The following is a 57,671-nucleotide window of genomic DNA, read 5'->3' as shown; positions in this document are numbered from 1 at the left end:
ATTGAATGTACACAGTGATTGAAAAGTGTCAACGTTCGGTTAAGAATCAGATGTAAGGACACTGCGAAACACTCCGTTTCGGCAAATTGTAGCGAGCATGACAAGGAACGTGTTGTGGTTGTAAACAAACGACTCCTGATCGTAGAGGATGACCCGGGCCTGCAAAGCCAGATGCGCTGGTGTTTCAGCGATGATCTGGAAGTTGCCGTCGCTTCGGACCGCGAATCAGCCCTCACAGCGCTTCGGCGACTCGAACCGGAAGTCGTGACACTGGATCTGGGCCTGCCGCCCGATCCGGGTGGAGCCACGGAGGGGTTTCATCTGCTCGAGGAAATCCTCCGCCTTTCCCCTCTGACCAAGGTCATCGTCGTGACCGGCCGTGAAGACAAGGAGAACGCCGTCCGGGCCATAGGCATGGGCGCTTCGGACTTTTACCAGAAACCACTGGATGCCGATATTCTTGCCTTTGTGGTCAATCGTGCCTTCCGTTTAACGGAACTCGAACGGGAGAACCGCGACCTTTCCAAACACAAGAACGGCACCAGCATAAAAGGCATCGTCGCCGCCAGCCCGCAGATGATGACCATCTGCAGGACGCTGGAAAAAATCGCACCCACCGATGTCACTACCCTGATTACTGGCGAAACCGGCACCGGCAAGGAACTTCTTGCCCTTGGACTCCATGATCTCAGCCATAGAGCGGACAAGCCTTTTGCAGCAATCAACTGTGCCGCCATTCCCGAGAACTTGCTGGAAAGCGAGTTATTCGGTTTCGAGAAAGGCTCCTTCACCGGCGCCACACAGAGCAAGAAAGGCAAGATCGAGAGTGCAAACGGCGGCACTCTTTTTCTGGACGAGATTGGCGATATGCCGATGGCGCTGCAGGCCAAACTGCTGCGGTTTCTTCAGGAGCGTGTTATCGACAGGGTTGGATCGGTCAAGCCCATCCCGGTGGATGTACGCGTGGTGTGCGCCACCCACCGTGATGTTCGCCAGCTGATCGAAGGCGGTGATTTCCGGGAGGATCTCTACTACCGCATAAGTGAAATCACTATCGACATCCCACCACTCCGGGAAAGGGATGGAGACGCCCTCGTCATTGCCCAATCGCTCCTGAAGTCCCTGGGCAAACAGATGGACCGGCCAAACCTGACCTTCACCGAGGATGCAGTGAACGCCATCACCGCCTATTCCTGGCCCGGTAACGTTCGGGAGATGATCAACAAGGTCAAACGGGCAACGATCATGGCCGATGGCAAACGGGTAACGGCTGTGGATCTTGACCTGCCCGCAGAGCAAACTCCTTCAGACACTCAGCTGAACCTCCGGCAGGTTCGGGAGAACGCCGAGCGGCGGGCAATCACCCAGGCACTCAGATCCTGCAATTTCAACATGGCTCAGGCCTCTCGCCTGCTCGGAATCACTCGCCCGACGCTCTACAACCTGACCGACAAGTACAGGATCGAGACATCCGAGTTCGCCGACAATGCCTGAGCCAGATCAATAATAAAATCCGGAACATGCGAAGGAAGTCAGACATGAAACTAGCAGAGGTTTTGCGGGTAACGTTACTCTCAACCGCAATCGTTCTGGGCATCGCGGGATGCGGCAGCGACACGGAGATGACCCAGGAAGAACTGCAATACATCAGCCACCTTGACCAGGCCCGCTTCTTCCAGAAACAGGGAGAACTCAAGGCGAGTACCCTCGAAGCGCGAAGCGCCATCGAGCTTCAACCGCAGCGATCCGAACCCTATCTGTTGATTATCAACAACCTGCTAATCGCCGGCGATGCAGTCAACGCCGAGCGACAACTGGATGAACTTCTGGAGCGCATCCCCGATCAGTCGCTCAACAGCACAGAACGTAACCGCGCCCACCTCATCCGGGCCGAAGCCCTTTTAATGAAAGGCAGACACGAGCAGGCACTCGCCACATTGGAGCAGCTCGACTCGCCGGGTAGTGAAGAGCAGCTTGAGGCCGACCTGCTGAAGGGCCGCATCCTGATTGATTCCGGGCAACTCGAGCAGGCCGGCGAGGTATATCGGCAGGCCCGTGACACCAACGGCAACGCCATCATGCCGGTTATTGGCCTCGCCCGGGTTGCCTGGTTGTCCGGCGACCCCGAACAGGCAAACGAACTGCTGGATACCGCCAGCCAGATTGACGAGAGCCACCCGGAACTCTGGCTGCTGAAAGCCAGGATAGCCGAAGCTAACGAACAATGGGGCGAGGCGGAAACCGCCTATATTCGCGCCCTGGAGGACATCGGCCAGTACGACGTAATGACCTACCGGAAATACGAGACCATCTCTGCTCTGATCAATGTCCTGCGGGCGCAAGGCAAAGCCAAAGAAGCCTTTGTCTACGAGGAGATTCTCGCAAAGTCCGCACCGGGAACCATCAAGGCCAACCTGACCGCGGCACAGGCAGCCCTGCAGGAGAATGACCTGGAATCCGCCGCGGGTTATCTCGAAGAGATCCTGGCGCAGGCGCCGGAACATCAGCAAGGCGCCCTGTTACTGGGCTTGATTCGCCTCAGACAGGGGCGCGTCGAAGAAGCCGAGAGCCTGCTGGCGCCCATCGCAGAAACCGGCGAATTGGAAGCGGCAAGCAAACTGCTCGCCGCCACCCGGTTGAGCCTGAATGACATCGAAGGTGCCAGGGAAGCGATTGCCGATCTGGAAGGAAATGAGAGTGATCCGTCCGTCATGGCACTGGTGGGAATCACGGCCCTCGCCAGCGGGGATTCGGAAACCGGTGAGCGGATTATCGAGTCGGCTCTCGCCAATAAGCCTGACTATCACACTCTCAGGCTGCGTTATGCCCGCTACCTCGTGCAGGCCGGCCGGACTGAAGACGCCCTGGAGCACATCCGGATGCTCACCGACGTACCGGCGCTCCGGGACGATGCCTGGCAACTGATGGTGCAGGCCTACGCATCCAACGGTCAGCTAGACCAGGCGGTGGCAGCGTCGGAGCAATGGATCGAGAAGCAGCCCGAAAACAGCCGGGCCTTGCTGGTTCGCGGCGAACTGGCGCTGCAAAACGAAGAGCCCGACGCGGCGGAACGCTACTTTGAACAGGCCCGAGAGACTGCGCCCGAAACGGCCGCGCCCCTTGTCGCTCTGGCCCGGCTATCCCTTTACCGGGAAAACAGGGACGCTGCCATTGCCCATTACCGGGAAGCCCTGGCGACCGAACCGAACACCACCGAGGCGATCAGGGGCCTCTCGGAACTGCTGACGCCCGAAGAGCTTGCAGCGGATATGGAAGAGATTCTTGCCGGGCAGCCGGACGCCATCGCACCGAGAATGGTGCTGCTTGAGCAGGCCTTGTTGGCCGAAAACCACACCAGGGCCGATGAACTGACGGCTATCCTCCTGGAACGCACTGCCGAGAACCAGCCCGCCGAAGCGGAACCCCTGGTGGCAAAGCTCTACTACGACACGGCCGCGCGCAAGATGGCAGAAGACAACACAGCGGAAGCTCAACGACTGCTGGATCGCGGCCGTGCTCTCTTCCCCGATCAACTCGACATAGCCGTTGCCTCCGCCAGCCTTGCGTTCCGACAGGGGCGGCCGGAACAAGCGCGCAGGATCGTCGAGGAAACCCGCCTGGCACATCCCGAGTCCGACCGCCCATTAGTTGTCGAAGCGGAATACCTTGCCAATGAGGGAAATCACAAGGCGGCTGCCCGCATGTATCAGCTGGCGCTGGAAAAGCAGAGCCGTGTGGTTACAGAACTGGCCCACGCCAGGGAACTGAATCGAGCCGGCGATCCGGAAGCGGCCATCGCTGCTCTCGAACAGGCAATGCAAACCTGGCCCAACGATCCACGCCTGCCCCTGACCCTCGCTCTTTTTGCGCAAAATCAGACGCAGCCGGACAAGGCAAAACAGGCGTACAAGAGGGCCCTCGAGCTGGACAGTGACAACATTCTGGCCCTGAACAACCTGGCCTGGCTCTACTTCGAGTCGGATCATCCGGATGCACTGCAACTGGCCGAGCGTGCCTATAAACTCGCACCGCAATCCGGCTCTGTGGCGGATACCTATGGCTGGATCCTGTTCAACAAGGGATTCCACGAGGATAGCCTTCCGATTCTCGAGAAAGCCTATGAGCTTGAACCGGGAGAACAGATCGCGTTGCATCTGGCGGAAGCCTACAAGGCCACAGGGCAACAAGAGAAGGCGGACGCCCTGCTGGAGAAACTGTAAGCAGCCAGCGATATAAGCTTCAGGCGCAAAGAGCAAAACGATCCAAGGGCATGCTGGCGCCCTACCCGGCGAGAACCATACTTAACAGATCTTTTCATTAACCAGGAAGGTGGATGACTGTGTCTGTGGGCAAGGTTCTTGGGCTGGGATGCACCATAGCGTTCGTGACGGGCTGCCAGAGTTGGCAGTACCGTGACATAGAGTCTCTTCCTCCTACTGCCGCAGTTCCGGAGACCAGTGAGCCCGGAAAGGTGGAGGTCCGGTACTTTGACAACCTGGATGGCACCAAAATTGAGACGATGACTTCGTCCACCAAATTCCCGGATAATCCGGATGAGGTCTCAGAGCTATCCAGTCTGGAAGATCCTGCGAATAGAGCGGATTATTATGGATCCTATGTAAGGGGTTTCATAAGCCCGCCAGCCTCGGGAGAGTACCGATTCTTCCTGAGTGGAAACGATGAGGCCGAGCTCTGGCTCAGCACCTCAGACTCTCCAGACAACATTGAATTGATCTCATTGGTTCCTGGCTGGACCAATATCAACGAATTTACCAAGTACTCCTCACAAACCTCCCGCTATATCACCCTCGACTCCGATCAGCGTTACTATTTCGAAGTTTTGCAGAAAGAGGGCTACGGCAGCGATCACTTTGCGGTTGCCTGGGAAGGGCCAGAGATCTCACAACAAGTGGTGGGCAGTTCCTATATTTACAGCTGGGCACAGCCAGAAACAGATACAGGCCAGACTACCCAGGAGGCTTACAATCTCGGTTATCGAGTCGGGTTCCTCGACGGCTCGGAGGGCCTGGCCTTCGAGCCATCATACCCACCACTGGATGAGGATCAGGACGGCCTCTACGACAACTGGGAGATCGTACACGGACTCGATCCGAATAATGCTTCGGACGCCACCAGCGACCCGGACCAGGATCTCCTGTCCGCCGCGGATGAGTTCCTAATTGGCACAGCAGAAGGAAATCCGGATTCCGACAACGACGGCATTCCGGATGGCGCGGAGTACGCCTATGGGCTTGATCCTCTCGATTCGAACGACGCCTCCGGGGACCTCGACAATGATGGGTATACCAACCTCGAAGAACATGTTGCGGGAACGGACCTTAATGATCCAGAGGACAGCCCTGCTCCGGAACCGGAGCCGGAACCCGAACCAGCACCAGAGACCGGTGAAATCGCCTACGTGACCGGTTTCACAGGGCAATACTTTTCCGGCACCAACTTTGAACGCCTGCTCGCGGTGCAAGTCGATGAAACCGTCGATTTCAACTGGGGCAACGGTGCTCCAATCCCGGAAAGCCCCAGTGATAACTTCTCCGTCCGCTGGAGCGGTATTTTTACGGCACCTCACTCAAGTGGAACGAATGATTATGAGTTCTCGGTCCGTACCAATGATGGCGTCCGCCTCTATGCGAATGGAGAACTTGTAATCAACGACTGGACTTCCCATGCTCCCACAACCTTTACCTATAACCAGTCATTGAACGCTGGCGAGGAGCTGCTGCTCACCATCGAGTACTATGAAGGCACGGGCACCGCCGTGGCGCAGTACAGTGCTCGAAATCTCAGTACCAATTCCAACATCGATACCGCCAGCACTGTGGTCTCGCCGGATATGACCCAAATGGCCAGCGTCGATTCCGATAGCGATGGCATCCCGGACACCTGGGAACTTCAGTATGGCCTGAATGCCTGGGTGCCTGATGCCGAAGGCGTGAACAACGATTCGGGCATTACCAATCTCGAAGCTTACGAGAGCGGGCTTGATCCGTACACACTGACCAGTGTCTCGGACGACTCATCACAGACCACCGCACCCGAAACCAGTGAGCCGGCGCCAACGGAAACCGAAGGCACCGTCACCCTGACATGGACAGCACCCTCTACACGCATGGACGGATCCTCTATCGACCTCTCGGAGATCGACTACTATGTCATCAATTACGGGCAGGACGTGGCCAACCTGAGCCAGAGCGTCAACGTGGATGGTGCGGAGGATGATTACACGTTTACCGACCTGGCGTCAGGAACCTGGTACTTCACGATTCGGGTGGTGGATACCAATGGACTGAGCAGTGCCCCCTCTGAGCCGGTTTCCGCTGAGGTGCCGTGATTGAAGCGAAAGAATTGCCTTTTATCAGTTGGTCCCGGCGGCCCCGAACCGCTCATCCAGGCGGCTCTCGACCCGCTCGCGGACGAGGGGGGCCAGCCGTTCCAGGCTGGCCTTTCCATCGCAGGCGTCGCACCGGACGCCAATCACCAGCAACGATGCATCAGAACGGTTATTGAAAATTCCGGGTAACTGGGCAAGCTTGGCCCTCAGCTCATCGGCCTGCCAGAAACTCTCCACATAGTAGCCATAAGCAAGATAGACCCGGGATTCGCTTTGCCTGTACTTCAGTGCAAGGCCGTTCAAGGTTGTATCCCCTCCGGCCGGAACTGCGAAGGTCTGCTGCGGAATCAGCATATCGGCATCATAAAGGCGATTTGCATACTGGACGACTTCGCTGCCCGGGCGTTGCTGGTTATAGGTGAAGAGACCGACATAGTATTCAGGCTGAGCCTGACCTGACTGCAATTCGTCCCTCTCAACAAACACTCCGGACGATTCCAGATCCGGCTGCTGAATCGCCGGCTGCCATCCACCGAGGGAACCCTGGAACAAAGGTAACCATTGTTCCGACGGAAGAAGCTCGAAGCCATGTCTGCCTGAGCCCTGATAATCCCCCGCTGCCTTAGAAGATTCGACCGCCCATGCAAGGGTTACGAAAGCCAACGCCGGAACCAGTGACATCCAGGCTTTCAGTCCGCCACTGCTCTCGGTAGCAGCCGTGCCAGCGGACTTCTCGGCAGTAGGCACGTGCCTGTGCTCCAGGTACCTTGCCAACACAAACAACGGGACGAGTGTTCCGGCAAAGACCCACCAGCCAAAATAGTCATGCTCCCAGATCAGCGAGGACGTCATGTTGGATTCATAGCCAACATAAATAATTACGAACACCCTGATCCAGTTCGCAACCATCGCCAGTAGCGCAGCTGCAATGAGGAGGATCACTCGCTCTGTCAGGCGATGATAGCTGAGTTCCGCGTAGATGGTGGCAATCGTCAGGCCAACCAGGAGATAACGCAGGCCGGAACAGCCATGGGCGATCTCAAAGGCCCCCACACCCGGGAAGTAAACAAACACGCCTTCAACGGTGAAATTGATGCCAAGTGCTGACAGCAGCAATTGGTTTACCGCGACAGTGATCAGTTGCAGTGGCCAGGACAGGTAATCCCATACCGGAATAGCGAAAATAAACAGACCAACCGGGAGGAAGAACGCAGACGCCTGTCTCCAGCCCCAAATCAACAACAGCAAACCAAGGAACAAAGGGACCATGGCTATCTGTTGGAACGCCTCCACGAGAAGGATACTGCCGGCAAGATAAACAGCGGCTGCCAGGGCAAGAGGAAATAACCAGGCCGGATAAAACCCGTTGACCGGACGAACAATCCACCATTTGCGCACGGAGAGCGCTACGCACACGATCAGAACGAGGAAGCCGTGGGAGTATGATTCATCGAACTTCTGCCAGCGGCTGAACAGCACCTGGAGAGATGGCCAGACAGCAACCCCGGTTCCAGCCAGAAGTATAATTGGCAATAGCCATGGGGAATGCGTTTGAAGTGTGGAACGGTCCATGTCCGGAATATCTACCTCGAGTCCTTGATACGGTACAGCAGTTTGAAGAACGGACTACGCACCAGCATCAGCGATACCAGGGGTGTTCGATCGGTTGCGAGTTTCGCCTTATAGTCTTCATTCTTTCCTCCACCCGCCAACAGATCAAAGGCTCCAACATCGCGATTTTCGAACGCCGCTTCGATACTGTATCCCAGGTGCAGGGTACCCAAGGCCAGTTTTTTATGGAAACCCTCCATAAACCCGGCCTGCAGGTTATATGCCACATTTCCATACAGGACATTGTAGAGCACAGAAACCGGTTTGCCCGAAACGCAAAGCACCGACAGATCCGGCCTACCACCCTCGTGCTCAATATTTTTCAAAAACTCCTGATGAAACGACAGACTGGTCTCGTTGAAACAAGGATGACCCCAGCGTTCGCGATGGAATTCATTCAGCCACTCAAAAAATGAGACAGGTTTCTCCGGCCACCAGTTCTCGATGGTCACGCTACCAAGCTGCTCCAGGACCGAACGACGGTTGAACAGCCTTAAACGTGTACCACGACCCAGGCCCGCCAGGTAATCGCTGAAAAGGCCTTTTGCACGAATGGAGTAGGCAACATCTTCACCAATTCGTCGAACCAGGCACCGGTGTTGGCCAGCCAAATCCAGAAGAGTTCGGACACCCGGTGAGTCCTCTGCCATGTCAGAGAGCACCGCCTCACTCCATCCCACAGAAAAGATCTCACCGGGACTGGCAGCAGGAAGGCGGTTGTACTCAGTACGGGGCGTGGAGAGCCGGCGATAATTCGTGCCGATGAACTGCAGACAGGTTACCGGCAAAACGGCCTTGTACCTGTAGTGGTCCAGATAAAGCCCCGAGCAATCCCGACCTTCACTCACGAGCTCAAAACCCGGGGTCGAACCCCAGTGCTTCCACCAGGCGTCCTGCCAGGCTCTGGTCAGAAAGAGATTCATGTTTGCGTCGTCCTTGAGTGAAGCGCTGACAAAGCGCCTGTCGATAAACCTTACAAGGCGCTGGCACAGGCAGATTACGCCTGAGCATATCACATTGTATTGAGGCCTGAAGTGCGCGGCTGGCAGGGAAAATGCTCCGGTACTGCCGGAGAAAAAAGGAATTACCGAGAGTCTTGAGGGAGGCACCAGGCATGCGTGATTTCCGGCTTTGTCATACCCTGCGTTTCATTCTGGCAGCGTGTTTGTTTTTGACTGCATTCGCCGCTCAGGCAGCACCAGGTTTGTTAGTGAGTACATCCCCGGAGCGAACTGCTCCCATTGCACTCAGCGGTGCCCAACTCAATGATCTGGTGTACATTTTTGTGGCACCGGAAACGGGGATCAAACAGGTCGACTTTTACCTTGATGATCCTCCCCCTGCCCCACCACGAGTGACGGAGAGGCTTGCGCCGTTTGATTTCAACCGGACAGCGGCCGATCTCACGGCAATAGCTTTTGACACCAACTCCATTCCAGATGGCCAACACAGTGTTTACGCGCGGACTACGTACAGCGATGGAACCAGTGAGCTGCTGTCAGCAACTTTTACAGTTAATAACTCGGCACCTGCGTTCTCATTCAGTGAAACCGACCTGTCGTTTTCAATGGAGACCGGGGGCAACTCCCAGACACAACAAGTGACGCTGTCCTCTTCAACTGCGGGCGGTGAGACATTCTTTATATCAGATGACGCCAACTGGCTAACGGTACAACCAACTACCGGAACCGTACCAGAATCCATCAGCATCACGGCAGACCCGAGCAACCTGGCTGCCGGCCAGTACTCGGCGACGGTGGAAGCAACCGGCGATGGCGTTACAACCGCTTATCTGGGCGTGCAAATGACCGTTGTAGATCCAACGAATAGCGCCTACTCGCTCATGGTCAGCACCGCCTCCGACCGTTCCTCGGCCAGTGGTCTGAATGGTTCGACGGTCACCGGAAATATCTACGTGTTCGTGCCTGCACAAAGCGGCATGTCTCAGGTGAAGTTCTATATCGACAACCCCCAGAAAGCCGGCTCCCCGAGCCAGACTGAGAGTGTTGCGCCTTACGACATGGCTGGCACAGCACGAGACGATACGGCCTATCCCTTCGATACCAATGTGCTGGCTGACGGCAGTCACACCGTAACCGCAGTGGTAAAAGAGGCGGATGGTGATCTTCACGAAGTGACTGAATTTTTCACTGTTGCCAACGACATGGCAGCACTCGCCTTTGATCCCGCAACTCTTTCCGGTTCGCGGCACGTAGACAACCCCGAGCCACTCACAGCCACGGTTGATCTCAGCTCTTCTGATAACTCAGGAGCCACCTTCTCGCTTGAATCAAATGCTCCCTGGCTGACCGCAACCGGAAACTCGGGAACTACTCCAGCCACTATAACCGTTACCGCCGATCCTGCAGGACTAACGGAGGGCACCTACAAAGGTAAAGTGACGGCCAGCGCATCAGGCTATACATCCGCAGAGCTGACCTACACTCTGACAATCACTGCCGGATCAGAGGGGATTCTTGCCAGCCCAACCTCGATGACGTTCAACGGGGAGCCAGATACCACAATTGCGAGCCAGACGTTGGATGTATCTCACAGCGCCGGTGACAGCGTCGACTTTACAGCCAGCACCAGTATGCCCTGGTTGTCGGTTCTGCCCACGACTGGAACCACCCCCGAGAGCCTTACCGTAGAGGTGGACAGTTCCGGGCTTGCCAGTGGCAGTTATGACGCCATCATTACCCTGACGCCTGACAGTGGGTCCGCCATCGATGTCCCTGTGACAATGGTTCTTGCGAGCGACGACAAATGCGCGCCGGTACCCTGCAGTGACGTGCGGGTGGACCTGCCCTATCAGCTGACATTTACCGAAGGGCAAGGCTATTACCCGGACCGCAATGGTTGGGGAACGGGCTTTACCTGGATCGATGAACCGGCCAGTGGCTCCGGGTATATCGTTGACAACCTGGATATGAACTTCCTGGAGGGGGTGCTCCGATATACCACAACCTCCGGCATTTCATTCAAAGGCAACAACTCCCAGGACAATGCACTTGGCGTTGGTTTCGCTGCGCCAAACCAGATTACCCAGATTTCTACCCAAATTCTGGACCTGCCGGCAGGCACCGGAAACTATGAGCAGGCCGGTCTATGGTTTGGCTTAGATCAGGACAACTACATCAAGCTCGTTGCCATATCCACGCCAAGCGGTGAACAACTCCATTATCTGATGGAGCTCGCGGGCGTGGTGGAGGTCGAGAAGAACCTGTCCGTTCCGGGCCTGATTGGCGCAGATATCACCTTTTCGATGATCGTCGACCCCTATAAACGGACGGTAGATCTGAAATACCAGATTGAAGGAAGCGCCACCACACATGCGGCCACGCTAACTCCTCCTGATGAATTCTTCAGTTTCGATGCCGCTGGCATTGATCCGGAGATCGGGACCCGCAGTTTCACCGGGATCTTCGCAACCCATCGATATGCGTCAAGCCCGGTTACTTACCTGTTTGATGAGTTTACCTTGCAGGCCAGCGATGGTGCTCTTGCTCCGCAGAGTGCGGTCGATTTCATCAGTAGCAACTACGAAATCAGTTACCCGACCTCGATGGTCTGGGGCCCTGATGACCGCCTGTATGTGACCGAACTGTTCGGCACGATTCATGCCCTGACATTCGATGAGAATATGAATGTCATCGACGACCAGATAATCAATTCGCTGGTGAACGATATCGGTCCACGGCTCACGTTGGGTATTACCGTCTCCCCCGATGCGACCGCAAGCAATGTCGACCTGTGGGTGGCTCATTCAAGCCCATCCATTGATAATGGCGAAGCCAATTCCGGGATAGTCACACGGCTCAGCGGAACCAACTTTGCTAACGTTGAGCACCGCATCACCGGCCTACCGCGAGCCATTGCTAATCACTCCATCAACTCACTGCATTTTGGTCCCGATAATCGGCTGTACATTGCAGTTGGTGGCAATACCGGTGCTGGCGCACCAAACGACTCCGCCTCAGAGTTTGGTGAACGTGCAGAGCAGCCACTAAGTGCTGCTATTGTGGTTGCCGATGTCTTCTCGGCCTCGTTTGACGGCACCTGTGCCAACACCTCAGACATGTATGGTCCACCGCCCTGTGATGTTGTGCCGTACGCAACCGGCCTGAGGAACAGCTACGACTTCGTATTCCATAGCAACGGCAATGTGTATGCCACAGATAACGGCCTGGGCGTCACCGGCACCTACCCGCCCCAACCCGAGCCCGTGTGCACAGGTTTGGGTAATACTGCAAGTTATCTGGATGGCGGCAATAACCCCGGAACGCAGCCTGACTTGTTGTTGTTGATTCAGGAAGGCAAGTACTATGGTCATCCGAACCCTTACCGCGATGAGTGTGTATTCAAGGATGGCAGTTACCAGGAAGTAGCCCCGTTGCCCAATTATGAGCCGCCCCTGTTCAATCTCGGCGAGCATAAATCTTCCAACGCCATTATCGAGTACAGTGGCGGCGAGGGTTGTGTTGGTGAATATCTCAATGGAAACTTGTTGATCACCAACTACTCCGTCGGTGACGATATTTATCTGGTCACTCTGGACGAGACCGGAAATACGGCTCTCGAGGGTAAACCGCTTGTCACAGGCCTGAATGATCCATTACCGATGACAAAGAGCCCCGCAGGTTCGCTCTTTGTAGGGCAGTTCGGCGGTAGCAAACTCACCGCTTTACGCCCGATCAGCCTGGGTTGCTGGGCGTCGAAAGCTCCTGCGCCGATCGCGGTTCTGGACGCTTCCGGTGCCGAAGTTGACGGCAAGATGTACGCAGTGGGCGGAAAGAACAGCAGTGGGCACCTGAACACCCTGTTCATCTATGATCCGGTGAGCGATAGCTGGAGCCAGGGTGCCAACCTGCCCGGTGAAGCAGTCGAGAACCCCGCCGCAGTGTCGCTGAATGGCAAGCTTTATGTCTTCGGTGGCTCTACCGGACCCTTCTCCGGCGCCGTCAATAATGCCGCCGTCTACAACCCCTCCACGAACAGCTGGACCGTGTTGGCCGACATGCCCACTGCCCGGGGTGGCGTGACTGCACAGGCACTGAATGGCCTCATCTACGTCATAGGTGGCATGAGTGATCAAGGCGCATCGCTGAACGAGGTTGAAGTCTACAATCCGTCAACCAACTCCTGGCAGACAGCACCCTCGCTGACTTATGTACGGGACAATTCGGGCTCTGCAGTCCTCGACGGCAAGATCTACGTCTTTGGCGGGCGCCATCGGGAAGCCACCGGCAACACGGTTGAAGGTGCCATTAGGACCGTGGAAATGTTCGCGCCAGCCAACAATTCCTGGTTGGAAATGACACCAATGCCAACCGGCCGCAGGGCCATGAGTGTCGGGAGCATCAATGGCAAGGCCCAAATTGCGGGCGGGGAGTTCAATGAGAATACAACCTCAGGCGTATTCGAGCAGAATGAAGAATACGACCCGGCCACCAATACCTGGCGCTCATTGACCAAGGTGCCGACACCGAAGCATGGCGCCGCCGCTGCCACCATTGATGGAGCCCTTTACATCATGGGAGGCGGGATCACCTCCGGCTCCTCCTACACCAGCTCCATGGAAGCGATGAAGTATTAGTGAACTTGACGAAAAGCTACCGGACCGGTGGATTCAAAAATCCCACCGGTCCGGTAGCCCTGCCTAATCTGCCGATTAACTACCAGAAGCCATGCCCTCTCAGCTATACTGATCACTACTTGATCGAATGACTATTTTGGCAGGGACGCGTATATGCCAACGGCTTCCGTGATTATCCCGGTGTACAATGCCGGGCGTTACATTCGGGAAACCATCCAATCCATACTGGATCAATCGTTTACTGATTTTGAACTGATCCTTGTCGATGACGGCTCAACGGACGACACCGCTGCCATCATTCAGCACCACTCGGACAGCAGGATCAGGTACTTCTACCAGGCGAATAGTGGCAAACCCGCCTCGCCCAGAAACAAGGCGATCGACCAGTCCAACGGAGATGTCATCTTCATCTTCGACGCGGACGACATCATGCTGCCCGGAAAACTTGCCACTACCATGGCGTGCCTCGATCAGGCTCCACGCGCCGGTCTTGCGTTCACTGGTTTTGGCTGCATTGATGAGAGCGGCGAGATCATCAACCCTGACTTTCTTGCTTCCTATCGAACTCTTCATTCCCTGCCCAAAACCACCATTGGAAACAAAGCTCATCTGATCGATTCGAAGGTGGCGCTACGCGGGCTCGCATACTCAAACTTCCTTGGGACTTCAGGCGTTGCCGTCAGGCGAGAAATCTTCCAGCGAGTGGGCTATTTTGACGAAGAGGTCCGTAACTCAGATGATTACCTCATGTGGCAGGCCATCGCGAGCCAGTATGACTTTTTGTATATCCCCGAGGTTCTTCATCATTATCGAAACCGATCAGGAAATATCTCATCAAGGGCCATTGAGGAACGAGCGCCAGGACTGATTTCCTGTACCGAAAAAATGAAGCATTACCATCAGCACGATCCGGAAGCATTGAGGCAGCTGGACCGACGAATCCGTCGTTTGCACTTCGAAGCAGGCTATTCCTATTTCTCCCAATACAAGCTGGGAGACGCGAGGCGGGCATTCATCCGAACGCTCAGTAAAGGGGTGGATAAGCGCACACTGTTTTATCTAATCCTGTCACTGCTACCCGCCAGGGTGATTGCTCAACTAAAACAATTCAAGCAACCATCAAGCACCTGACGTGTCTACCGCCATTGCGCTCCTGAAGGGCTCCGTCACCAGGGTTTCACAAACCTTTGTGAGCATAATTGTTGCCTTTTTCATGATGCCTTTTCTCATCCATGAACTGGGCGACCATTGGTATGGCATCTGGACGGTAGTAGGCAGCCTTGCCGCCGCTTACCACCTCTTCGATATGGGCATGGCCAGCGCCGTCACCCGCTACGTCAGCCGCGCTTTCGGCCTCAAAGACGACCACCAGGCCAATTCGATTATCAACACGGCGCTGATTATCTACGTAGCCATTGCGGCCGCGATTATTTTCGTCAGTGTGGGCGCCAGTTATGCCAGTCGCCTGTTTATTGATGCCCCGCCAGACAAAGATATTGTGCAATTGCTGGTGCTGATCATTGGCATATCCATCGCCCTGGAGTTTCCGTTCAACGCCTTGGCCGGCGTAGCGAATGCCAAACTTCGTTTTCACCAGGTAGCGTTGACCCGAATTGCAATGACCCTCCTGGGCGCCGGGCTCACCTGGTGGTTCATCTCACACGGCTACGGTGTTCTAGCAGTCGCTGTTATCACCTTCGTTACCGCACGAATCTCAAACCTCCTTTACCTGCTCATCTGCAAGTCCGCCTTCCCTGCTCTGAAATTCTCACGCCATTTAGCATCCTGGGGGTCGAGTAAAGAGCTTTTCCAGTACAGCGCCTGGTCCTTCGTAATTGCTATCGCCTACCAGTTACGAAACAACGTGGATAACTTTGTGGTCGCCGGTTTCCTCTCGGCAGCAAGCGTGACCCACTACGCCATCGGGCTTCGTCTGGTAGACTACGTTGCCCAGTTCCTGAGCCAGGCAACCAACATGTTTGTGCCGATTTTTACCGGTTACCACGCCCAGGGAAATAACGATGAACTTCACTCAAAGCTCCTGCTTGTCACCAGAATCAACCTTGTACTCGCTTTGATAGCGGGCGGTGGACTGGTGATTTTTGGTCAGGCCTTCATTTCCCGATGGATGGGCCCCAATTACAGCGACGCTTATTGGGTAATGGTGATTTTGTTGATAGGCCGGATGGTGGGCTTTGCCAATCATCCACTGAATTCAGCAATGTATGCCGCTAACAAACACAGTATCGTGGCAAAGATCGATATGGTGGAAGTCGGATTCAACCTGGTGCTCAGCCTGATCTTCGTCCAATACCTGGGCCTGATCGGGGTAGCTCTCGGAACGATGATCCCTCTCCTGCTGCTAAGACTTTTCGTGCTCCCCCTGTTCGCTTGCCGAGCTATCGAAATGCCGGTCAAGGATTACTACCTTTCAATGGCAAGGCCCATTCTAGTCATCTGCCTGCCCTTAGCCTTTATCTTCTTCTGGATCCAGAGGAACGCTCAAATCACCGGCTATACAGATATCATCCTATTCGCGACAATCATGTCTATAATTTGTGCAGCAACAGGAATAAAGCTCGCTTTCTCCCCCTCAGAAAAGTCAGAGCTACGGAAACTTGTCCCGGGAAAGAGACTCAAATATCTCATCTGACAATCACGATCTGTCGTTAGTGGAAGGAGCCACCTATGGATCAGCCATTAGTATCGGTAATAATCCCCGCCTATAACGCGTCGGCTTTCATTGCTGAGACCCTGGAAAGCATCCTGGCTCAGACCTATAGAAATCTTGAGATAATCGTCGTGGACGACGGCTCCACGGACACCACTGCTGAAATCGTCAAATACTACGCTCCCCGCGTTAAATACCTGTACCAGGAAAATAGCGGGAGCTGCGCGGCACCCCGCAATTACGGATTGAAGGAAGCCAAAGGGGAGTTCGTAACTTTCTTTGATGCGGACGACATCATGCTTCCGCACAAGATTACTAGCCAAGTCGAAGCACTCATTGCGGAGCCGACAGCAGTAATGAGTGTTACCAATTACCGCAACTTCTCGGAATCAGAGCGTTCCACAGATCATTTTTCAACCTGTTTGAAGCTCAAAGCTATAATCGACCCATCTATCAAGGGTGGTATTTTCCTGCCTCCCGAACAGTGCCGAGCAATACTGATCGATGAAAACTTTACTATCGCATCCGCGCCACTGTTCCGAAGAGATACTCTGAACGAGCTAGGGGGATTTCATGAATCACTCACAGCGTGTGAGGATTTCCATCTTATTTACCGCGCAGCGACGTTAGGCGGCGCAACCGTATCAGCAAAAGTCGGTTTTGAACGGCGATTACATGACCTCAACATGAGTAGCGACAACGAGCGAATGATAAAGAACCTGATAAAGAGCCGCCTCGACTTGATCAACTATGAACTGGAGCAAAGACTCCAGGATCGACTCAGAAAGAGAGTTCAACGTTACCGTCGTGACCTTCAAGCCTGCCTGGTCAACAAAAGCCGCTTATACGACGCGGCAAAACTATATCCGCAAACATTCCCACCGAAGTCATTTTCAGACCTGAATCACGACGTTCGGCAAGGCTTGAAGGCTCTGTGGCAATACACCACCAACGGCGGTTCTCAAGAAAAAACACGGTGATCACAAACGGTTTATCCTGCGAGCTAAACCAAACCGCCAGCCACGCTGTTCAGGAACTCGTTCCGGTTCCGAGACAGCAGAGATCTCAGCTATTCGAGACCGAACAGCCCTCAGCAGTACGACTGAAAGTCCACCGAACAAATACCACTCATAGCTTTTGAGACCATAACTCGCCAGGCTGAATAACAGATTCATTAGAAGCCAAACCTGCATAGCCTGACAACTTCGATAAAGAAAATCGTTACTAGAAAGCTTCTTCTTTATCAGCTTTGAAGCTTCCCGGAAATTCCTGATCATCGCCGAAAGGTAGAGAATGAATAATACTAATCCTATAAGGCCAATCTCCTGCCAGATCTCCATCCACAAAATATGTGAAATTTGATCTTTTCCGGCGACATTCCAGTTGGCTTCACGAGAAGTTCCCAGTCCGTGACCAATGATGGGACGATTCATCGCAACCTTAAAATCTTCAGCCCAGCCCTCTATCCGGCCTTGGGCTGAAAGGGATTGACGAGCATCGTCGCTGATTATAGATAGATATCGATCTTTCTGGACATCATTGAGGTTCAGAAAAATAACCGTCAGACCAACAGTCCCTAGCACCAACAACAAAAATTTGTGTGCACTCTTCCACCAAATACCTAATGCGATAATCGCCAGAGCCAGCATTCCCGATCTGGATAGCGTCAGGCCCATCGTGTATAGCAGTAGCGGCATTAAAAGAAGATAAAGGGCAAATGCTTTCTTATTCGTCGTTGCAAATACGTAGTGAAGAAATGGAGTTACAGTAGCAATTACAAAGGCCAGACCATTAGGGTTAATCACATCTGCCGGAGCTCCCGCCAATCGACCGGCGAAATCGCCTTGACCCAAATATGTGGCAGACCCCAAATAGCCTGTGGTTATATTTAGAAACAAAGGTTCCATTATTCTTATAATATTGCATCCAACAAAAATTGAAATAATTATTTTCAATCTAGAACTATTAACAACTAGATTAACGGTAAAGAAATAAAATATAGCTCCCTTGATGAACGAAACTAACCCATTATTTATTACCGACCCAGGCCACTCCACCAATGGTAACGTGACTATAGCGTATATAAAAATCGCGAGAAGATATTGCGAAGCAGAATCCAACCTCGTAGATTTTGTAGATTTAGAAGTTAAAACCAAGTAGCAAATTGCTGCCACCAGGATGAGATCGAATCTTATTGCACCTAGAAGCGGCATTCGCGCGGGCAATCGCATAAAGAAGCTAACCAGGTAAAGTGAATATAAAATAAACGCAACCCTAGTGTCTTTCTCACTCACCTTAGCATTAGAAGAACTTGCGGGGACGAAATCTAAAGAAGAATTCATCAAATCACCTTTTCATAAAATTCGAATACGTCAATGACCTTTTTTTTCACATCGAACTGCTCTGTAGCCACCAAGGAAAGTTTCTCAAAAGGTTTCCTCTCTTTTCGAAACTATTTTATTTATTCTGTCAAACTCATCAGGTCTCCAGCCAACACCCGTAGGACCGCCCTGCGTTCCAAAACTTCGCGAAGCCCAATACAGTGGCCCCAACGAGCGGCACCCCGGCCAAAGAGCTTCCTTGGTTGCAATGGACAAGCCTCTGAGCGATATTGATGCCATAGCTATGAAGTCACTGCCCTTCATCGTCCCGTAAAAATCAGCAGTAAAAGGCACAAATGTGAAAATGATTCCAGTTCCTTACGTCCGATTTCCTGTTGCTCCTGTCTTATCAAGGGAACCGACCTGCAGAAAACCGAATAAGAATACTAGCTAAATAAGGAAAAAGTAAAAGGTAAGCAAAGAAAGCTTCTTTTTCTAACTACCTTTAGTCATATAAACTATGAAGCACAAAACCCTTTCTAATGAAAGAAAAAAGATAATCTAACAACATAAGAGCAATCTCCATTTAAGCTAATTTAGCATCCACAGTAAAGGGTTCCTAATAAAAAAAGCAACATAGATTCAAAGATTTGCTCTAATAGGCGCCCCATTATTACTAAAAAATAATTCGCTCCGAGCACCTAATACGATATTGTAGACAGTAGAGGATGAAAAACACCTAGCTTTAATATGTTCACACCCATTGACATTTTTAAGGTGATCTATGAATTTCCCCAAGTATTTCAATACACTTTCGATCTCATTGGTTACGGCCCTAACATTTTCCTCGGTTAGTATCTCTGCACCTAAAATTGCGGTCATTGACGGTGAAATTCGCAACGGTAGCAGTATAACCATCCAAGGTTCCGAGTTCGGGGAGCTCCCATCCGACTATCGTTCGCTGTGGGATACTGTGGATAACCAAACTGTGTTTAATGACCTTCCTGACGGAACTCCAGTACCGGAGGACAAAGGCCCCTGGTCTAGAAACGGAAGCGCTTGGGCAAACCCGATGAGCCTTGCTAAGGAGACTGGCCATCGTCACGCTTACACTTCAGCACATTATTTCGGTAAGGAGAAAGCATTTATCGGAGTTCCAAGGGCTTTTAACAATAGCACAAACAGAAATATTTATGTAAGTTGGTGGTTCTATTCCAGTTATGATATTGACCAATACGAAGGACACAATAAGTTAATACGAATCTGGGATGATTTAGATGGAACCCAAACGAGAATTTCCTGGACACAAGTCCTGCTAGGGGCATACGGCGATGCTTCTTGGGCGAATTGGGGTGGGGTAGCTGGAACCTGGAATAAGCTCGAGATCTATGCTAATGCGGACCAAGGTACAATTGATACTTGGACCAATGGAAGGAAAATCCATTCTGTATCCAATTATGAAAAACAAAGCGTCTCAGATGGTATGACAGTTTGGCTAATTGGATTTGATCCCAACTATGATGTTTATAAAAATCTAGAGATACGCCTAGACGATATCTTTGTAGCGAGCTCCCCTGCTCGTGTTGAGCTTTCAACGAGTGCTACCTGGGCCGGAACTGGCAAAAGGCGCGAAATTCAGCCATTTTCTTCTTGGACTTCAAAGAAAATAGAAGTCAACATAAACTTAGGTCAATTTTCCGAAGAAGATAATCTTTATTTTTATGTCATAGATAGTTCAGGGAACGTGAACAGTGAAGGATTTGCTCTTTGTCCACAATGCCCTAAAAGCCCTTCACTGGAGCTAAACTAACCTCAAGAATCTTGCTAGTGTATTCACGTAACTTATCATTAAACCTATGCTTCTCCCTAAAAGGTATAAAAAGTTCAGAAAAAAAGATTGAATGAGAATAGTTAAATTACATCCGCGCCTCAGCTTTATATGCCTATAAAATGCAAGCGCAGCAGGAAGAACTATAGACCCACCTAAACACAAACCAAATGAATATCTATTTTTAGCAAAAATGGTTAAAACACCCCCGAGAGCGATACTAATTGCAAACAAATGAACCAAAATAAAAACTGGATCTTTTTTATTTTTCTTTGTTTTTATATAATCCCGAGATTGCCAAACCTGCCTTTTTATAAAGTCTAGCAACGAAACAGGATAGCCCATATGTACAACAGCGATACTCGATGAGAGAATTAAGGTTTTTTCAGTATTTTTAATTTTCTTAGAAATTTCTGTATCTTCACCCGCAACGATTTTATCGTTAAATCCTCCGACGTTATCGAAAACGTCTCTCCGAATAAAGAAACTACCCGTACTTAAAGCGTCTACCGCGCTAGTACCTAGATCTTTATGTTTCCATCCCCAAGCTTGCTGTACCCAAGTCGATTGATCTGGAACGTGACATGGCCCTCCAACAGCACCAATTGATTGTGAAGCCAGAAGTAATGTTATTCCGTTGATAAGCCAGTCTGGATCTGCAACGCAATCCGCATCTAAGTATGCCAAAATTTCGCCTTTGCTATATTTAGCACCAATATTTCTAACGCCTCCAATGCGAAGATCCTGAGCATCAATTACTCGTACCCCGAAAGATTCGGCGATCTCTCTAGTAGTATCCGTTGATCCATTATCCATAACAATTATTTCAAAACGTTCAGAAGGGTAGTCTTGAGAAAGTGTACTAATTAGACATTTTTTTATGTTCTTTTCTTCATTTAGTGCTGGGATCAAAATAGAGACAAAAGGTTTCATATTACTCCCTAGAACTAGAAATATCACATAGAATGGATTATTAAAAATCACTTATTTTCTAAAAAAAATTCAATAGTAGCTCTAAATATTACCTAGTAACTTTCAAAGATACAGCAAATTTACCTTACTTAGTTATTCATTTAAGTACACCGAATAAAATAGCTTCGCTTTCCAGCGAACTCATCTAATGGCCCTATTTTTGCTGGAAGCACAACGACTTGCATTTTAGTCTTAGTATTTATGTACTGCTTTAGCCAAACACAAAATTCACCAAAGCCTACTCTCGGTTCTGCGCTACAGTAAAACTCAAAATGTCCAGTTTTTCTTTGTACAATAACGAAGTCAAAAATATCTGAATATTTATCAAAATACTTGTTAAGAGCCAGGGAAAACTCAGATGCACGGAAACCATTTCCATTAAGATCATATGCATACTGATTTATATTTCGACCCTCAAGATTACTTATTATATATTCACCGCCGAAACCTTTCGACAGTTTAAAGTTTACGTTAGCAGCGTCTCCTATTTCATACTTAACAAAACTTTGGCTTCTCCGATAAACATCTGTGATCATTATGGAATTCTCACATGACTCTACTAACAACCAGGGATTCGCGATTCTCAAATCGCCATTTGCATCTTCAAATCCAATAATATCAAATTCCGTAGAGCCATATTCCTCTACCACTTTTGAGCCAAACGCTTGAGCGATAATCTTTTTCTGTTCCGGTAATATCTGCTCTGCGGTACAGACTACAAGCTTTACACCCTGAATTTTTATATCATTATCAACCATAAATTTTGATAGTAAAATAAGGTATGATGAGTAACCGTAAACATAGTCGGGTTTCCAGTTAGATAGCTCAATCAAAGTACGCATTAAATTATTATTACTAACGAAAAATGACTTTCTGTTTAGAACAAAATCTTTAATAACGGTAGAAAGAGTTTTAGCTCTTCCTCCCCAAAAACGTGCTTCCCGATCTCCTAGGTTTACTCCGTGATGACAGAGACAATAATCACGTACCGCTAAAAGTCGACCAATTTCGTTTTTGGTTAGGAATACTTTTGTTCTTGTGCCGGTAGTGCCCGAGGTAAATCGTGAAAACATTTTACCTGAAGAGCGAGCTTGATCTAATCGAGAATTTAAAATTTTCTTTGATGTTGGAATTGCTTCTGGAAGCTCATCAAGAGACTGAACAACATTTCCAGCGCCATCCATTAGCTTGTTAACTTTTATCATATGATTTAAATATTTTTTATACTCGCTAGGAGTAATACTCCAAATTTCTTCAATTTCTTTACGCCACTTCCTAAATTTCAATCCAGAAAAATGAAGAAATACTGTTGCGATGAAAAATCTAACGTAATGGCTTTTAACGAAGGGGCCTTGCATCTTAATATCTCATTGTAAGGAAATTCAGTCCATACACCCGTTTTTGAAAGGCATCTATACTTTCTCCTGCTGGATACCTATTTATATTCATCTTATCTTGCAAAGGATACTTTGCTGGATACGCACAAACAGCATACTTATATCCACAGCTTTGGATGGCACTCTTTATATTTTCATCAAAATCGGAGTCCTGACCATTTGGGTAACAAAAAATATCTATTGTTCTTCCCAATTTTTTTTCCAGAATTTTTTTAGAGGTTTCTAGCTCGGAGATCAGTTGATCTTGATGTACTTTTGTTAGTATTGGGTGGCTGTTAGAATGGCTCCCTACATCAAGGCCATCAGCAACCATTCTTTTTATTTGGTCCCATGAAACGGCTTCGTATTCTTTGGGCGCCTTTTCAGGAAAGTGTACCTCTAGCGATGAGAAAAGCTCTTCGATTAGGTCAATTTTTTCGTCATTTTGAATCTTCAGACAGTAATCAGCGAAGATATTCCAAATCCTTTTTGGATTCGACTTAACGTAGAACTGTTCATGAAAAGCCGGGTGATTTAGTACGTGTTTGTTTGTATTATCAATGGCGTATCTAATCTGATCTGGCCAAAGCCAAATATCCCTATCCACAAATCCAGTAGTTACGAATAATGTTGCGGGTACTTTCGCATCCCTCAAAATAGGAAATGCTTGTTCAGCAAAATCAGAGTAACCATCATCAAAGGTCAAAGCTACTGCATTGTTTGGAATGGCCCCATTCTCGTTTGCCTCCAACAATGATCTAAGTGTCATTGGATGAAAGTCTTTTTTTATAATATTAATATGTTTTCTAAACAGCTCAACTGCAAGAGCCCTTTCGTTGATGTTATCACTTACCCGATGGTACATTAGAATCTTTGGATGGTGCCTCGATAAATACTTGGAAACCTTCAAGGCACCAAACGGACGCGCCAGTTGGAATACAGTCTGCTTGACCTTAGACATCTAAAATTTCCTTACCACTAACTTCGCAAGCGATCGCCAAGCCGGCCAATATGCATAGTCTTTTCGAAGGCCCGCCAGAATATCTTTAAAAGGTTCTCTGAATGTTTTTTCCGCATTAGCAATAGCCATAGCCCGGCTAACGTGCATGTCTGCCCATGCTCTCGAAATCACTGATTCCGGGAGTATATTCGGGTATTGCTTCAAAAATTTGGTAAGAATGCGGCTAGCATTATCATAACGCCCTCGGTAGTTCTTTGACATTTGTCCCGGCCATAGCCTATAGATATACGTTTTTTCAGGAATGTATTTAAACTCCCAATCTAGGGAATATCGGAGCCATAGATCCCAATCGATTCCCATAGGCAGGTCCTCATCAAATGAGCCATTTTGCTCGACACAGGCTCTACGAAACAAAGCGGTACCAAAAGGAATGAAGTTTTTGATGGCTAACTGGTTTGTGACGTTGCCGCTGTACCGCGAATATGGCTGAGGTTTATTTATTTCCGTTCCAAACTGATCTATATAAGACACTTCCGTATAGCTGACCCCGACCTTCAAATTCTGAAATATGGGCATCTGAACCTTGAGTTTTTCCCGATGCCAAAGGTCATCGGCATCGCAGAAGCCTATGAATTCGCCTCTCGATTCGGCCAGTCCTCGATTTTTTGCCTTCGGCTGTCCTTGATTATCGGTCCGTACATATCGAAACCTGGGGTCATCTTTAAACCGCGAAATACTCTCAGGGGTATTGTCTAGCGAACCATCATCCACCACGATCACCTCAAGATTCTGCCAATCCTGGTTCAAAACCGATTCCACAGCACTTGGCAGATACTGCCCCATGTTGTAGGTGGCGATTACAACGCTCACCAGAGGTTCGTCTTTCATCGTCAAATCTTGCATATGGCAAACCGGTATTTCCCAGAGGATTCCTGGGGAATTTCCGATACATCATGGATAGTGATGGAAACGGAGTCACCGAAAACTTCTTGTAGTTCAGAAATTAATGCCCGGTCCGTATTAGGCTTATGATCGCTCCCCTTCACGCGGTTGATTTTCAAGCTTGTAAGATCTTCCTGTACCAATTGCATTTGCTTTATTCCTGGCACCTTCGTCAGCGTTCGCTCGATCAAAGAAATCCCAGCCACCTGCCCCCCATCCGGAAGCTTAAGGAAATCCGCCACCCGTCCTTCCAACCTTTGTAGAATGGGCAGCCCACGTCCGCAGGCACAGGGTTCATCGGTAAAGCTCCCAACATCCTCTACCCGGTAGCGGATGAGGGGCATCGCAAAGTTATTGAGATCGGTAACCACAATCTTGCCCGGTTCACCGGGCTTGACTGGTTTGTTATCCCTATCCAAAAACTCCACAAATAAGTGAGGGAGATTCAGGTGCATCCCACGATGTTCCTCACATTCACAAGCGATCAGCCCCACCTCTTCGCACCCATAACGGTTGGTAACGGGGCAATTAAAGACTTGCTCGATTGCCTTACGCTCGTGATCAAGCAACATCATTGAGGTAGCGACGATTCCCCTTGGGCGGAGATCTTTTATTTCGTGATCACGGAGGTAGCGGGCAAAGATGTAGATTGAATGAGCATGCCCGAAGATTGCTCCGGGCTGCTCCGTACGCCACCGCTTAACGAAATCGCCCATGGAGGTTTCGTTCAGGTTCATGGTGTCCAGGTAGATAGTTCGATCCAGAAGATGATGGCGTAGTTTCTGTTTCATCGTTGACGGCACAGGAGGGTTACCCCAAATTGCGGCCTTCTTTATTCCCAGATCCCATCCAGCCCAACGGTCTGCCATCAGCTGGGCTGCGTTTCGTCGCTCCTGGCAGGCTTCATCGAAATAGAGCTGGAGCGAGAACCCTGTTGATCCACCAGTTTTTGCGCTCACCAATTTGTTGCGATCAAACTGGTCACTGATGAAACGCTCCAGGTTGTTGCGAATGTCCGATTTGGTCGTTATCGGAATACTGAGCAGGTCGTCTTCGCTCTGAATACTGGCTGGTGTGATAGCGTGTTTATCGAAGATATCCCGGTAAAAAGGACTGTGTTCGGCCGCGTGAGCCAGCAGCTTTTGTAATCGTTCCCATTGCAACATTCGCAGTCGATCAGCCGGCCACCATTGCTGCTCCTCCAGCGCTTGCCACTCTTTAAGACGCTGGCTTCGGTCTTTGAAGTCCCAAAGGGGATAGAAAACGTGCCGGGAAAGTGACTCCATCATGCTTCAGCCATCCCTGGTTCAACCTGGTGGTATAAACGAATGTGTTGGTTAAGCATACTTTCCAGTGAATAGCGCTTGACCATTTGCTCTTTGTTTAGTCGTCCCATGGCCAATCGCCTGTCCGGTTCATCGATCAGGACTTCGAGTCGGTCAGCCAATGAAGCTACATCCCCAACGCTAACCAGATAGCCATTGACTCCATCGTCAACGATTTCCGGGTTGCCGCCCGTATCGGTGCATACCACAGGCTTTCCGCAACGCATGTATTCGATGATCGCATTCGAGAAGCCTTCGGTTTCAGAGCATAGAACGGCAATATCAAAGTTCTGGATATGGCGCTCAGGATCAGGCTGGCTACCAAGGAATTTGACGTGGCCAGAGAGACCCAGCTTCTCGACTTGTTGACGGTAGGGAGCGTCGTCGCCGCCTCCGACTATTCGCAGCTCTACCTTTCTGCCGGAGTGGTTGATTTCCGCCACCGCTTCAATCAGGTCATCAATCCGTTTGATTGGCCGCAGGTTGGCAACTATGCCGATGATGAGTGGTTGTGTCCGGTTCTGCTGAGTATCAGGCTCGTCTCCGCTTGAACTACACTCTTGGGTGCCCTCGGGGTATCCGTTGTAGATGACATGAAGTTTGGATTCGGGAACCCCTTCAAGCTGTGCGGTGATGTCAGCCACCGCCTTGCTGTTGCAGACTACTCCATGGACAAACCGGTCGGTCAGGCGCAGGGCCCGCAGGTAGACGCCTGAGTACCAGAACCCCATGTCACGGCGCGATATCAGGGTCTTCAGTCCAGCGAGCCGCATCATTGGCGGGCAAATAACTGAGGCATCGTTGAAGAAGACATGAACCACTCCGAACCCGTCAGCGGCCAGCACCCGTCCATAGTGATAAACCGCCCACCAACTGCGGGGGTTTGAGATGCTTCCAATGTTCAGCTCCTCAATCGCAACGGGGAAAGCATTGCTACGGCTATAGTCGCTCGATCTGAAGACTGCGAACCGTATGCTCCATCCCCTTTGGATGAGCCCCTCAACCAGCTTGAGTACCTGACTTTCAGTCCCTGCGTAAGGGTTTTCATATCGGTCCATGACGATGCAGAGCTTCATGCCACAGCCCTCTGATAGACCTGTAGATACTTTTCTGCCATGGCATGGCTGGAGTAGTATTTTTCGATCCGATGTCTGGCCCATCGCGCTCGATCTGCATTCTGTTCGGACTCCTGCAGTACAGAGATCACCTCCTTGGCCAGCGAACCCTGAGTTTCGGCACGGATGACCCTACCGCCTTTGCCGGCACCAAGGACTTTACTGATTTCCCCCACATCTGAGGCGACAATTGGCAAGCCCACGGTCATCGCTTCCAGCAATGTGATCGGCAAGCCCTCGGTGAGTGAAGGCATACAGAGCACATTTGAACGCTGCATGATGCTGGGAACATTGCTCAGATATCCCGGCATCATTACTGCATCGTCGAGACCAAGTTCATGGATTTGACGTTCCAGTGAAGCCCTCTGAGAACCCTCGCCGATCAGCAGTAATCCAGCAGAGGGAAAAGACCGTTTTACTTCTTCGAACGCACTGATCAGGCAGTCAAATCCCTTTTCCCTTGCAAGCCGCCCAACTCCTAGCAGCAGCGGGCTATAAATTCTTATGAAGGCCTGAATATTTTCGGGGAGTGCGGCGTTCGCGTCCGCAATGATTCGGCTTGCATCCAAGCCATTTGGTATCACGGTAACCTTGGGTGAGCGGCCAATGGCTCCCGGAACTTGGCTTTTCATAGCGTTAGACACAAGCACCACTTGTCTCATTCGGCCCAATGCCAACCGGTCAACGCTTTCGTAAAACCAAGCCTTGGTGAAGAAAGGTGCATGGACATAACCGTGTAGCGTAGTCACTAAAGGAATCTTACGGATTGATTCTGGCCAAATTCCCATCAATACATTGAACTTGTATCCATGGGAATGCATGACTTCAAACCCCTCTTTTTGCGCCCACCTGTAAATTTTTCGCGCATCCAGAAGATTTAATCCAGGCTTCATTCGCCAGCACATGACGGGTAAACCTTGATGGCGCGCTTCCGTTTCAAGTTCTTTTTCACCTAGCCGGGGGTCACCTGCACTCAAAATCATAGGAGACAATCCGCTCTTCATTTGCTCTCGAACTAGGGTGAGCAGCAAATTCTCTGCCCCATAGAGACCACCACTATCAATTAAATGAAGAACTTTCATATATTAAATTAACCTAAACGGAAACCTATAAACGCTAACGCACGTTCAATTCTAATAAACACAAATTCTCAATATCTAAAAGTTGCTAGCCACAAAATAAAAACAAAACAAAATGATAAAACCTTTAATCTAATGGGCGAGTCGATTGTAATCGGTCGCAACCTTTTAAATCTTGACTAAAAAATGACTGAATTTTTTCCTTTGCCTTTCCTGTAACCCAATTCGTGACCCATGTTACTGGCACAGATATTGCTGCACTTATTATGAACACTGATGCAACTTTTACAGCCGCAAGAGCTGGATTATCTATGACATTCACTAACCCAAACTTTGTTTCCAAAAAATATATAGAAAAGCTATGAACTATGAAAACTGAATACGCATGCTTGCTGAAAAATAACACTACACTGTCGGCAAGCGACCAATTATCAAGAATTTTATTAATCAACCTTTTTAACAATAGAACGAAAATAATGGCAGAATAGCTACCAGACAAATAATACGTATCCGGTGCATATGTGTGATTTGCCATATTCACATCCACATTAAGCCAAAATACGTTAGTCAAAGCTACTGTTATTGAAACTATTAGCAACCCAAACAAGCATTTGAAATCAAAAAACTCCAGCCTTTTGTAATACAGAGCACCAAATACAAAGAAACCTACATTAACCAATCCTTGATAAAAGTTGTGACCAAGAATACTAAAGTTATTACTAACACCAATTGCCTGGTGAAACACTGAAAGAACTATCGACAAAACAATTAGAAATAACAATGGTAAACTTGAACTTCTAGCCATTACTAAAAAAGGGACAGTAATAAGTACAATAATAACCATTGCATGAACAAACCAGATCTGACCCATTGGGAATGGAGTGTCCGAGCTCTCGGGAATAATGGTTAGCCACCTGACAATCTCTTTAATGTTAAAGGTTGGGAACTGGTAATTATAAATCCAGAACACGACCATGGCACTCAAAGCTATCACATAAAAAGGCCCAACAATCGAAAGCAGACGTTTTATAAGGTATAAACCGAACCCGTTTGAGCGACTCAGACTATAAAATGAAACGGCACCACTCACAAAGAATAGAAGTGGAAGTAAATTATGAACAAACTGAGAATAGGGGGTATAGATCCAAGATAAGCCCAAATGTACGAGCACCACTCTGATTATGGATAACCCACGGATACGATCAATAAAAACTCTCTCAGACTTGGATAGATCCTGAAATTCAATGTTTTTTATTGAGGTGGTTTCCATTAGTCTTCCCTCACCCCTTCCTCGGCTTCCAAACCACCCGCTTCTCCCCCCGCAAAAACGCCATCACCGCCCTGAGCGATGCCGCATTCAGCAGCAGGAAGTAGTAAGGCACGGAGTAAAGCGGCCCGAAATTGCGGCCTTCGCTCTCATTCTTTCGGCCGATCCAGGCCAGCCCATAAAGCGCCACGAGGCCCAGGAATGCCAGCGGGTAGATTCCACCTCGTGGCATCAGTAACAAGGTCGCCAGGGTAAAGGTCGCCAGCGGTATAAACGCCAAGTAACGCAGCAGCTTGTGGGAGATCAGTTGAACCGCGAAGAAGCCATAGCGGAAGGGGTTCATCAGTGCTGCCATGTCCTTCAGCGCCCATAGCGCCCTCAAGCTGACACGAACCCGCATGCTGAATTCGCTGCCGCTGTCGTTGAGTACCGGCTCCTTGAGCAACGCCCGGGGCTCGAACACCACTCGGTAGCCTTGCTCCACCACTTTCAATGGCTGCACAAAGTCCGGTAGCTGGTCGGGCCGCAGGGGCTGGTAGAGGGCCTTGCGCATGGCATCGATTCCGCCGTCCACGCCAACGATGGATCCGGTCAGGGTCTCCTGCTCCCGCAGCCAGTTCTCGTATTTCATGTAGGCGCTGCAACCGTCACCTACCATCGATCCGTCCTCATTGACGTACACCATTTTGCCGGTCACGTAGCCAATGTCGGGATCACGAAAGTTGCTGACCAGATGTCGCACCGCATCGGGTGCCCATTGGGAGTTGGCGTCGGAAAACAGGAGGATTTCGCCGCTGGCGTGGGGGACCAGCGTGTTGAGGCCGGCAGTTTTGCCCTGGCGGGGAGTCTGGCGGAACAGGCGGACAGACACTTTCGTTTCTGCGGCCACTCGGCGAACGATGTCGTCGGTTCCGTCGTCCGATTCATCCGAGATGACGAGGATTTCCAGCCGGTCTGCTGGGTAATCGAGGGCAAGCTTGTTCCGGAGGGTCGCCTCGATATCGGCTGCCTCATTGTAGGCGGCAATCAGTACAGACACGGTCGGCGTCTCGTTGTCGTCCTTGCGAGCCGGCGCGGCAACATAATTCGCCATCAGTTTTGCCAGCACCGGATACCCGATGTAGATATAGCCGAGTAGCAGCAGCGACAACCAGAACAGCGCGTAGAGCATGGTCAATCTTCCCTGACGTTCTATAACGTCCTTACGAATTTCCTGGCGCTGATGGCCTGTTCCTGGCCGTCAGAATAGGTTGGTGATTCCGGGCTCAGGCTGTGCGTGTCGAGCAGGCCTGCTTCCTGTAATACGTCGCCCATCGGTGCAAAATCGAACCGCTGCAGCAGCCTGTTCAGGCGTGCCTCACACACATCCAGGTTGTTGTAGTGGCGGAACCTGGACAGCCATTTCACCTCGAGCCTTGGTTGCTCCGGATCCACTTCCCAGGGGTGCAGGTAAAACACGAACGGCCGCCCCTGGCGGTTGATGGAGCCAAGCCCCCACTGGCTGAACCAGTACGGAAACAGCCGGAAGTACCCGCCGCCGGCGATCGGCAGGGTATAACCGGGCAACTTCAGGGTACTCAGGGGGAATTCCGCCAGTTCATAACCGTTATCGGTTATCAGGCGGTAAGGCCAACGGGGGGCGTCCGGCATGCCATAGCGGTCATGGTGAACCGGAAAAATGGAGGAGTCCCAGGTAAAGCCCTCCTCGGCAAGTATATCGAGGGCCCATCGGGAACGGGCGGTAATGGAATAACTGGCAGCCCGGTAGCCGGTCACGGGTTCGCCGAGGATGTCCTCGAGAATCGCCTTGGACCGGCGGGTCTCTTCGCGAAAAACATCCGGAGTCTGATTGTAGATCAGCTGGTGGCTATAGCCGTGGCTCGCCACCTCGTGGCCGGCTTTCTGGATACGACGTATGAGCTCCGGGGAACGCTCCGCGACCCAGCCGAGGGTGAAAAAGGTTGCCCTTGTGTTGAATTGATCGAGTAGTCCCAGCAACCGATCGGTGTTGGCCTCTACCCGATACTCCATGGAATCCCAGTCATCCCGGCGCACCGCTTCAGCCAGCGCGGCCACCTGGAAGTAGTCTTCCACGTCAATTGTCAGAGCATTGCGAATGCGGTTCATTGAGCCCTTCCCTGGCCCTGTTTGTCAGTTGCCGTTCAACGGAACTGGTAACTCAGGCCGAGCAAAATCCAGTTTTCGTCGTATTCACGGGAGGCGGTCTCGCTCTCCCGGCGCTCATGACCGATACTGCCGTTCGCGGTCAGCTTGCGGCTGAGCTGGTAGTCCAGGCCAACCCTCAGGTCGAGCACATGATCATTGGAGTCGGTCTCGCCGCCGTAGTCGTAAAAGTCCCAGCCAAGCCCCGCGTTGAAGCCCATATACTCGGTTACTGGTCGGCGGTAGCGGGCATTGACGCCTGAACGGTAGTCAGTCAGGTCGCTCAGGAGGTAATCGGTCTGGCTGCCGTAGCCGGTAAGTCCCACAGAACTGCCGTCACTGAAACCCTTATCCAGCGTCGCGCGAAACGCCGTTACTTCAACGGGTTCCGTCTGTTCCAGGTTGAACACGAAGGAGCCGATTCGGATATCGAGATCCGTCGTCTGGTCGGTCAGTTCACGATTGGCGGCGACGGTGAGCATGGTTGTGGGGTTGATTTCGCGCTCGAGCCTGAGGCTGCCCACAACCCCCTCATTCTCACTTTCACTGTTTGGCCTGCGGCTTTCCAGTTGGCTCACACCGAGTGAACCACTCAACCGGGTGGCAACCCATTGTTTACTGAAGGTGGCCGTCAGGGTATCCCGGTCGACATCCTCACCTACAGTGTCGAGTTCCGCGCGGTCGGCCTCGGCAAACAGACCTGCCGTCAGAGTTGGACTGAACAGATGATTCCATGCCGCAGATGCGATATAGCGTTCGCTGTCCGGCTCAACAGGCTCGCTGTAGTCCGTCTGCTCATAGGAAGCACGGAACACCAGTTCGTCCACAGAGGAGGGCCTGAAGCTCAGCACCGGGCCGGTACGGAAGAGGTTCTTTCGGGTACGGTTCTCAGGGGTATCTCCGGCCCGGGAATCCTGGGTAACGTCACGAAGGTAATCGGTCAGCTCCCAGCTCAAATTGTCATTGATCTCGCAATCACCCAGAAAGGTCATGTTGCTGTAGACTTCCGGATCATACGTATCATCGATCCAGTAGCCGTAACCGAATCTTGAACTCAGATCCGCGATACACCGGCCCGGATCGGTACGGTATCCGATGCCGATGGTGGCCCGGGTTTCCAGATCGCTGGTTTCATCCGAGGCCGACAGTTCCACGTTGTCACTGAATCGCCCTTCCAGGGAACCATCGATCCGCAGCGGCTCGGCGACAGCGGTCGATAACCCTGTGGTTGCGATTGCCAATACCAGTACCTTTCGCTCAACCATTGATCACCGCCCCTACAAATTTCTGCGGATGGAATGCAAGCGCTGCCTGCTCGGCTGTTGTGGGGCTCACCCGGCCATGGGGAACCACCAGCATGGCATAGTCGCACAGTTCACCGAGGATCCGGGCGTCCGGCGACTCGCTGATCGGGGCGGTATCGAAGATGATAAACCGGTCCGGATAGCGCCGGCGCACGGCCTGCACAAACTGTTTCATGCGGAAGGATGTGAAAAACTCTGCGGGCACTTCCCGACGACTGCCCGCCGGAATCAGTCTCAGCCTCGGAATACCGGTGGGATACAGGATACTGGCGACATCGAAGTCCGGATCATCGAGAAAGTCGGTCAAGCCGTATTCCGGAGCCACGTCGACCAGTGAGTGCAGGCTTGGCTCCCTGAGATTGCAATCAATAACCACCGCCGTCTTGGCCTGGTCAAAGGCAAAGGCCGCCGCGAGATTGAAGGCCACAAAGGAACTGCCCGCACTGCTGCTGGCGCCACTGACCACCAGGGTGAAGTTGTTGCCGCCGGAGGCTTCCAGTAGTTTGGTGCGCAAATCCCGGAACCGGTTCACCAGTTGCCGGTTGGGCGATTCCGGATAGATGATGCGCCGCTCATCCAGATCATCATGGCTGAGCCGCCTTGGCTCCTGCATCCGAACGATCTGTTTGCTGATGACATAGCGATCGACTGCGCCCGGCCCCAACTCCAGGGAGCTGGGCACCAGCATGCGGGAATCATCCCATTCCGAATAGGGAACGCCCTCTCCCTTCAGGGCTTTTTCCGCATCGCTCTCCTCCGGTGCCTGTTTGTGCACTTCCCAGAAACGACCTTCCCGGTTTTGTTGGTCGGCGTCCGGATTGACAGTGCGATCCTTGGCCTTGGCGTGCTTGCTTTGCTCAGTCATCCGATGACTCCCATCATTGATGCCGCCGCGAGGGCTACGTAGGCCCCGCAAACAAGCAAGGCGCAGATCACAACCAGTGTGGTCAGGCGGCGTTCCCGGCGTTGCTCATAGGGAGTTTTAACGTGCGGTAATTCGGCGAGAACCGGCAGACCAATGGTTTCTTCCAGTTGCTTGCGCGCGCGTACCCGAGGATCGATCTGCAGCAATCCCGCGATCAGGCCGAAAGGCGCGATAGCTCCCAGGAACAATCCGGCAAAGGCGAAGGTTGAAAACTTAGGCCCCTTGACGCCCCTTGGATACTGCGCATTCTCGCTGATCCGATAGTTGAGCCCCTGACCTTCAACATCCAGGTGCATGGACACTCGGGCCCTTTCACGGCGCTTCAGAAGATCATCGTAAATCTGCTTATTCACTTCCATATCACGGGTGAGTTCCGAATACTCGGCCTTGTTCTCCTGGATTCTTTCCATGCGGAGCATGTGCTCAGACAGCAATTCATTAAGGGCCCGAATCCGGGTGTCCTTGGTCCGGATATCAGCGCGAGTTTCTGCCAGTGCGCTCCTGACCTCCTGGAAGACCGGGTTGGCTTCGGCATCGCCGCCGGAAACCACGTTTGACGGTCCGCCCTCCTCCAGAGCCTGGGCCCGGCGCCGCTCGAGCTCCGCAATCTGCTCGCGGAGGATCACGATATCGGGATAGGTGTCGTGATACTGCAGCCTCAGGTTATCCAGTCTGTCCTGGAGGCCATTTATACGCTGCTGATACTGATCCACTGCGCGTTGCTGGATGACCGGCGCCATACCCAGCAGCTCTCTCTCCAGAGAGGCAGCCCGCGACTGAAGTTCCTGGCGCTCCAGTTCAGCCAGTTCGATCTGGCTGCGCAGATTAGCCATACGTTGGTTGGCCTCACCCTCGGTGCCGTCCACATTCTCGGAGAGGAATTGCTTCATTCGTTCCTCAACCTGGGCCAGCTGTTGCTCGTAACTTTTGACCTGCTTATCGATAAACTCGTAGGCGTTGCGGCTTTCACTGCGTTTTCGTTCATTTGTTTCAGCAATGAAAAGCTGGCCCAGCCGTTGTGCCACCTGGAAGGCCTCGGTAGGAGACTCCGATGCGTATCCGACGCTAAAGTAGCTGTCGCCCCTCGGCCGAACGAAGAGGTTTGCCCGGATAGCGGCGACTCGGCCCTCAAGTGCTTCCGGGGACAATCCGGATGCCTCCTGACCGAAAATCTCGGGATCAGTAGCAATGGGTTCGACAATATTCCGGTTCCAGAGCAACTCTCTGGCGGCGGACGTGCGGTCACTGACCCGTGTCGTCACCGCGCTGCCCTCCATCAACGGACGGATGATATTGCGGTCATCCACGAAGATAACGACTTCGGATTCGTATTTGTACGGCCACACGAAACCGGCGATCAGCACCCCGAAACTGACGGCAGCGAAGATCATCAATGCCAGCCACTTGTGGGCCTTGATCTCCCGGAACATTTCGGCCGGCAATTGTGAGAATGGGAGGGTCATGACACTGTTCCTTCCCGGTACATACCGGGGGTTGCTACCTTGAAAATCCCTTTATCAGAAGACCCGCTCGGGAACGCTGAGAATATCGCCAGGGCGCAATGGATAGTTTGTCTTCACGTCGCCCCGGGTGAGGATATCGTCGAGCCTTACCGGAATGGCCACCACGTCGTTACCCACCTTCCGGTAAAGCATGGCGTTGTTCTCGGCGGCAAACTGATTGGCGCCACCTGCCTGAAGCACGATGTCCAGAACAGTCATACCGGCACGATGGGGCATCGAAAGAGGTTGTTCCACGGCGCCGGTAACGCGGACCCTGTCGATAAACTCATGGCTGCCCATGCTGGTCACGACAACGCTGACCTGGGGCTGGCGAATGTAGGAGCCCAACTGGTTTTCGATATCACTGGCGAGAGCTTCCGGCGTTTTTCCACTGGCCTGGACGTCTCCAACCAGGGGGACGGACACCTTCCCATCCGGGCGGACCGGAACCGTAATACTCAGATCCTCGTTTCGCCACACCGAGACCCGAACGGTATCGGTCGGCCCGAGAATGTATTCATCAACGCTTGTGGTGGTATCGACCGTCAGCGCCCTGTTTATCGCGTCGGGAGACGAAGCGGTTGGTGCGGCACAGCCTGTAGACAACGCTACCGCCACCAGGGTCGCAATTACGCCCCAAAACCTGAACATCCGTGACATTGTTATTCCTCTCTGAAATCCCTGTTTGAGTTCGGCTTCGAAGACTGCGCCCTCTTCCGAAGCTACCTTGAACCTTTCCTGAACAAGATCACTTCTACCGTCTGCATGATGATCAGAAGATCCAGCAGCAGACTCTGGTTCTTGATGTAGTAAAGGTCATACCTGAGTTTTTCGCGACTGTCCTCTTCGTTATCAGCGTACGCGAAACACAGCTGCGCCCAGCCTGTAATTCCGGGCTTTACACGATGCCGCTCGTTGTAAAACGGGATCGTCGCTGCCAGTTTCTCGACAAAGACCGGCCGTTCCGGACGGGGTCCTACAAACGCCATGGTCCCGTTGAGCACATTGAAGATTTGTGGCAATTCATCGATGCGCAACTTCCGGATAAATCCACCCACCCGAGTCACCCGGGTGTCGCCCTTGCTCGCCCAGACGGCGCCGTTCTTTTCCGCATCGGTCACCATCGAACGGAATTTGTGCACATGGAACACCTTGCCATTGAGCCCTACCCGCTCCTGGCTGTAGATAACCGGGGCACGAAAGCCATCTTCAAACTTGATCGCGAGCATCGTCAGCAACATCAAAGGGAGGGTCGCCAGCAACAGGGTGATGGATGACGCCAGGTCCAGTGTCCTTTTCCAGAAGCCTGCGACCGAGGCGACGTTGTACCCGTCAGAGAACACCAGCCATCCCTGGGTAATCATTTCCAGGGCGACCTTGCGGGATTCCCGTTCGTAGAAGGTGGCACCGTCAACAACCTTGACGCCCTGCATCTTGCACTCCAGCAGATCCTCCATGGGCAGCCCCTTGCGCCGGTCCTCAACCGCCACCACGATCTCATGAACCCGGTGGGAAAGAACAAACCTGTGCAGTGCCACCGCCGGGGTAACCAACAGCCCGTCACTCACAGCCACCGGTTCACCCGGCATAGGTACAAAACCCGTCAGTGTGAAACCTTTTCGGTTAAAAGGCGTTTTCAGATCCTCCAGCAACTGGCTGGCCCTTGGCCCCGCCCCGAGCACCAGCACCCTGCGCTTGAATGCGTCCTTGCCCACAAGGGCGAAAAATACGGTTCTCACCAGACCCAGGAGGAAAAGCCCGAAAACAGCAGCGGTGGTCAGAACGCTGGTATGACCCAGATACCACATCCAGTCGCCACCAATAAGGTACGCCAGACCGCAAAGGGGGAGACTTATAATCAGTGCCAGGAGCGTGCGCAGCATCATGCCGGACATGCCCTCTTCCAGGCGGGCCTGGTGTACCGCAATGGCCACCATCACAAACAGATTCAGCAGGGCGAAGACAACCGCGGAAGGGACAACGAACCAGATCTGGCTGATAAAGAACGAAGCGTCACCGAAAAAGGCAAAGAAAACCGACAGGCAAAACGCCAGAATCAGGATCAGACAATCGATCAATCCCAGAATCAGGAAGGGTAGATGAATGTAATGCCGAAAAAACCTGACGTGAGCCACATAAACTCCTTGTGTTCTTCACGTAACAACCACAACTTTGCCACACCGGAAGTCAGGGCTTTTAACTCTTTCCTGAGCACCTGGTCCGGTCTCAACCGGGCAATAGCTTACTTACAAAGTGTAACCTGTTTTTACATTCCGTCAACAAACCGTGTTACGGAAAGTCCGCGAGAAAGCCGGCAAAAAATTTCCCCAGCCTCCTCGCGGAGCCTTCGTTTCTGGATTGATTTGATATGGAAAATTAACAGGCGGTGTCAGATGACTTGCGCCGCTTCATGACTCCCAATCCGACAAGTCCGAGACCCAGCAGAGCCAGGGTTCCGGGTTCAGGAACGGTACCGACTGTCACGTTGTCGATGCCGAAACCATCGTTCTCATCGTTGGTGTAGAAGGTCAGCGAGCTGATTGCCACGTCGCTCATGATGCCGACATAGAAGGCGGAGCCACTGGCGAGGCTGGGATCGAATACCGCGCCGAGATCAAGCGTACCTTCCGTCTGATCTGCGAACAGGATATTCATGATACCGCCCACGTCATTGGGATCCGTCAGATAGAAGCCCACGGCGGTGTACATGCTCGCAAGCGAAAACTGCATCTGTTGGGAATCCATGCTGTCGAGCCAGTTCTGGTTATCAGCATCAGCCGGCATGGGGTAACGGCCACTGAACGGACTGGTGTCCGAGTTCAGGATGGCCAGCCCACCTGCGCAGCTGAAGCCACCATCGTTACAGGCCTCGGACGGATAATCTCCGCCAGGCTGCAACTGTGTGAAGTCGCCAACGCTGGTGTTAATGGTAGTGGTCTGGTCCGCCGAGCCGGTGGCTGCGGTAAACCCTTCGAAGGTTTCAGTTGTCGTATCCTTGAGGAACGCCAGAAAATCTGTCTCTGCAGCCTCAGCCTCCGCGACTCCCGGACCGCTGACGGTCACGTCGATCATGGCGGCATTCGCTACTGAAACGGAAAATGCAGATGCAAGCGCAATCCCCGTTAGTTGCTTTGCTAGAGCCAATTTCATGTCTCACTCCTTTGACAATGATTGTGGGTATATCCACGCTCTCACTCAAAGCAAACAAGGAGCCAACTTTTATTTTCTACAATCTTTCATGCAGTTATAAAATGTATTTGAAAGCAGTGTAAAAAATACTGACGTTTTCTTCCCTCAGATCACAAAAAAGCTTACAAAGTCGGAAACCGACACCCCTTCAAGCCGCTGCTGATCCTTACACAAACTGAAAATCCGCTCGCACTGCTGCCCCGGAAACCTTGTGGTCAGATTGGCCCGGAACTTTTCCTCCAGCAGAGGAATTCCCTCTTCGCGCCGCCGGCGGTGACCGATCGGGTACTCAACGGCCACCTGGTCGGTACTGGAGCCGTCCTTGAAGAACACTTGCACCGCATTTGCGATGGACCGTTTCTCGGGTTCCAGGTATTCCCGGGTGTAGCGGGGTTCCTCAACCACTTCCATCTTGTCCCTCAGCTCGTCGATGATCGGATGGCCATCGTGGAAGCTGTCTTCGTAGTGCTCTGCCGTCAGACTACCGAAGATCAGCGGCACCGCCGTCATGTACTGCAGGCAGTGGTCCCGGTCGGCCGGATTGGCCAGCTTGCCCACCTTGGAAATGATGCGGATCGCAGACTCGTGGGTAGTGATGACAATCTTGTCGATCTCATCCAGGCGATCCTTCACTTGCGGGTGCAGCGTGACCGCCGCTTCGGCTGCGGTCTGGGCGTGGAATTCGGCCGGGAAGGAGATCTTGAACAGGATGTTCTCCATCACGTAGGAGCCGAACTCCTGTGGCAGGGAGAACTGCCGCTGCTCCTCGGGCTTGAGCTTCTGGTCCTTGTTGGTCTTGCTGAACAGGACGTCGTAAAAACCCCATTGGGGCGCGGTCAGTACCCCCGGTATGCCCATCTCACCGCGCATGGCGATATCGGCGAGGCGAACCGCTCGGGAGGAGGCATCTCCTGCCGCCCAGGATTTCCGGGAGCCGGCATTGGGGGCGTGACGATAGGTCCGGAGTGCCTGGCCGTCCACCCAGGCGTGGGAGAGGGCTGACAGCATCTGCTCGCGATTGGCGCCCATCAGTTTGGCGGCTACAGCCGTTGAAGCGACCTTTACCAGCACCACATGATCCAGCCCGACCCGGTTGAACGAGTTCTCCAGCGCCAGCACGCCCTGGATTTCATGGGCCATGATCATGGCTTCCAGCACGTCCTTCATCACGAAGGGTTCCTTTCCTTCGGCCACCCGTTTCTGGGACAGGTAATCCGCCACCGCCAGGATGGCCCCCAGGTTGTCGGAAGGATGCCCCCATTCCGCTGCCAGCCAGGTGTCGTTGTAATCCAGCCAGCGGACGATGCAGCCGATGTCCCAGGCGGCTTTGACCGGGTCGAGCCGGAACTGGGTGCCGGGTACCCGGGCCCCGTGAGGAACAACGGTCCCTTCTGCAATGGGGCCAAGATGTTTGGTGCATTCGGGAAAACGCAAGGCCAGCAGGCCGCAGCCGAGAGTGTCGATGAGACAGTTGCGGGCCGTATCCCACGCCTCGGCACTGTCGATCTTGTAGTTCAGGACATAATCCGCGATTTTCTGGAGCACCTCGTCATAATCCGGACGAACGTTGACGTCGAAAGTTGCAGACATGCTGTTGCCTCCTTTCCTGATTGTTTTCCCGGGCAAATAAAAATGCCCCCGGCCATTTACCATCTACCTGAAAGATAGTCGGTATACAGCTCGGGGGCATTCTTGATTCAGGGGCTCAACCCGGGAATGAATCCCCCGGCACCCTCACCCAACCTTCCATAAGAATCCGCGCACTGCGGCTCATGATGGCTTTGGTGGCGGTCCACTGACCATTCACTTCCTTCGCCTCGGCGCCAACACGCAGGGTTCCGGACGGGTGGCCGAAGGTTACGTGGGTACGATCGCCGCCGCCGGCCGCAAGATTGACCAGTGTGCCCGGCACCGCTGATGCGGTGGCGATCGCAACGGCTGCGGTGCCCATCATGGCATGGTGGAGCTTGCCCATGGACAGGGCGCGGACCAGTACGTCGATGTCACTGGCGGTGATCTGCTTGCCACTGGAGGCGACGTAATCCACCGGTTTCGCCACAAAAGCGACCTTGGGCGTGTGCTGGCGGTTGGCCGCCTCGCTTATGTCCTGGATCAGGCCCATCTTCACGGCACCGTGGGCGCGGATGGTTTCAAACATCTCCAGGGCCTTCGGATCGCTGTTGATGTCGTCCTGCAGCTCTGTGCCCTTGTAGCCGATGTCTTCAGCGTTGATGAAGATGGTCGGGATACCGGCATTGATCATGGTGGCTTTCAGGGTTCCCACACCCGGCACGTCCAGATCGTCCACCACATTGCCGGTGGGGAACATGGCGCCTTCGCCATCGGCCGGGTCCATGAACTCGATCTGCACTTCCGCCGCCGGGAAGGTGACGCCGTCCAGCTCGAAATCGCCGGTTTCCTGCACTTCCCCGTTGGTGATGGGTACGTGCGCGACGATGGTTTTCCTGATATTGGCCTGCCAGATACGGACGGTGCAGATGCCGTTCTCAGGAATCCGCTCCTTGGCCACGAAACCCCCGTTGATGGCGAACGCGCCTACGGCGGCGGTCAGGTTGCCGCAGTTGCCGCTCCAGTCCACGAACGGCTTGTCGATGGAGACCTGACCGAACAGGTAGTCGACGTCGTGGTCCGGCTGCGTGGGCGCGGCCAGGATGACGGTCTTGCTGGTGCTGGAGGTGGCGCCGCCCATACCGTCAGTCTGCTTCTGGTAGGGATCGGGGCTGCCGATTACCCGCAGTAGCAGCTTGTCCCGGGCCTCACCGGGAACCCGGGCAGCTTCGGGCAGGTCCTGCAGGCGGAAAAACACGCCTTTGCTGGTGCCGCCACGCATGTACGTGGCGGGGACTTTGATTTGGGGAGCATGGGTCATGGTTTTGCTCTCTGTTTCTGTGAAGATGGAGCTGGTCGTGAACATGGGGTCAGATGAAGGCTTTCATCAGACCCCTTTCCTGGGCGCTGACCTCGGAGGTTATGAACATGGGGTCAGATGAAAGCTTTCATCTGACCCCTCCTTCACTCACTCACGCCGCCCCTTCGGACTCCAGGAAGTCCTGGGCAAAGCGCTGCAGCACGCCACCGGCCTTGTAGATAGACACTTCTTCCGCGGTATCCAGGCGGCAGATCACGGGCACGTGTTCGGTGCTGCCGTTCTTGCGGTGGATGACCAGGGTCAGCTCGGCGCGCGGCGACGGGGTGCCTTCCACGTCGTAGGTTTCGGTGCCGTCGAGGGCCAGGGTCTTGCGGGTGGTGCCTTCCTCGAACTGCAGGGGCATCACGCCCATGCCCACCAGGTTGGTACGGTGGATGCGCTCGAAACCCTCGGCCACAATTGCTTCCACACCGGCCAGGGCGACGCCCTTGGCGGCCCAGTCACGGGAGGAACCCTGCCCGTAGTCGGCACCAGCAACGATGATCAGCGGCTGCTTGCGCTCCATGTAGGTCTCGATGGCTTCCCACATGCGGGTTACCTTGCCTTCCGGCTCGATGCGGGCCAGGGAGCCCTGCTTCACGTTGCCGTTCTCGTCCAGAACCATCTCGTTGAACAGTTTCGGGTTCGCGAAGGTGGCACGCTGGGCGGTCAGGTGATCACCCCGGTGGGTCGCGTAGGAGTTGAAGTCCTCCTCCGGCAGGCCCATCTTCGCCAGGTACTCACCGGCCGCACTGCTGGCCAGGATCGCGTTGGACGGCGACAGGTGGTCAGTGGTGATGTTGTCCGGCAGGATCGCCAGCGGGCGCATTCCCTTGAGGGACTTCTCACCGGCCAGCGCACCTTCCCAGTACGGCGGACGACGGATATAGGTGCTCTGCGGGCGCCACTCGTACAGCGGGCTGCTCGCGGCCTGCGCCTCTTTGGTGACGTCGAACATCGGAATGTAGGTCTGGCGGAACTGCTCCGGCTTGACCGACTGCTTCACGATGGCGTCGATTTCCTCGTCGCTCGGCCAGATGTCTTTCAGGGTGATGGGATTGCCATCCTTGTCGTAACCCAGGGCATCCTTCTCGATGTCGAAACGGATGGTGCCGGCAATGGCGTACGCAACCACCAGGGGCGGAGACGCCAGGAATGCCTGCTTGGCATAGGGGTGAATCCGGCCGTCAAAGTTCCGGTTACCGGACAGCACCGCGGTGGAATACAGGTCCCGATCGATAATTTCCTGCTGGATCTTCGGGTCCAGGGCCCCACTCATGCCGTTACAGGTGGTGCAGGCAAAGGCCACCACGCCGAAACCGAGGTTTTCCAGCTCCGGCAGCAGGTTGGCGTCTTCCAGGTACATCTTTACGGTCTTGGAGCCCGGTGCCAGAGAGCTCTTCACCCACGGCTTGCGGGTCAGGCCCAGCTTGTTGGCGTTTCGGGCAATCAGGCCGGCCGCCACCATGTTGCGCGGGTTGGAGGTATTGGTGCAGCTGGTGATGGCCGCGATGATGACCGCGCCATCCGGCATTTTGCCCTCTTCCAGTTCCCAGTCGCCGGCGATGCCGCGCTTGGCCAGCTCGGAAGTCGGCAGGTGCGCGTGCGGGTTGGACGGGCCAGCCAGCGTGCGGGTGACCTTGGACAGGTCGAACTTCAGTACCCGCTCATATTCTGCGTTCTTCAGGCTGTCAGCCCACAGACCGGTTTCCTTGGCGTATTTCTCTACGAGGGCAATCTGGTCGTCTTCGCGGCCGGTAAGCTTCAGATAGTCGATGGTCTGGCCGTCAATGTAGAACATGGCGGCGGTGGCGCCGTATTCCGGCGTCATGTTGGAGATGGTGGCACGGTCGCCCACGGTCAGGCTGTCTGCGCCCTCCCCGTAGAATTCCAGATAAGCGCCAACCACCCGCTCCTTACGCAGGAACTCGGTCAGGGCCAGAACCATGTCGGTACTGGTAATGCCCGGCTGGAGCTTGCCGGTGAGCTCGACACCCACGATGTCCGGCAGGCGCATCATGGACGCACGGCCAAGCATGACGCTTTCGGCTTCCAGGCCGCCCACGCCCACAGAAATGACGCCCAGGGCATCAACCATCGGGGTGTGGCTGTCGGTGCCGACACAGGTATCCGGGAACGCCACACGCTTTCCTTCCCCATCCGGCCGCGCCTGAACCACCGGAGACATCTTCTCCAGGTTGATCTGGTGCATGATGCCGTTGCCCGGCGGGATCACGTCCACGTTCTTGAACGCGGTCTTGGTCCAGTTGATGAAGTGGAAACGGTCGTCGTTGCGGCGGTCTTCGATAGCACGGTTCTTCTCGAATGCGTCCTTCTCGAAACCGGCGTGCTCAACGGCCAAGGAGTGATCCACGATCAGCTGGGTGGGAACCACCGGGTTGACCTTGGCGGGATCCCCGCCTTTCTCGGCGATGGCATCACGCAGGCCCGCCAGGTCCACCAGAGCGGTCTGGCCCAGAATGTCATGGCACACCACACGGGCGGGATACCAGGGGAAGTCCAGGTCCCGCTTGCGCTCGATCAGCTGCTTCAGGGAATCAGTCAGCATCGCCGGATCACAGCGGCGTACCAGCTGCTCGGCCAGGATCTTGGAGGTGTACGGAAGTTTGTCGTAGGCACCGGGCTGGATGTCTTCGACCGCCTGGCGGGTGTCGAAGTAGTCCAGGTCGGAGCCCGGGAGTTGTTTGCGGTATTCAGTGTTCATGGTCGGCGGCTCGGTGTTGGAAGTTGGGGTCTGACCCCGAATGGGGTCAGACCCCTTTTTAATCTCGGAGTTTGGACGTGAAAATGGGGTCTGACCCCGAGGGGTCAGACCCCGTCTTATCAGTCGCGCTGATCAATCGGCAGCCACTCAGCATGCTCCGGACCGGTATAGTCCGCGCTCGGGCGAATGATCCGGTTGTTGGCGCGCTGCTCTTTCACGTGGGCGGTCCAGCCGGACACCCGGGACATCACGAAGATCGGGGTGAACAGCTCGGTCGGGATGCCCATAAAGTGATAGGCGGAGGCGTGGAAGAAGTCGGCGTTACAGAACAGCTTCTTCTCGCGCCACATGACTTCCTCGCAGCGGACCGAAACCGGGTACAACACGGTATCGCCCACTTCCTCGGCCAGCTTCTCGGACCACTTCTTGATGATGGCGTTGCGCGGATCGGATTCGCTGTAGACCGCGTGGCCGAAGCCCATGATCTTTTCCTTGCGCTCCAGCATGCCCATCAGGCCCTTCTCGGCCTCCTCCGGGGTCTGGAACTTCTGGATCAGTGCCATGGCCGCCTCGTTCGCACCACCGTGCAGCGGGCCACGCAGGGAGCCGATGGCACCGGTGACGCAGCTGTGGATGTCGGACAGCGTGGAGGCACACACACGAGCGGTGAAGGTTGACGCGTTGAACTCGTGCTCCGCGTACAGAATCAGGGAAACGTTCATCACGCGCTCGTGCAGCTCGCTCGGCTTCTTGCCGTGCAACAGCTCCAGGAAGACACCGCCGATGGAGTCGCTTTCGGTGTTCGCGGTCTCGATGCGGACACCTTCATGGACGAAGCGGTACCAGTAAGTGATGATGGCCGGGAACACCGCCAGCATGCGGTCGATCTTGTCGTCCTGCTCGCTGAAGTCCTGCTCGGTCTCCAGGTTACCCAGCATGGAGCAGCCGGTACGCATCACATCCATCGGGTGTGCGTCCTTGGGGATCTGCTCAAGCACGGTTTTCAGCGCTTCGGGCAGTTCGCGCAGGCTTACGAGCTTCTTCTTGTAGGCATCCAGTTCCTGCTGGTTCGGCAGTTTGCCGCGCAGCAGCAGGTAGGCCACTTCCTCGAACTGGGCGTTGTTGGCCAGATCGGTAATGTCGTAACCACGGTAGGTCAGGCCGGTACCGGACTTGCCTACGGTACACAGGGCAGTTTCACCGGCAACCTGGCCACGCAGGCCGGCGCCACCGAGTTTCTTTGCTTCAGCCATTGTTGTTCTCCCTCGTTCTCATCTTGATCTTGAAGATGGGGTCAGATGAAAGCTTTCATCAGACCCCTTTAATTCAGGGGATTGCACTGGGGTCTGAAGAACGCGTTCTTCTGACCCCGTTTTCAGCCCAATCCCTTTATAAGTCGGTACCCAACTCCGGGGTCAGAAGAAGGCGCTCTTCAGACCCCTTGCTCAATGTCTAAGATGGGGTCAGATGAAGGCTTTCATCAGACCCCTTACTTCATCTTCAGCCTTTGCTCTGCTGAAACAGCTGGTCCAGTTTCTGCTCGAAGTCGTGGTAGTTCAGGAAATCGTACAGTTCCATCCGGGTCTGCATCAGGTCAACCACGTCTTTCTGGTCGCCCTTCTCCAGGATGTTCTGGTAAACGGTCAGGGCGGCCTTGTTCATGGCGCGGAAGGCGCTCAGCGGGTACAGGACCATGCCGGCGCCGGCGTCGGCCAGCTCTTTTTTGTTGTAGAGCGGGGTTGCGCCGAATTCGGTGATGTTGGCCAGGATGGGCACATCCAGGGCCTCGGCAAAGGCTTTGTAGTCGTCCAGCTCGTGTACCGCTTCGGCGAAAATGCCGTCGGCACCGGCTTCGATACAGGCCTTGGCGCGATCGATGGCTGCATCCAGACCTTCCTTCTGGAAAGCATCGGTACGGGCCATGATGAAGAAATCGTCGTCTTCACGGGCGTCAACGGCAGCCTTGATGCGGTCGACCATTTCTTCCTTGGAGACAATCTCCTTGTTCGGGCGATGACCACAGCGCTTCTGCGCAACCTGGTCCTCAATATGGACCGCGGCAGCGCCGGCACGTTCCATCTCGCGGATGGTGCGGGCAATGTTGAACGCGCCACCCCAGCCGGTATCGATGTCCACCAGCAGCGGCAGCTCGGAAGCAGCGGTAATCCGGCGCACATCCTCGACCACGTCATTCATGGTGGTCATGCCAAGGTCCGGCAGGCCGTAGGAAGCGTTGGCGACACCACCACCGGAGAGGTAGATGGCCTGGTGGCCGACTTTCTCCGCCATCATCGCGGCGTAGGCATTGATGGTACCCACAATCTGCAGGGGCTGGTTGTCTTTCAGGGCCTTGCGGAAGCGGGCTCCCGGGGAGAGTTTGTTGGACATGGTGTTGGCCTCGTCTGGTTCACAAATTTTCTGTTGGGTTCGTGAAGATGGGGTCTGACCCCGTTCGGGGTCAGACCCCTTTAAATTGTCAGGACGCCTTCCTCGATCTTCTTTTCGATGTTTATGCGCGCGGCATTAATGTGCCGTTTCATCAGGAATTCCGCGAGATCACCGTCCCTCTGGGCGATGGCCTCGACGATACGGCGGTGTTCGCGGAGCGCCAGGTGCGGGCGCCCGGCGGAAGTGCTCAGTCGGTACCGGTACATCCGGACCATGTAGTAAAGGTCACCCAGCAGCATCTGGGCAAGCTTGGCGTTGCGGCTGCCGGTAGCAATTCTGTGGTGGAAATCGTAATCCCCTTCGGCCTGGTAATAGGCCTGGCCCTGGGCTTGCTCGATCATCTTCTCGTGACTATCGAGGGTTGCCTGCAGTTCGGCGATTTCCTCGTCGGTCATCCGTTCGGCCGCCTGGCGAGCCGCGAGCCCCTCCATCACCTCACGAATACGGTACAGCTCCAGCAACTCGGCCGCACTGACGGAAACCACTTTGACGCCCGCATGGGGGCGGCGCACCAGAAGGCCACGAGACTCCAGGCGACCAAGCGCTTCGCGCAGCGGTCCCCTGGTCAGATTGAACCGGGAACAGAGCTCAACTTCGCCGATCTTCTCGCCGGGAGCAAGCTCGCCTGTGACGATAGCCGTTTGTAAACAATCAAACGCTTCGTCCGCTCGGGTCTGGGATTGGAGAGTAGCTTCAGCCATAGCTTGTCAACAATAGTTACTAGAATGAGCATAAATCTACGCCCAGAGCCATTTATTGTCAACAAAATACCCCAGACCGAAGCTCGATTGTTAACATATCCCTGAAATCTAATAAAGTTTCCGGTCTCCCGGGGCAGGTGGGAAATACTGGTAGAGCCAGGTCTCGGTGATGGGCTCGCCATTCAGGCTCAGATACATCCGCACCTCGATCGGATCCTCGGATTCATCCGGCACCAGATCAAACATGGCGCGATAACCGTCGATTGCAGACAAGGGCCGTGCCGAGGTGATCTCCACCCTGCCCCGGCTGACTGAGATTACAGGAGTGACCTCGGCCTCCTCCGCCAACATCCGCAGCGGGCCACCGGCAAAATCAACCACAAATCGCCAGGAGAAGTACTTGCGCTCCTGCCCGACCACGCCACCCAGGCCGGTCCGGGTTGCTACGACCGAAGCAAGTTCGTAGGGCCGAACCGTCGCCCGCTCTCCCCAGTGAAGCCGGTAGGAAAAGAGGTATTCCCGTCCCGCCTCCAGGGGCTGCTCGGGGTGCCAGAAGGCCACGATGTTATCGAAGGTTTCATCGACAGTCGGGATCTCCACCAGATCAATGCTACCTTTTCCCCAACTTTCCCGGGGCTCGACCCATACACCGGGCCTGCGATCGTAGAACACTCCATCGTCCTGGTAGTGGTCGAAGTTCCGATCGCGCTGGAGCAGGCCGAAGCCCCTCGGATCCTGATCCGAAAAGCTGCTGAAAGCGAGCCGTCGGGGATTCCTCAACGGGCGCCACAGCCACTCTCCGGCTCCGGTCAGCATGGCCAGACCATCGGAATCATGAATCTCCGGCCGCCAGTCGTAATCCATCCGCTGGCTGTTTTCCCCGACCTGGTACATGCTGGTCAATGGCGCTATCCCGACCCGGTCCATCTGCTTGCGAGGGTATAGCGCCACATCCACATCCATGACCAGGTTGCGCCCCGGATCAATGGTAAATGCATAGGCGCCGGTAGTGCTCGGCGAATCCAGCAATGCCCATACTCTCATTACCCGCTGGCCTTCGACCGGCCGCTCCAGCCAGAAGGCCGTGAACCTCGGGAACTCCTCTTCTTTCCCGGTCCCCGTGTCGATGGCAAGCCCCCGGGCCGACATGCCGTATTGCATCTCCGCACCCACCGCCCGGAAATAGCTCGCACCAAGGAAGGAAGCGACGTCCAGCTGAAAGTTGGTGTGGTAGTGAATCCGGAAGCCGGCAAATCCCAGGTCCGGGGGAAGATCCCCGAGCGGCTGTTTTCCCTCATAGTCAAAGTAATCCGGGTTGTAAGCCAGCTCGGTTGCTTTGCCTTCCCGCACCTCATGGATTCTGACCGGGGCCAGGAAAAACAGGCCCAGGTGAAATAACTGGACCTGGAATGAAGACTCCGTCCCATTCCACAAGGCATGATCTTCCCTGAACCGGATCGCCTGATAATCATCCCAGGAAATGTTTTTCAGGACCTCGGGAATCTCCCCCTCGTGATCCTTGTAGGAGTGACTGGCCAAGGCTCGAGCCTGCCCCTTGAGCCAGGCATAATTGAAGAGCTTCCCGCCGGCCTCACCGGCCACGCCCGGGCCCTCAGGCGCCGCAAATACCAGGGGCGTCAGCCCGTAGCTTCCTGCTGCTGCCAGCATCGCCTTGAGCAAGGTTCTCCTGTCCACAACATTCTCCTCCCCTACAATTTAATCGTTCACAAATCGTTGTCCCGGGCCAGTCTTTGAATACACCTCCCCCAGTAGCTTGACGGCGGCGCACACCAGGCCTTGCGATGTAATTCCGCGAGCGAATCCCGGTCCTGCAGTAGCTGACTGAGTTCTGCCGCAGAGAGCGCGTCGGGCCCGCCCTGAAGACACCGGGTTACGACGGACTCAAGGTGTTCAGCACGCATGGCCTTTCGATGATCTCTGGCCAGTGACCAATAAATGCGGTTGAGATCCGGGCTCAGAACGGCGCGATCGACCGGCCGGAGTCCGTTGTCTGAGGGCGTTTGAGCGCGGGCCGTACGGGCATCCTCCAGGATTGCCAGGGGCTTTCCTTCCTCGGGAATGGTCAACAGACTCAGTTCCTTCAGGCTCTGGCCGATGGACACCCGGCTAAGCAGAACAGAGGTTGGCACTGACAGCACCAGAGGCAAGGCAACCGGGAGAGACCACAGAAAAAACAGGCGATCCAGGGACCAGGCAAAAGCCGACCAGCCGATCCCGATAATCATGCCCGGCAACTGAGTCCGGAGCGCCTCGAACCATGTCGTTTCCTCTGTCCGGTTTTGCCCTGCCCATTTGAGGGAGACATTGAACAGCGCGGCAAACACAAAGCGGCTGTGAGCGAGCATACGTAGTGGGGCCAACAAGACAGACACGGCAATTTCGATCAGCACGCTGGCTGTCAGACGGACCAGGCCGCCAAAACCTTTTGCCAAACGGTGCCAAACGGCATCAATCAGAGCCAGGATTTTGGGTAGGAACAACAGCGCCGCCGTGCTCAGGGCTAGCGCGAGGGCCCACTCCGGTCGCCATTCGGGCCAGAGCGGGAAGAGTCCCTGGTGCCCATCGGGGAAGTAATCAATGGGCGCCAGGGTCATCCGGGCCGCCTCGACGGTGGTGCAGATCAGGAACAGGAGCCACAATGGGGATGCGAGATAGGCCATGATGCCGTTCAGGAAGGCCATCCGGTGGGCAAATCGGAGCCCGGGGGCCGTCAGCATGATCCACAGATGCTGGAGGTTGCCCTTGGCCCAGCGGTTGTCCCGAACCAGCTCATCGGACAACGTCGGCGGCGACTCCTCGAAGCTCCCACTCAACCCCGGCTCGAGCCACACCTCATACCCGGCGCGGCCCATATAGGCAGCTTCGACAAAATCGTGGCTCATGATGGGGCCACCGAAAATGCTGGGGCCTCGCAGCTTTCTCAGGCCGCAATAGCGCATGAAAGGCTGGATTCTGAGGATCGCGTTATGCCCCCAGAAGGCCGCATCCCCCATCTGGATGGCGGCCAATCCGGTCGCAAACAAGGGAGAATAGAAACGGTTGGCGAATTGCTGGAGACGGGCAAAAAGGGACTGGCCGTTGATGATGTTCGGATTGGTCTGCAGAATGCCAACCCGCGGCTCGAGTTCCATAAGCCGCACCATCTTTACCAGTGTACGGGCACTGACCAGACTGTCGGCATCAAGCACCACCATATACTCGTAGCGTCGGCCCCATCGGCGCAGAAAATCGGCCACATTCCCGCTTTTGTAGTTCAGGTTCACCGGGCGGCGGCGATAGAACAGCCTGCCCTCGGCCCCCAACTCCCGGACCAGCCTTTGCCATGCCGCCTGCTCCGCGAGCCAGGTATCGGGATCGCGGCTGTCCGAGAGAATGAAGAACTCGAAATGATCGAGCTGGCCACTCCGTTCAAGATCCCGGTAGACCGCTTTCAGGCCGCTGAATGTCCAGTGCACCGGCTCATGGTAGACCGGCATCACGATGGCGGTCCGCGCCAGGGGAACCGACTCGAGGTCCCGCTCCCGATGACGCCGTAGCAGCGAGTACCGGTCACCACCCCTGAGCCTGAAGACGAACCCGAAAACCGCAACCCAGAAGCCCACGGCAATCCAGGCGTAGAGCACGGCAAACAGGCCGAGTATCGCCAGTTCCAGCCAGGTTCCTCCATGGTACGGAAGAACCCACAGCAGGTAATAGCAGGCCACCAGGGTCTGACCAAAAACCAGAGTAATCAGAAACGCCCGGCGTATGGCTGCAACCAGCCGCCAGCGCGTATAGCTGGCTGCAGCCGGGGCTTCACACAGATCAGACATCACGTCCATACCCGATACTGCCCCGGCACAGTTCAGGGTTCGCTTTGGGAGGGATCGTCTCCGGCAAATCAAAATAGCCGGCGATACGCTCCATGACTAACTCGAGGAGCTCGTCCCCTTGCCCGCCCTCACCCACCGAGGCAACGGACTCCTCGATCAGATGCAGGAGGGTGCGGTACCTCTCCACTGTCATTTCCACTCCGGAGGCCCGGAGATAAGTGAAGGCCCGGTTAAAAACGGCCTGTAAGGAGATCTCCGTCATGGCTTGCTTCCTCCCTGGAATTAGCTATTGCTGCTGTTGCCTCAGCCCTGTGGCAGGGCCAAGCTGATAGGTCCAGGTTTCACTGACGGGTTTGCCGTCTGCCGAAAGTGAACCCCGCAGCGCCAGGCGCTTTCCATCTTCGGGCCTGGCCAGTACCGACAGTCGCCAGCCATGACGGGCCTCGATGTATTCGGCGAAGTGCTCGATGATCTCGCCCTCGCCGCTGACACTGACTTCGCTCACCACAGCGGCATTACGATCCAGCCGGTCCATGGCTCCGCCCTGGAAATCGACAATGAAGCGGTAGGCCCCTTCAACCTCGCCCCCACCTGGCTGCGCGCCATCACCGACAAAAGTTCTCCCAGCCTGACCCAATGGGTTCCCGCTGATATCTGGTGGCCCGAACGTCAGTGAGTAGGTCAGGTACCGGCTGTCTCCCGCCGCAACCTGTTGGCGCGGTTTCCAGAACGCAACAATGTTGTCATTCACCTCGGAGTCAGTCGGAATCTGCACCAGCACCACCTCGCCATTCCCCCAGTCTTCACCCGGTTCGATCCAGGCGCTTGGCCTGAGATCATACCTGGCCTCGCTGTCCTCGAACCGGGCGAACTCGCGGTCACGCTGGATGAGACCAAAGCCACCGAGAGTGCGGACCTGGTGGAACGCCAGTTCAAGTTGTGCCGGATTCAGCAACGGGCGCCACAACCACTCTCCGGATTCCTGATCGTGGATCAGCAGCCCGTCGGAATCGTGAACCTGGGGCCGCCATTGCCCCCGGGGGCGCAAAGTGTTTTCACCGTAATAGAACATGGAGGTAAGCGGCGCCAGCCCCAGCTGGTCAACTTCCGCCCTGAAAAACAGCCGGGCGCTGACATCAAGCTTCAACACCTTCCCCGGCTGGACCTCGAATCGATAGGCGCCGGTGAGGCTGGGACCATCCAGCAGGCCGTAAACCACCATGGAATCGCTGCCGGCTTTCGGTCGCTCCAGCCAGAACTCCCGGAACACAGGGAATTCCTCACCGGAGGCCAACCCGGTGTCGATCGCAATCCCGCGAGCGGACAAACCAAAGCGCTGCCCTGCCCCGACACCGCGAAAATAGCTGGCCCCACCGAAAACGAGGAACTGGTTATAGACTTCCGGGTCGGCCAGTGGATAGGTGAGTTTGAAACCGGCGTAACCAAGATCGGCCGGTACCCGCTTGGCCAGTTCCGTTGACGGGTAATCGAACAGGGTTTTATCAAAGCCGAGTGGATGGACACCTTCACTATCAATCACGTTCAGGGCAACCGGGTGCCGGTAGAAACTGCCGGTGGGCATCATCATCACCCGGAACCGGGAACGCCCGCCGCGCCAGAGACTGGCTTCGGGTCTGAACCGGATGGACTGGTATTGCTCATAGCCGAGATTTTGCAGGAAGTCCGGCACTGGCTCAGGGGCCTTGTAATCCTCACCCGCCAGCGCCTTTGCCTTTGTGGTTACATCGTCAAACCCGAATGCGCCGGCCGGCCCCGAGAGGGCAAACAGTACGAAAACGGTGAATGCAAGCGTGGTGTTCCGGTTGCGGACCATTCTGAAAACTCCCTGTTTTCCGTCCCTTGAATGTAACACTTGTGGCACAAACGGCCACAAGTGACATCTTCGTAACGGCGATTTAAGGACTTTCAGATGCCCATTTGCACGGACAGAGCAACATCCGGAGCTGAAGGAACCACGACGTCGGTACGGCCGGAATCGAGTAAACGGCCAACGGTCATATTGGCCCGGAACCTTTCAGAGTGGATATTCAGCGAGATCTCGCCGGCGCTGACGGCCGAGAGTCTCTGGTCGTTATCCGTTTCATCTGGCGCCCAACCGCGCATCACGGACAGGGACAGGGAAGATTGGAAGCGCGAAGCAAAGGGGATGGCCCAGGACGGACTGGCAGCGTCCAGCCTGAGCCAACCGCCTTCGGTACTGGTAACCGACTGGCCGTTGAAACCGGACATCAACGCAGAGCCAACAACGGTAATCCGCTCCGATCCGGGCAGGTCCTCCGGCGCAAACTGATACCGGCCTCCTAGATCCAGGCGCCACTCCATCACCTGCTTTTGCAGCAAGGCCGCCAGTTCGACACGGTGAAACTGCGTGCGGTGTTCAGTCTCTCCCTCGGCGTGTTCCGTGCTCTGGTACTCCATCCCGCCGACTGCAGTCAGCTGCGTCGATGCCCGGAGGCCGCCGTAAAGCTCCTGGACACTGGAACATTTCAGGCCGACGCTCGAGAGCTGGTGCGACGAATCGCGAACCCACTCGGACTCCTCGTAGACACTCCGGGTGCTGCCGGTGTGCCGTATTACCTGGTCCATGTCGAGACCGAGGACCGATCCCAGTGACCGGGTCGCCGTTAACCGGTAAAAATTCCGGTTGCCACTGATATCCCGCTGCTGACCCAGCTCGTTCAGCACTCCCCGAAACTCACTTTCCTCGATTTCCAGTTGCAGTTGGTTGCCGATCAGAGGCATAGCATAGCGCAGGGCAAGGGACTGCTCGCCTTCCCCTTTCTTACGGGAGGCAGCATCCCGGAATCTAAGGCCCAGCTCATGGCGGGACCAGATAATGCCGTTACCCGACAGTGCCAGCTGGCCGGCGGAACGGTCGTCATTCTGGCTGGAGTTTCCGGAAACTTCGATTCGGTTGGAAAGGTAGTCAGTCACCGAGTCGAGCATGCTGGTGGCCTGGTATACCCAGGTTGTAGCCATGCCTCGGTCCTGGGCCGCGCAGGCAATGGAGGGCACCAACGCGCACAAAACCAGTGCAACAATGTTCAGTGCTCGCAAACCCAGGCCCTCTTCGATAACGCAGAAAATTACAGTTCCGTTATATAAGAGAGGCGGGTTTTCTTACAGCCGATGTTGCCAAACTTTACAATTTTAATCCTGTAATCAGAGCCATATAAACAAAACCTCACACATTATCTTAACAATCCTGTTGCTTACTCGACGGTAACCTCCGGATTTTCATATCCATTCTCTCTACAACTGCATTTTGCCCCCTGAATTGGGTTAAACTCGGCACACTTTGTGTTTGTACTGGATCACCACCAACTCTTAAGGACGACTGGAATGATCAAGAAATGCCTGTTCCCCGTTGCCGGCTACGGTACCCGCTTCCTGCCAGCCACCAAGGCCATGCCCAAGGAGATTCTCCCGGTAGTCAACAAGCCCCTGGTGCAATACGGGGTTGAGGAAGCCGCCGAAGCAGGGATCCATGAATTCGGATTCGTCACCGGACGGGGCAAGCGCGCTATCGAAGACCATTTCGACATCAGCTACGAGCTGGAGCACCAGATTGCCGGCTCCGGCAAGGAAGACCTGCTGACCTCCATCCGCGATCTGATTGACCACAACAGCTTTGCCTTTACCCGTCAGAACGAGATGAAAGGCCTGGGCCACGCCATCCTGACCGGCCGTAACCTGGTGGGCGACAACCCCTTCGCCGTGGTCCTGGCGGATGACTTCTGCCTTGGTCCCGAAGACGGCGAAGGCGTGCTTGAGCAGATGGTGAAACTGTACAACCAGTTCCGCTGTTCCATTGTGGCGATCGAGGAAGTCCCCGAGGATGAGACTCACAAGTACGGGGTGATCGCCGGTGAATCCATGAAGGACGGGCTGTTCCGGATTACCGATATGGTGGAAAAGCCCGCCCCCGAGGACGCGCCGAGTAACCTGGCCATTATCGGCCGCTACATCCTGACCCCGGATATCTTCGACATCCTGGAACGCACCCCGGCGGGCAAGAATGGCGAGGTGCAGATCACCGATGCCCTGCTCGAGCAGGCCAGGAATGGCTGCGTTCTAGCCTATCAGTTCAAGGGCCGGCGCTTTGACTGCGGCAGCATCGACGGGTTCGTCGAGGCCACCAACTACGTCTACGAGAACATCTACAAGAAGAAAAAATAAGGCGGGTACGGGCCCTCAGCGGCCCAGCAGCTGAAACGCCATACGCCGGTTTTCCGTGGAGGTCCTGCGGAACCGGCGCAGCAGTTCGCTTTCCTCGTCCGTCAGCTGGATGCGCTCGAGTTCCTGCTCCAGCTCCTTCAACGCCACCGATAAGTCATCACTGTTGCTGAACGCCAGGCCCGGCAGTTCCAGCTGGCCACCCTCACCCTGGGCTTCCAGATCCAGCAGGTATTCCAGCGGTGTCTCGGTCTTCAGGCACAGATCCAATAACTCGACCACACCCGGGTAACCGCGTTGGCGGGCATCCGTGGCTTCCCAGCTGATTACCCTCGCCTCGTCCACACCACACATTTCCGCCACATCCCAGCAGGACAGCCGGCCCTGCTCCCGGAGCTGCCGCAGCCGACGGTTGAACGATTGAAGGTACCGCATAGTTATTTCCTCTCACCCTTACTGCTGGCATCCGATCCAGTTTCGCAGACCGCACAGTGAATCAATTCAAAAATGTATCGTACAAATAGCTATACGCACAATGAGCCTATACTGGATAAACGACAAAAGTGACGGGAAGATTATGGCGGAGCAGCACCTCGATACGGACCTTGCCTGGCAACTGGTACTGGATGCGGTAAACCGCAGCAACGTCACCCTGCCTCGGCCCGGCAGCGACGAACCTGCGATCAAACTCAATGGTCAGGGCTGGCAGTTGCTGAACGACGCGACCCGTGATGCCCGGGAACTGTTCGAGCTGTTCCTGCCCCTGTGTAGGCCGGTCAGTGAAGGAGCAGTTCCGCGAGTGATTGGCCAGCTTGGCCAGAGCCTGGATGGCCGGATTGCCACGGTCACGGGTTGTTCACGGTTTATCAATGGTGACGACGGTATTACCCATCTGCACCGAATCCGGGCTGTCTCCGACGCCGTGGTCGTCGGTGCCGGAACGGCCGTTGCCGACAATCCCCGCCTGACGGTCCGCCGGGTAAACGGACGAAATCCGGTGCGGGTGGTAATCGACCGTCACCGCCGCGTGCCGGACACCCACCACTTGTTTACTGACGGCCAGGCTCCCACGCTCCGACTGGTTGCCGGCGATTACCATAAAGGCGCCTGCGAGATTCCCGTCAAAGGCGTGCAGGAAGTCCCCTGTCTCGGTGATACCGACAGCGATCAGCCCGTGGATCCGCGACTGATTCTCGGGGTGCTGAATGATTTCGGGCTGCGCAAGGTCTTCATTGAAGGCGGAGGCGTGACCGTATCGGGGTTTCTCAAGGCCGGATTGCTGGACCGGCTGCATGTGATGGTTGCGCCCATGATTATCGGCAGTGGCCGGCCCGCCTTTTCCCTGCCCGAGATTGACCTGCTCGATGATGCGCTTCGGCCCAGAGCCAAGCTCGTGAACCTCGGAACTGACATGCTGTTCGATCTCGACTTCAGCGATTGATGTCTGAGCTCGTCGCCAATACCAGCAATCCGGGGAAGCTTGAAATCAGCACCACCACACCGTAGCCCACGCTGATGGCAACGCCCTGCTCCGCCGGCAGACCGGCCATGGGCCAGAGCACCGCTGCGGCCCCTTCCCGGACACCCCACCCGGCGACGGTCAGCGGGATGACCATGCTCAGCAGCAGGAAACTCCCCAGGGCAGCCCAGAGCAACAAATCCAGGACTCCGGTGACAAACCCGGCACTGACCGCCAGCACGAGGAATACCGCCAGGTAGCTGGCGAGCACGAGGCACGAACTCAGCACCTGCACGGGCAATGCCGGCCATTGCCACAGGGCCAGCCGAAGGTGCTCGGCCAGGCGACCCAGATAGGCCGCCACCTTGCCTCCCGAACGGATCAGCCAGACGGCCGGCACAAGAATTACCAGGCTCACCGCTACCCATATCAGGACATTCCCGCTGCCCGCCCCGGTCGCGGGGACTTGCAAAGAACCGGAAAGGACCAGGCCGGCCAGGGAAACCGCCACAACCAGCGCCAGCGTCACCTGCCCGGACAATCGTTCGATGGCCACCCCGTGGACCGCCGCCAGCCGTTGGCGCGTTTCCAGGCTGCTGCGCCAGGCGCGGTTTATATCGCCAGCCACGCCACCGGGCAGAATCTGGTTGAGGAAGGTCGCCAGGTAATATTCGCGAACGGCTTGCCCCAGCGGCAACGACAGGCGTAACCGCGACAAGGTAAAGCGCCACCGCCACGCAGACACCACCACCTGCACGACGGTCAGCAGAAACAACGGCAGCAAAATCAGGGTATCCGGAATTTCTGGTTGATAAAATGCCAAAGATGTAAAGAAGAAAATCTTTCTCAGCGGATTATCTGATTGATCCTCTTCAGCCTACTC

At 54.5% G+C, this 57,671-nt stretch carries 42 protein-coding genes and 1 pseudogene; 11 read left to right on the top strand and 32 right to left on the bottom strand.

Annotated elements, in window-relative coordinates; translation table 11 throughout:
* Nucleotides 1-114 precede the first annotated feature (114 nt).
* The 4 genes and pseudogenes from prsR (at nucleotide 115) to DET50_RS15725 (ending at nucleotide 6,349) form a co-directional block, all read left to right on the top strand.
* Nucleotides 115-1,494, top strand: coding sequence for a PEP-CTERM-box response regulator transcription factor (gene prsR / locus DET50_RS15735; RefSeq protein ID WP_258546146.1), 1,380 nt, complete (start codon nucleotides 115-117; stop codon nucleotides 1,492-1,494).
* A gap of 26 nt (nucleotides 1,495-1,520) precedes the next feature.
* Nucleotides 1,521-3,713, top strand: a pseudogene (locus DET50_RS15730) (tetratricopeptide repeat protein); the annotation flags it as partial.
* A gap of 102 nt (nucleotides 3,714-3,815) precedes the next feature.
* Complete coding sequence (locus tag DET50_RS19800) at nucleotides 3,816-4,220, top strand: tetratricopeptide repeat protein (protein ID WP_404932752.1); 405 nt, start codon at nucleotides 3,816-3,818, stop codon at nucleotides 4,218-4,220.
* Nucleotides 4,221-4,333: 113 nt separating this feature from the next.
* The gene (locus DET50_RS15725; protein WP_220150160.1) at nucleotides 4,334-6,349 is read left to right on the top strand and encodes a PA14 domain-containing protein; all 2,016 of its coding nucleotides are present in this window, start codon (nucleotides 4,334-4,336) and stop codon (nucleotides 6,347-6,349) included.
* 24 nt (nucleotides 6,350-6,373) lie between these two features.
* On the opposite strand, the gene xrt is transcribed toward DET50_RS15725, so the two are convergent.
* Entirely contained in the window at nucleotides 6,374-7,921 is a 1,548-nt protein-coding gene (gene xrt, locus DET50_RS15720) for an exosortase (protein WP_113863702.1), read from the bottom strand.
* Between the two features lie 11 nt (nucleotides 7,922-7,932).
* Nucleotides 7,933-8,883, bottom strand: a complete 951-nt coding sequence (locus DET50_RS15715; RefSeq protein ID WP_113863701.1) for a GNAT family N-acetyltransferase — start codon at nucleotides 8,881-8,883, stop codon at nucleotides 7,933-7,935.
* Between the two features lie 191 nt (nucleotides 8,884-9,074).
* Here DET50_RS15715 and DET50_RS15710 point away from each other — a divergent pair, with 191 nt between their 5' ends.
* The 4 genes from DET50_RS15710 (at nucleotide 9,075) to DET50_RS15695 (ending at nucleotide 17,207) form a co-directional block, all read left to right on the top strand.
* A complete protein-coding gene (locus DET50_RS15710; protein ID WP_181800000.1) occupies nucleotides 9,075-13,556 on the top strand; it encodes a Kelch repeat-containing protein in 4,482 nt (1,493 codons plus the stop codon).
* A gap of 153 nt (nucleotides 13,557-13,709) precedes the next feature.
* Nucleotides 13,710-14,687 (top strand): glycosyltransferase family 2 protein, encoded by a 978-nt coding sequence (locus DET50_RS15705; protein WP_113863699.1) that lies wholly within the window; start codon nucleotides 13,710-13,712, stop codon nucleotides 14,685-14,687.
* Nucleotide 14,688: 1 nt separating this feature from the next.
* Complete coding sequence (locus tag DET50_RS15700) at nucleotides 14,689-16,209, top strand: lipopolysaccharide biosynthesis protein (RefSeq protein WP_113863698.1); 1,521 nt, start codon at nucleotides 14,689-14,691, stop codon at nucleotides 16,207-16,209.
* Nucleotides 16,210-16,244: 35 nt separating this feature from the next.
* Nucleotides 16,245-17,207, top strand: coding sequence for a glycosyltransferase family 2 protein (locus DET50_RS15695; RefSeq protein WP_113863697.1), 963 nt, complete (start codon nucleotides 16,245-16,247; stop codon nucleotides 17,205-17,207).
* On the opposite strand, the gene DET50_RS15690 is transcribed toward DET50_RS15695, so the two are convergent.
* Nucleotides 17,208-18,569, bottom strand: coding sequence for an O-antigen ligase family protein (locus DET50_RS15690; protein WP_113863696.1), 1,362 nt, complete (start codon nucleotides 18,567-18,569; stop codon nucleotides 17,208-17,210).
* 763 nt (nucleotides 18,570-19,332) lie between these two features.
* Between DET50_RS15690 and DET50_RS19375 the strand changes: the two genes are divergently transcribed.
* A complete protein-coding gene (locus DET50_RS19375; protein ID WP_147252225.1) occupies nucleotides 19,333-20,358 on the top strand; it encodes a hypothetical protein in 1,026 nt (341 codons plus the stop codon).
* On the opposite strand, the gene DET50_RS15685 is transcribed toward DET50_RS19375, so the two are convergent.
* From DET50_RS15685 to DET50_RS15555, 27 genes are all read right to left on the bottom strand, one after another.
* On the bottom strand, nucleotides 20,350-21,309 hold the full coding sequence (locus tag DET50_RS15685; protein WP_113863695.1) for a glycosyltransferase family 2 protein: 960 nt from the start codon (nucleotides 21,307-21,309) through the stop codon (nucleotides 20,350-20,352). The two genes, DET50_RS19375 and DET50_RS15685, sit on opposite strands and share 9 nt — an antisense overlap.
* 140 nt (nucleotides 21,310-21,449) lie before the next feature.
* Nucleotides 21,450-22,706, bottom strand: a complete 1,257-nt coding sequence (locus DET50_RS19370) for a CoF synthetase (protein ID WP_147252224.1) — start codon at nucleotides 22,704-22,706, stop codon at nucleotides 21,450-21,452.
* 1 nt (nucleotide 22,707) lies between these two features.
* On the bottom strand, nucleotides 22,708-23,685 hold the full coding sequence (locus DET50_RS15675) for a polysaccharide deacetylase family protein (protein WP_113863693.1): 978 nt from the start codon (nucleotides 23,683-23,685) through the stop codon (nucleotides 22,708-22,710).
* The gene (locus tag DET50_RS15670; RefSeq protein ID WP_181799999.1) at nucleotides 23,686-24,573 is read right to left on the bottom strand and encodes a glycosyltransferase family 2 protein; all 888 of its coding nucleotides are present in this window, start codon (nucleotides 24,571-24,573) and stop codon (nucleotides 23,686-23,688) included.
* 2 nt (nucleotides 24,574-24,575) lie between these two features.
* On the bottom strand, nucleotides 24,576-25,916 hold the full coding sequence (locus DET50_RS15665) for a phenylacetate--CoA ligase family protein (RefSeq protein WP_113863691.1): 1,341 nt from the start codon (nucleotides 25,914-25,916) through the stop codon (nucleotides 24,576-24,578).
* A complete protein-coding gene (locus DET50_RS15660; RefSeq protein WP_181799998.1) occupies nucleotides 25,913-27,028 on the bottom strand; it encodes a glycosyltransferase family 4 protein in 1,116 nt (371 codons plus the stop codon). Before DET50_RS15660 ends, DET50_RS15665 begins: the two co-directional genes overlap by 4 nt.
* Nucleotides 27,025-28,149, bottom strand: a complete 1,125-nt coding sequence (locus DET50_RS15655) for a glycosyltransferase (protein WP_113863689.1) — start codon at nucleotides 28,147-28,149, stop codon at nucleotides 27,025-27,027. Before DET50_RS15655 ends, DET50_RS15660 begins: the two co-directional genes overlap by 4 nt.
* Nucleotides 28,150-28,273: 124 nt before the next feature.
* Nucleotides 28,274-29,416: an acyltransferase family protein gene (locus DET50_RS15650; protein ID WP_113863688.1), complete on the bottom strand. Its 1,143-nt coding sequence runs from the start codon at nucleotides 29,414-29,416 to the stop codon at nucleotides 28,274-28,276.
* A gap of 10 nt (nucleotides 29,417-29,426) precedes the next feature.
* Entirely contained in the window at nucleotides 29,427-30,584 is a 1,158-nt protein-coding gene (locus tag DET50_RS15645) for a glycosyltransferase family 2 protein (RefSeq protein WP_113863687.1), read from the bottom strand.
* Nucleotides 30,585-30,604: 20 nt separating this feature from the next.
* On the bottom strand, nucleotides 30,605-31,540 hold the full coding sequence (locus DET50_RS15640; RefSeq protein ID WP_113863686.1) for an XrtA system polysaccharide deacetylase: 936 nt from the start codon (nucleotides 31,538-31,540) through the stop codon (nucleotides 30,605-30,607).
* A gap of 35 nt (nucleotides 31,541-31,575) precedes the next feature.
* Entirely contained in the window at nucleotides 31,576-32,841 is a 1,266-nt protein-coding gene (locus DET50_RS15635; protein WP_113863685.1) for an outer membrane beta-barrel protein, read from the bottom strand.
* Entirely contained in the window at nucleotides 32,834-33,745 is a 912-nt protein-coding gene (locus DET50_RS15630; protein ID WP_258546145.1) for a P-loop NTPase family protein, read from the bottom strand. The genes DET50_RS15635 and DET50_RS15630 overlap by 8 nt, the downstream gene beginning before the upstream one ends.
* Complete coding sequence (locus tag DET50_RS15625) at nucleotides 33,742-35,268, bottom strand: XrtA system polysaccharide chain length determinant (protein WP_113863684.1); 1,527 nt, start codon at nucleotides 35,266-35,268, stop codon at nucleotides 33,742-33,744. The genes DET50_RS15630 and DET50_RS15625 overlap by 4 nt, the downstream gene beginning before the upstream one ends.
* 54 nt (nucleotides 35,269-35,322) lie before the next feature.
* The gene (locus DET50_RS15620) at nucleotides 35,323-35,967 is read right to left on the bottom strand and encodes an XrtA/PEP-CTERM system exopolysaccharide export protein (protein WP_113863683.1); all 645 of its coding nucleotides are present in this window, start codon (nucleotides 35,965-35,967) and stop codon (nucleotides 35,323-35,325) included.
* Between the two features lie 62 nt (nucleotides 35,968-36,029).
* Nucleotides 36,030-37,442: a TIGR03013 family XrtA/PEP-CTERM system glycosyltransferase gene (locus DET50_RS15615; protein ID WP_113863682.1), complete on the bottom strand. Its 1,413-nt coding sequence runs from the start codon at nucleotides 37,440-37,442 to the stop codon at nucleotides 36,030-36,032.
* 241 nt (nucleotides 37,443-37,683) lie between these two features.
* On the bottom strand, nucleotides 37,684-38,457 hold the full coding sequence (locus DET50_RS15610; RefSeq protein ID WP_113863681.1) for a PEP-CTERM sorting domain-containing protein: 774 nt from the start codon (nucleotides 38,455-38,457) through the stop codon (nucleotides 37,684-37,686).
* Nucleotides 38,458-38,601: 144 nt separating this feature from the next.
* Complete coding sequence (gene prpD, locus DET50_RS15605) at nucleotides 38,602-40,086, bottom strand: 2-methylcitrate dehydratase (protein WP_113863680.1); 1,485 nt, start codon at nucleotides 40,084-40,086, stop codon at nucleotides 38,602-38,604.
* 115 nt (nucleotides 40,087-40,201) lie between these two features.
* Nucleotides 40,202-41,386: a 2-methylaconitate cis-trans isomerase PrpF gene (gene prpF / locus DET50_RS15600; protein ID WP_113863725.1), complete on the bottom strand. Its 1,185-nt coding sequence runs from the start codon at nucleotides 41,384-41,386 to the stop codon at nucleotides 40,202-40,204.
* A 151-nt stretch (nucleotides 41,387-41,537) separates the two neighbouring features.
* Nucleotides 41,538-44,150: a Fe/S-dependent 2-methylisocitrate dehydratase AcnD gene (gene acnD, locus DET50_RS15595; RefSeq protein WP_113863679.1), complete on the bottom strand. Its 2,613-nt coding sequence runs from the start codon at nucleotides 44,148-44,150 to the stop codon at nucleotides 41,538-41,540.
* A gap of 119 nt (nucleotides 44,151-44,269) precedes the next feature.
* Nucleotides 44,270-45,403 (bottom strand): bifunctional 2-methylcitrate synthase/citrate synthase, encoded by a 1,134-nt coding sequence (prpC, locus tag DET50_RS15590; RefSeq protein ID WP_113863678.1) that lies wholly within the window; start codon nucleotides 45,401-45,403, stop codon nucleotides 44,270-44,272.
* Between the two features lie 247 nt (nucleotides 45,404-45,650).
* Nucleotides 45,651-46,538 (bottom strand): methylisocitrate lyase, encoded by an 888-nt coding sequence (gene prpB / locus DET50_RS15585; RefSeq protein WP_113863677.1) that lies wholly within the window; start codon nucleotides 46,536-46,538, stop codon nucleotides 45,651-45,653.
* Between the two features lie 80 nt (nucleotides 46,539-46,618).
* Nucleotides 46,619-47,299, bottom strand: a complete 681-nt coding sequence (locus tag DET50_RS15580; RefSeq protein WP_113863676.1) for a GntR family transcriptional regulator — start codon at nucleotides 47,297-47,299, stop codon at nucleotides 46,619-46,621.
* Between the two features lie 108 nt (nucleotides 47,300-47,407).
* A complete protein-coding gene (locus DET50_RS15575; RefSeq protein WP_258546144.1) occupies nucleotides 47,408-48,994 on the bottom strand; it encodes an OpgD/OpgG family glucan biosynthesis protein in 1,587 nt (528 codons plus the stop codon).
* Nucleotides 48,995-49,023: 29 nt separating this feature from the next.
* Nucleotides 49,024-51,141 carry a glucans biosynthesis glucosyltransferase MdoH gene (gene mdoH, locus DET50_RS15570; RefSeq protein WP_258546143.1) on the bottom strand — a complete coding sequence of 706 codons (2,118 nt, stop codon included), beginning with the start codon at nucleotides 51,139-51,141 and terminating at the stop codon, nucleotides 49,024-49,026.
* A complete protein-coding gene (locus DET50_RS15565) occupies nucleotides 51,125-51,394 on the bottom strand; it encodes a hypothetical protein (protein WP_113863674.1) in 270 nt (89 codons plus the stop codon). Before DET50_RS15565 ends, mdoH begins: the two co-directional genes overlap by 17 nt.
* Nucleotides 51,395-51,418: 24 nt before the next feature.
* Nucleotides 51,419-52,966, bottom strand: coding sequence for a glucan biosynthesis protein G (locus tag DET50_RS15560; protein WP_113863673.1), 1,548 nt, complete (start codon nucleotides 52,964-52,966; stop codon nucleotides 51,419-51,421).
* 92 nt (nucleotides 52,967-53,058) lie between these two features.
* The gene (locus DET50_RS15555; RefSeq protein WP_113863672.1) at nucleotides 53,059-54,132 is read right to left on the bottom strand and encodes a ShlB/FhaC/HecB family hemolysin secretion/activation protein; all 1,074 of its coding nucleotides are present in this window, start codon (nucleotides 54,130-54,132) and stop codon (nucleotides 53,059-53,061) included.
* A gap of 363 nt (nucleotides 54,133-54,495) precedes the next feature.
* On the opposite strand from DET50_RS15555, the gene galU reads away from it, so the two are divergent.
* Entirely contained in the window at nucleotides 54,496-55,332 is an 837-nt protein-coding gene (galU, locus tag DET50_RS15550) for a UTP--glucose-1-phosphate uridylyltransferase GalU (protein ID WP_113863671.1), read from the top strand.
* Nucleotides 55,333-55,347: 15 nt separating this feature from the next.
* On the opposite strand, the gene DET50_RS15545 is transcribed toward galU, so the two are convergent.
* On the bottom strand, nucleotides 55,348-55,764 hold the full coding sequence (locus DET50_RS15545) for a helix-turn-helix domain-containing protein (RefSeq protein ID WP_113863670.1): 417 nt from the start codon (nucleotides 55,762-55,764) through the stop codon (nucleotides 55,348-55,350).
* A 142-nt stretch (nucleotides 55,765-55,906) separates the two neighbouring features.
* On the opposite strand from DET50_RS15545, the gene DET50_RS15540 reads away from it, so the two are divergent.
* A complete protein-coding gene (locus DET50_RS15540) occupies nucleotides 55,907-56,770 on the top strand; it encodes a RibD family protein (RefSeq protein ID WP_113863669.1) in 864 nt (287 codons plus the stop codon).
* On the opposite strand, the gene DET50_RS15535 is transcribed toward DET50_RS15540, so the two are convergent.
* The gene (locus DET50_RS15535; RefSeq protein WP_258546142.1) at nucleotides 56,760-57,572 is read right to left on the bottom strand and encodes a lysylphosphatidylglycerol synthase transmembrane domain-containing protein; all 813 of its coding nucleotides are present in this window, start codon (nucleotides 57,570-57,572) and stop codon (nucleotides 56,760-56,762) included. The genes DET50_RS15540 and DET50_RS15535 overlap by 11 nt on opposite strands.
* Between the last annotated feature and the right edge of the window lie 99 nt (nucleotides 57,573-57,671).

The organism is Marinobacter pelagius, from assembly GCF_003315345.1.
GTDB classification, from domain to species: domain Bacteria; phylum Pseudomonadota; class Gammaproteobacteria; order Pseudomonadales; family Oleiphilaceae; genus Marinobacter; species Marinobacter pelagius_A.
Note: the sequence above shows the minus strand (reverse complement) of the source record. Positions and strands in the feature narration are given on the sequence as shown.

Coding starts and splice junctions, on each gene's coding strand:
- DET50_RS15660 (WP_181799998.1), bottom strand. CDS start 27,028: ATGAAGCTCTGCATCGTCATGGACCGATATGAAAACCCTTACGCAGGG.
- DET50_RS15725 (WP_220150160.1), top strand. CDS start 4,334: ATGACTGTGTCTGTGGGCAAGGTTCTTGGGCTGGGATGCACCATAGCG.
- prpF (WP_113863725.1), bottom strand. CDS start 41,386: ATGACCCATGCTCCCCAAATCAAAGTCCCCGCCACGTACATGCGTGGC.
- xrt (WP_113863702.1), bottom strand. CDS start 7,921: ATGGACCGTTCCACACTTCAAACGCATTCCCCATGGCTATTGCCAATT.
- DET50_RS15695 (WP_113863697.1), top strand. CDS start 16,245: ATGGATCAGCCATTAGTATCGGTAATAATCCCCGCCTATAACGCGTCG.
- DET50_RS15640 (WP_113863686.1), bottom strand. CDS start 31,540: ATGAACCGCATTCGCAATGCTCTGACAATTGACGTGGAAGACTACTTC.
- prpB (WP_113863677.1), bottom strand. CDS start 46,538: ATGTCCAACAAACTCTCCCCGGGAGCCCGCTTCCGCAAGGCCCTGAAA.
- DET50_RS15560 (WP_113863673.1), bottom strand. CDS start 52,966: ATGGTCCGCAACCGGAACACCACGCTTGCATTCACCGTTTTCGTACTG.
- DET50_RS15625 (WP_113863684.1), bottom strand. CDS start 35,268: ATGACCCTCCCATTCTCACAATTGCCGGCCGAAATGTTCCGGGAGATC.
- DET50_RS15565 (WP_113863674.1), bottom strand. CDS start 51,394: ATGACGGAGATCTCCTTACAGGCCGTTTTTAACCGGGCCTTCACTTAT.
- DET50_RS19800 (WP_404932752.1), top strand. CDS start 3,816: ATGCAAACCTGGCCCAACGATCCACGCCTGCCCCTGACCCTCGCTCTT.
- DET50_RS15675 (WP_113863693.1), bottom strand. CDS start 23,685: ATGTCTAAGGTCAAGCAGACTGTATTCCAACTGGCGCGTCCGTTTGGT.
- DET50_RS19375 (WP_147252225.1), top strand. CDS start 19,333: ATGAATTTCCCCAAGTATTTCAATACACTTTCGATCTCATTGGTTACG.
- mdoH (WP_258546143.1), bottom strand. CDS start 51,141: ATGGACGTGATGTCTGATCTGTGTGAAGCCCCGGCTGCAGCCAGCTAT.
- DET50_RS15555 (WP_113863672.1), bottom strand. CDS start 54,132: ATGGCTACAACCTGGGTATACCAGGCCACCAGCATGCTCGACTCGGTG.
- DET50_RS15690 (WP_113863696.1), bottom strand. CDS start 18,569: ATGAATTCTTCTTTAGATTTCGTCCCCGCAAGTTCTTCTAATGCTAAG.
- acnD (WP_113863679.1), bottom strand. CDS start 44,150: ATGAACACTGAATACCGCAAACAACTCCCGGGCTCCGACCTGGACTAC.
- DET50_RS15545 (WP_113863670.1), bottom strand. CDS start 55,764: ATGCGGTACCTTCAATCGTTCAACCGTCGGCTGCGGCAGCTCCGGGAG.
- prpD (WP_113863680.1), bottom strand. CDS start 40,086: ATGTCTGCAACTTTCGACGTCAACGTTCGTCCGGATTATGACGAGGTG.
- DET50_RS15650 (WP_113863688.1), bottom strand. CDS start 29,416: ATGGAAACCACCTCAATAAAAAACATTGAATTTCAGGATCTATCCAAG.
- DET50_RS15540 (WP_113863669.1), top strand. CDS start 55,907: ATGGCGGAGCAGCACCTCGATACGGACCTTGCCTGGCAACTGGTACTG.
- DET50_RS15710 (WP_181800000.1), top strand. CDS start 9,075: ATGCGTGATTTCCGGCTTTGTCATACCCTGCGTTTCATTCTGGCAGCG.
- DET50_RS15645 (WP_113863687.1), bottom strand. CDS start 30,584: ATGCTCTACGCGCTGTTCTGGTTGTCGCTGCTGCTACTCGGCTATATC.
- DET50_RS15655 (WP_113863689.1), bottom strand. CDS start 28,149: ATGAAAGTTCTTCATTTAATTGATAGTGGTGGTCTCTATGGGGCAGAG.
- DET50_RS15630 (WP_258546145.1), bottom strand. CDS start 33,745: ATGACTGAGCAAAGCAAGCACGCCAAGGCCAAGGATCGCACTGTCAAT.
- DET50_RS15715 (WP_113863701.1), bottom strand. CDS start 8,883: ATGAATCTCTTTCTGACCAGAGCCTGGCAGGACGCCTGGTGGAAGCAC.
- DET50_RS15670 (WP_181799999.1), bottom strand. CDS start 24,573: ATGAAAGACGAACCTCTGGTGAGCGTTGTAATCGCCACCTACAACATG.
- DET50_RS15610 (WP_113863681.1), bottom strand. CDS start 38,457: ATGAAATTGGCTCTAGCAAAGCAACTAACGGGGATTGCGCTTGCATCT.
- galU (WP_113863671.1), top strand. CDS start 54,496: ATGATCAAGAAATGCCTGTTCCCCGTTGCCGGCTACGGTACCCGCTTC.
- DET50_RS15685 (WP_113863695.1), bottom strand. CDS start 21,309: ATGAAACCTTTTGTCTCTATTTTGATCCCAGCACTAAATGAAGAAAAG.
- DET50_RS15665 (WP_113863691.1), bottom strand. CDS start 25,916: ATGATGGAGTCACTTTCCCGGCACGTTTTCTATCCCCTTTGGGACTTC.
- DET50_RS15620 (WP_113863683.1), bottom strand. CDS start 35,967: ATGTCACGGATGTTCAGGTTTTGGGGCGTAATTGCGACCCTGGTGGCG.
- DET50_RS19370 (WP_147252224.1), bottom strand. CDS start 22,706: ATGCAAGGCCCCTTCGTTAAAAGCCATTACGTTAGATTTTTCATCGCA.
- DET50_RS15635 (WP_113863685.1), bottom strand. CDS start 32,841: ATGGTTGAGCGAAAGGTACTGGTATTGGCAATCGCAACCACAGGGTTA.
- prpC (WP_113863678.1), bottom strand. CDS start 45,403: ATGGCTGAAGCAAAGAAACTCGGTGGCGCCGGCCTGCGTGGCCAGGTT.
- DET50_RS15580 (WP_113863676.1), bottom strand. CDS start 47,299: ATGGCTGAAGCTACTCTCCAATCCCAGACCCGAGCGGACGAAGCGTTT.
- DET50_RS15705 (WP_113863699.1), top strand. CDS start 13,710: ATGCCAACGGCTTCCGTGATTATCCCGGTGTACAATGCCGGGCGTTAC.